Raw genomic sequence first — 56,136 nt, forward strand, 5'->3', positions numbered from 1 at the left:
GGCCTCTCGCGGCAGATGCGCCCCCCAGGCGTGCTCTGATCTGTAAGGAGGTTCGTTATGCATTATGAAATCTACGGCCGCCAGGAGGCGGACGCCCCGACGCTGGTCTGCAGCTCAGGCCTTGGCGGCGCGGGCGCGTTCTGGACGCCGCAATTGCCGGCGCTGACCCAAGACTACCGCGTGGTCGTCTACGACCAGCTCGGCACTAACAAGAGCCAGGCCTCGTTACCTGAGGGCTACTCGATCAACACCATGGCGCTCGAACTGCTGGACCTGCTCGACAGCCTGAATATTCACCGGTGTCATTTCATCGGTCACGCGCTGGGCGGGCTTGTAGGTCTGCAAATGGCCCTGCTGAGCCCGCAACGGTTACAGAGCCAGGTGCTGGTCAATGCCTGGAGCAGCCCCAACCCTCACAGCGCACGGTGCTTTGCCGTACGCCAGAACCTTTTGCGCGACAGCGGTCCGGCCGCGTACGTGCAGGCGCAATCGCTGTTTCTCTACCCGGCGGACTGGATCGTCGCCAACAGCGAGAAACTGGCGAAGGACGATGAACACGCACTGGCAAACTTCCCGACCACGGCCAGCCTGCTGCGGCGGATCGGCGCGTTGCTGAGCTTCGATATCGAGGCCGAGCTGCCAACGATCCAGACGCCCACGCTGCTGATCGCCAACCGCGACGACATGTTGGTGCCCTGGAATCGCTCGCAGCACATGGCAGAGGTCCTGCCCAACGCCCGACTGGCATTGCTGGAATATGGCGGACATGCCTCCAGCGTCAGCGACAGCGAACCCTTCAACCGAGTCCTGCTGGACTTCCTGGCCGAGCAATGCGGCCAGGCCGCGGCAGCCTGAGGACACTGAACATGCACACCCCATTCGATTCACAAGCCCTTGCGACCCTGTTCAGCGAAGGCCGCACCCACAGCGCCTGGCTGGACAAACCGGTGCCGGACGCGCTGCTCGAACAGCTCTACGACCAGGTTCGCCTGGGCCCGACCGCCGTCAACAGCTGCCCAGGGCGCTTCGTTTTCGTGCGCACAGCCGAGGCCAAGGAAAAGCTCGCGCCGTGCCTGTCCAAAGGCAATCTGGACAAGACCATGAGCGCTCCGGTGACGGTGATCGTCGCCTATGACGAGGATTTTCCCGAGACGCTGCACGAGTTGTTTCCCTTCGCCGACGCCCGTAGCTGGTATGCCGGCCAGCCGGCACTGATCGCTGAAAATGCCCTGCGCAACAGCTCCATGCAGGCTGGCTACCTGATCCTCGCCGCGCGTGCTCTGGGCCTCGATTGCGGCCCGATGTCCGGCTTTGACGCCAAGGCTCTGGACGAAGCCTTCTTCCACGACACGACCTGGAAATCCAACCTGCTGATCAACCTCGGCTATGGCGATACCAGCAAGCTGCGCGACCGGCTGCCGCGCCTGCCTTTCGACCGCGCCTGCGCGTTCGCCTGATGGAGACCCGATATGAACCTGGCTGAACTCGACCCCACCAACGTCACCACCCCGCCCGTGATCAAGCAGGACTACCGCGACGCCATGGCGCGCCTCGCCGCTGCGGTCAACGTGATCACTACCGATGGCCCCGCTGGGCGCGCCGGCTTTACCGCGACAGCCGTGTGTAGCGTGACAGATGATCCGCCAACTTTGCTGGTCTGCCTGAATCGAGCGGCATCAGCGCACGCGGCTGTAACGGCCAACGCGCAGCTCTGCGTCAATACGTTGGCCAGCGGTCAGCGCGACCTGTCCAACCTGTTTGGCGGCAAAACGCCGATGGCCGAACGTTTCGCTGCCGCAAGCTGGACCACCTGGCTGACGGGCTCGCCCGTACTGGAAGGTGCCGCTGTCTCCTTCGATTGCCGCGTCAGCCACAGCACCACTGTCGGCACTCACGACATCCTTTTTTGCGAAGTACTGGCACTCAAGCACCAGAACGACGCGGACGGCCTGGTGTATTTCGACCGCGCCTACCACGGCCTGCAAGGCAGTCACTAACCCGCAAACCTGACCTGCGCCAGACCCAGCGCAGGTTGTCTTTCCGATACCCGCCACGGCTGGCCGTCCGGCCAACGTTCCCGTTTGCGCAGCTTTCTTTATGTTATGTTATAGCTATTGCATCCAACTGGCTGTGCATACCTCCATGACCGAAACCGAACTCCTCGAGCTACCCGCCGACGCCTATATGAATGAAGCCCAACAAGGGTTTTTCCGAGACTTGCTATTGCACCAGCGCGCCGATTTGCAGGCTCGCATTGAGGACGAATTTCAGCAGTTGCGCGAACAAGAGCCCAGCAGCGATCCATCCGATATCGGCACAGCTGAAGAGCAACGTCAGTGGCAGCTCCGGCTGCTGGAGCGGGAAAAGAAGCTGCTCGACAAGATTGACGACTCGCTGGACGCCCTCGCCCGCGGCGAATACGGCTGGTGCGCCGAAACCGGCGAGCCCATCGGGCTGAAGCGCCTGTTGCTGCGGCCCACCACGACGCTCTGCATTGAAGCCAAAGAGCGCCAGGAACTGCGCGAAAAACACCAACGAACCGCCTGAGAGACCGCCATGAATCGCCTTCCCGTCACCGTGCTGTCCGGCTTTCTGGGCGCCGGCAAAAGTACGCTGCTGAACCACATCCTGAAGAATCGCGAGGGTCGCCGCGTCGCGGTGATCGTCAACGACATGAGCGAAATCAACATCGACGGTGGCGAGGTCCAGCGCGACGTCAGTCTCAACCGTGCCGAAGAGAAACTGGTCGAGATGAGTAATGGCTGCATCTGCTGCACGCTGCGCGAGGACCTGCTCGAGGAAGTGGCCAAGCTGGCGCGTGAAGGCCGCTTCGATTACCTGCTGATCGAGTCAACCGGCATTTCCGAGCCCTTGCCGGTGGCCGAGACCTTCACCTTTCGCGACGAACAGGGCCAGAGCCTCGCCGACCTGGCACGGCTGGACACCATGGTCACGGTAGTCGACGGGGTCAACTTCCTGCGCGACTTCCACGAGGCCGAGAGTCTGGCCAGTCGTGGCGAAACCCTGGGCGAAGAGGATGAGCGCTCGATCACCGACCTGCTGATTGAGCAAGTGGAATTCGCTGACGTGATCCTCATCAGCAAGATCGATCTCATCTCAAGTGCCGATCGTGAAGAGCTGGGCGCCATCCTGGCCCGTTTGAACACCCACGCCGAAATCCTGCCCATCAGCATGGGCAACGTAGCGCTGTCGAAAATACTCGACACCGGACGCTTTGATTTCGAGCGCGCAGCGCAGGCGCCGGGCTGGCTCAAGGAACTGCGCGGCGAGCACATTCCTGAGAGCGAAGCCTACGGTATCGCGTCAACCGCCTACCTGGCGCGTCGCCCGTTCCATCCAGAACGCTTCCATGCCTTCCTCAACCGGGAGTGGAGCAACGGCCGGCTGCTTCGCTCGAAGGGCTATTTCTGGCTGGCCAGCCGCCCGCAGGAAGCCGGTAGCTGGTCCCAAGCCGGCGGGCTGATGCGCTACGAATGCGCCGGCCGCTGGTGGCGTTTCACTCCGGACGCCCAGTGGCCCGTAGACGAGGAATCGCGTGCGGCAATCCGCTCGAAATGGCGCGATGACAGCGGGGATTGCCGTCAGGAACTGGTCTTTATCGGCCAGCACATCGACTTCCATCGCCTGCGCGCCGAACTCGACGCCTGCCTGCTCAGCGACTACGAATGGAACCTAGGTCCTGAGCAATGGCTGCGCCTACCGGACCCTTTCGTGCCCTGGCATCAGGAGGTTGCGTGATGCTGGCGCGGCAGCCGGTCAGCGCAATCCCTCAGCAAGTATTCGGACACGCCCCGGCAGTCCTGGGCGATGCGCTGCTTGAGAACGTCAACCTCTCTGTATGGCAGCGCGAACTGCCGCCTCATATCGCCGGCTTCGCACAGAGTTTGATGGCACTGGGCGAGCCCCTGGCCGAATCGCTGACCATCGAGCCTGATGCAAACGGCGAGGTCGAGTCGTTTGCTCTGGCGACGGCCTACCGCGACATTGCCGGGCACGCTGGTTTCGTGGCTGACGTTGCTTGGTTGGTCCGCGCATTCAGCTCTCTTGTTGAAGCACGCCGCGTCGGACTGCGACTGAGGATTCTGGACAAGGCGATGTGCCCACGCTTCCACGTCGACCATGTGCCCTTGCGCCTGATTACCACCTATGCCGGCGCGGGCAGCGAATGGCTGCCTGAACACGCCATACCGCGCCAGCGCCTCGGCGATCCCACGGTCGCACCGCAGGGCATTGAGCGACTGCTGGCGGGTGAAGTCGCGCTGTTCAAGGGAGAGAGATGCGAGGGTAACGAAGGCGCCGGCATCATCCACCGCTCACCGCAGGTGGCACCCGGCGAGCGCAGGCTGATCCTGACCCTGGACTGGCTGGCCTGAAAAAGGGCCGGCAGCTGTGGCTGCTCGACCCTCGGGATCCAACGGCATATCGATCACGCCGCCATCTTTTCGCACTCTTCAGCGCATTGGCGACAGGCTTCGGCGCAGGCCTGGCAGTGGTCCATCTGGTGCTGGCCACATTCTTCAGCACAGTCGCGGCAGGCTTGCGCGCAGATGCGGCAAATCTCTTGGGCGAGCTTGCTGTCACGGGCCATCAGCGTGGCGGCAAGTGCACACAGGTCGGCGCAGTCTCGGTCAAGCTCGATGCAGCGGGCCATCATTTTCACGTCGTCTTCGCGCAGACAGGATGCAGCGCAGGTTTCACAAGCGATGGCGCAGTTGGAACAAGCCTGGATGCATGCGTCGAATTTGGCATTGAGCATTGGATACCTCCATGGTCGATGTTGAGGGCAGCGATGGTTCGCCCTTTCAGATATTTCGTGCTGATCGCGCCGTTCTAAGTTCAGTCTGATCGACCCAGTGGTCCTTCCATCCCCCTGCGGCCGGAGCATCGGGTCCCCGCTCGGCTACGGTCGCCGCTACAATCCTCGATCCCTTTTCACAGCCCGCGATGCACATGACCTCCACCCTTGCCTCGCCTTGCGAATATCAGGAAACCATCCGCAAGAGCCGCTTCCTCGCCAAGGCTACGCCGGTGTCCAGCCCCGAAGACGCCCAAGCGTTCATCCAGGCAGTCAGCGATGCCAGCGCCACGCATAACTCTTGGGCGTGGAAGGTCGGCAATCAGTACCGATTCAGTGATGACGGCGAGCCCGGCGGAACGGCAGGCCGACCCATGCTGACCGCCATCGAGGGGCAGGACTGCGACCAGGTGGTCGTGGTGGTGATTCGCTGGTTCGGCGGTATCCAACTCGGGACTGGCGGCCTGGCCCGAGCCTATGGCGGCGCTGCGGCGAAATGTCTGCAGGCTGGCGAGCGCGTCGAGCTGGTTGCCAGGGTTCGCTGCAGCTGTCACTGCCGCTTCGCCGAGCTGGCGCTGCTCAAGTCTCGCCTGAGTGACTATGACGCACTGATTGACAGCGAAACCTTCGACGCAGAAGGCGCCGAATTGCAACTGGCCTTCCCAGCGGCGCTGCAGCCGCAGGTGCAGAAACTACTCTCCGACATCAGCCGTGGCCGCTCCGAACTGCACTTGCTGGAGCCTTGAGCATCGCGTCCCGTTGAACTGCTCGATATCAGAGAAGTCCCTATAACAGCGGCACTTGCCGTTGGGTCGGCGCAGTCATGCGCATGTCCCCCAACATAAACGAGTGGAAGTGCCGAGACACGCATTCCGCTGCGAAACAGGAGTCTGACGAATGAAAAGCAAATATAAGTGGCTGATCCCCGGCGCCGTGCTGCTGACCACCTTGGGCATGGCCGGTTGCGATGTCGAGAAAACCGAAGAAGGCTCGCTCCCAGACGTAGAAGTCGAAGGCGGCAACATGCCTGAGTACGACGTCGATGCGCCAGAAGTGGATGTTGGCACCAAGGAAAAGGTCATCACTGTTCCTGATGTCGATGTGACCATGCCTGACGATGACGAGCCCGACGTTGTGCGTGAACCTGTCGAGCCCATCAAGCAAAACTGACAAGTAGCGACGCGTGTCATAACGGCGCGCCAGGCTCGAAAGCCGTGCTTGCACCAGCAAGTGCGGCTTTTTTATGTCGTCAGGTTTTCCACCATTTATGTGCATCAAGTTGTGGATAACAATGTGAGCAACCCTGCAACCCCAGTCTTGACGCGGCCCCGGCAATATCGATCATTTTTTGATCTGCGCCACCGGAAGCTTGCACATATCACCAAAACACGTTGATTTTCATCGTTTTTTTATTGCCTGAAGCATGTCCAGCGTGCGGTTGCAGATCGCTATCATCGTTTCGTCTGGTTATTCGCAATTGCAGTGGACAAGATTGTGGATAACCTTTGGGCTGTCAGCGGCCGGCCCCGTCCGGCCTCGCTTGGAACAACTTGCTCGTTTTTTGCACAGTCAGATAGCTGACTGGCGAACAATTTCGGGCAATGCTCGGCAACGTGCAGCCGGATCGTTAGTTGACCTTTGGGTCAACTCCTCCAACATGCTTAAATGCAATTTTTCAGGACGGGGGTTTCTCATGTACGACTGGCTCAACGCCTTGCCCAAAGCCGAGCTTCATCTACACCTCGAGGGCTCGCTCGAACCCGAGCTGCTGTTTCGCCTGGCCGAACGTAACAAGATTGCCCTGCCCTGGGACAATGTCGATGCGCTGCGCAGCGCCTACAACTTCGGCAATTTGCAGGAGTTTCTTGATCTGTACTACGCCGGGGCCGACGTACTTCGCACCGAGCAGGACTTCTATGACCTGACCTGGGCCTACCTGCAAAAATGCGAAGAGCAGAACGTCGTGCACACCGAGCCCTTCTACGACCCGCAAACCCACACGGACCGAGGCATCCCGTTTGAAGTCGCGATGCGCGGTATCAGCGGCGCGCTGGCGGACGGCCGCGAGTTGCTCGGCATCAGCAGCGGCCTGATCCTGAGCTTCCTGCGTCATCTGCCGGAAGAAGCAGCCTTCAAAACGCTGGAACAGGCGATGCCGTTCCGTGACGCTTTCTTCGCGGTCGGCCTGGACAGTTCAGAGATGGGTCATCCGCCGAGCAAGTTCGAGCGCGTCTTTGCCAAGGCCCGCGCTGAAGGTTTCCTCGCCGTGGCCCATGCCGGCGAAGAAGGCCCACCCGATTACATCTGGGAAGCGCTGGACCTGCTCAAGGTCAGCCGCATCGACCACGGCGTGCGCGCATCCGAAGATCCGAAGTTGATCCAACGGCTGATCGCCGAGCAGATTCCGCTCACGGTTTGCCCGCTGTCGAATACCAAGCTCTGCGTGTTCGACGACATGGGCCAACACAACATCCTGCAGATGCTGGAACAGGGCGTGAAGGTGACGGTGAACTCGGACGACCCGGCCTACTTCGGCGGCTACGTCACCGAGAATTTCATGGCGCTGCATGAGAGCCTCGGCATGACCGAGGATCAGGCTCGCCGGCTGGCTCAGAACAGCCTCGACGCCCGCCTGGCCAAGTGATCGGCAAGGGCCGCCGCCGCGCGGCCCGTTAACTCGAGAACGGAGCCAGCTGTATCAGCACCTGGCATCGCTCGACCAAGTGTTCGCGCAACAGCCGCACCCGTTCGCCCAGATGTGCACGGTGGGCACAGATCAGGTTCAGCGGCGCTGGCTCGCCCTGCAGCTCCGGCAACAACACCACCAGTCGCCCCGACTGCACATCCTGAGCGATGTCCAGCCAGGATTTATACACCACGCCCCGCCCTGCCAGTGCCCAGCGGCGCACCACATCGGCATCGTCGCTGACGCGATCCCCGCCCACCAGCTGCTCCAGCTCGCGGCGGCGGTCGTCGAGAAAGCACCAGCGCTCATGCACCCGCCCGGCCAGCATGAATCGCAGACAGTTATGGTCGACGAGATCGGCCAGCGTGCGCGGCGATCCATTTGCCGCCAGGTAGCCCGGCGAAGCACAGAGCACGCGCCGATTGGCCGCCGCCACCGGTAGCGCCACGAGGCTGGAATCTTCCGGCTGGCCATAACGCAGCGCGACATCGACCGGCTGCCGAAACAGGTCGGCATTGCGATCCGCCAATAACAGTCGAAGGCTCAAGAGCGGGTGCTGCAGCTGGAACTCGTCCAACCAGGGCAGAAGCACATTGCGGCCGAAATCTGACGGCGCTGACAGCTGCAGCGAGCCACTGATAGTCGCTTTGCCGCCCGCAAGCAGTTGTTGACCCTCGACCAGGCTCTGCAAGGCCGAACGCGCATGGGGCAAATAGAGCTCGCCTTCGCCCGTCAGCCTCAGGCTCCGGGTCGAACGCACCAGCAAGCGGCAACCCAATTGCGCTTCCAGTCGCTTGAGCGCCGCACTGGCAACGGCCGGCGACAGTTCCAGCTGCCGAGCAGCGGCCGACAGGCTCCCCAGTTCGGCGGTCAGTACGAATACCTGTAGGTCATCGCTGCGCAGCATTTTCAATATTCCATTGAAAGAGTCTCTGCGAAATATGCGGTTTTTCATCGCAGCGCGAAAGCCGAACATGGCGGTATTCAATGTTCAGCTCTAGAAGGAGACTCACGATGAAAGCCATCGGCTACCAACAATCCCTGCCAGTCGACGACGTGAATTCACTGATCGACATCGAACTGCCTGATCCCACACCCGGCCCGCGCGACCTGCTGGTCGAGGTCCGCGCCATCTCGGTGAACCCTGTGGATACCAAGATCCGCATGCGCGTGCAGCCGGAAGCCGGTCAATATCAGGTACTTGGTTGGGATGTGGCCGGCGTGGTGCGCGCGGTGGGCAGCGAAGTCACCCTCTTCCAACCCGGCGATGAGGTGTTCTACGCCGGCGCGCTGGATCGGCCGGGCGCCAACAGCGAACTGCATCGGGTCGATGAGCGCATCGTCGGACGCAAGCCCGCAACACTGGACTTCGCGGCTGCAGCGGCGCTGCCGTTGACTTCGATCACCGCCTGGGAGCTGCTGTTCGAGCGCTTGCAGATTAGCGAAGGCAAGGAAGATCGCGATCAGCGTTTGCTTATCGTCGGTGCAGCGGGGGGTGTGGGCTCCATCCTCACTCAGCTGGCGCGCCAGTTGACCGGGCTGAAGGTAATCGGCACAGCCTCGCGGAGCGAAACCCAGGACTGGGTGCGTGAGCTGGGCGCTCATGAGGTGATCAATCACAGCCAGCCGTTGGCCGCCGAGCTGCAACGAGTGAGCATCGCCGACGTCACCCACGTTGCCAGCCTGACCCACACCGACGTTCACTTGCCGCAGATCGTCGAGGCGCTGCAGCCTCAAGGTCGGCTGGCCTTGATCGATGACCCGGCCAGCCTCGACATCAGCCTGCTCAAGCGCAAGAGCCTGTCGCTGCACTGGGAGTTCATGTACACCCGTTCGCTGTACCAGACGCCGGACATGATTGCGCAGCACCAGCTGCTCAACCGGGTCGCGGAGCTGATCGACACCGGCGTGCTGAAGACCACCCTGGGTGAGCACTACGGCGCCATCAACGCCGAAAATCTGCGCCGCGCCCATGCCTTCATCGAGAGCGGCAAGGCCAAAGGCAAGATCGTCCTTGAAGGGTTCTGACGGATGCGGGACCGCCTCAGGACGAGGCGGTCTCGCTGCGTTGGGATAGGCTGCTCTGGCCGGTATACCAGGCCAGGCACGCCGCCAGGCCGGCACACACCGTGATAGCCAAGGCCATCGGCACGGCTGTGCCGTTGTGCATCCAACCCACGGCCGCCGAGGCGAAGGCGGCAACACAGAACTGCATGCTGCCCATCAACGCCGACGCCAAGCCCGCCTGCTTGCCCTGCTTCGCCATGGCGCAGGCGGTTGCGTTGGGCAGGATGCTGCCAAGGCTCGCCAGGCCGGCGAACAACGGAATAAGCAACGGCCAGAGTGCCTCCGGCTTGCTCAGCGCAATCATCAGTAACGCCGCGCCGCAACCGAAGTAGAGCCAGACCAGGCGCCGCAGCCAGAAACCCGGGCCGCGCAGACGCAACAGCCGTGCATTGATCTGCGAGACGAGAATGAACCCCGCCGCATTGCTGCCGAACAGCCAGCCGTAGTGCTCGGCCGGAACGCCATACAGTTCGATGAAGACGAAGGGCGAGCCGGCGATATAGGCAAACATACCGGCCATCGCCACGCCGCCCGAGAGTGCAAAGGCGATGAATTCGCGGTCACGGAACAGCGCGACGTAGCGCCCAAGGGTTCCTCGCAAGGCGTGTTTGGGTGCATCGGCCGGTAAGGTTTCCGGCAGCCGTAGCGCAACCGCAACGCCACACAGTGCGCTGAAGATCGTCAGCGAGACGAAGATCGCCTGCCAGCCGAAGGCGTTCATCAGCAGCCCACCCGCCAGCGGCGCGAGGATCGGCGCCAACCCCATCACCAGCATCAACTGGGAAAAGACTTTGGCGCCCTGCACTGGATCGCACCAGTCGCGTACCACCGCGCGGGTCACCACGATGCCTGCGCAGCCACCCAGCGCCTGAACGAAACGCGCAGCGATCAGCCAGTCCAGCGACGGCGCAAAGGCACACGCCAGCGACGCCAGGGTAAACAGCGTCACGCCCACCAGCAGCGGCCAGCGCCGTCCATACCGATCCGCCAGCGGCCCATAGATCAGCTGCCCAAGGGCCAGGCCGATGAAGTAAGCCGCCAGCGACAGCTGCACGTGTTCCACATCCGTGGCAAAAGCGCGCGCCATCGAGGGAAACGCCGGCAGGTAGAAATCGATGGCCAACGGACCAAAGGCGCTGAGCGCGCCCAGAATGAGCAGAATAGGAAGGGGCATGGATAAACTCGCGGAGCGGAAAAAGCCGAAGCATCGACCCGCAGCGAAGCCGCGACCGAGATCGAACGTTTACAGAGAAGCTGAGATGCTGTTACATACACAGACGATTGTAAACATCCAAAGTTGCAGAGGTTAAAGGACGAACTCCGCATTATCCGCCGCGAAGGCATTATTCAATGCAGTATCAGGCTGCCGTAGCTCACCCATGCGAAGAACCAAAGAAGACGCCGAAAAGACCCGTGTTGCCCTGCTCGCCTCTGCCGAGCGGCTGTTTCTCGACAAGGGTGTGGCGCACACCAGTCTCGACCAGATTGCCCGCGACGCCGGCGTGACCCGCGGCGCCGTGTACTGGCATTTCCAGAACAAAGCGCATCTGTTTCACGAAATGCTCAATCAGGTTCGCCTGCCCCCGGAACAGATGGCCGAGCGGCTTTGCAGCTGCACCCAGCAGCAGCCGTTGAGGGCGCTGTATGAGCTCTGTATCGAAGGCATCAGTGCCTTGGGCCGGGATGAGCAGAAGCGCAGGGTCATGACCATCCTTCTGCACCGTTGCGAATTCACCGACGAATTACGCGAAGCGGAAGAGCGCCACCAGGCGTTCATCAATCAGTTCATTGAGTTGTGCGAAAAACTTCTGGAGAGCGCCGCTGACAGCCTGTATCCAGGCACTACTCCGCGTCTGGCCGCGCGCACCTTGCACGCGCTGATCGTCGGCGTGTTCAGCGACTGGACCCGCGACCCGACCCTGTTCGATCCGGAAAAAGATTGCGCCGCGCTGATCGACCCGGTGTTCCGTGGTCTGGTCAAGGATTGGGACAGTTCCGCCGTGCGCTGACGCATCCCTAACAAACGCGGCAGCAGCTGCTGCCGCGTGCTGCATCACTGGACCTGATAGCCCTCTTCTTCGATTGCCTCGCGGATGGTCGCATCGTCCAGCCCACCCTCCACGTGCACCACGCCCGCCTCAAGGTCGACATCGACCTTGGCATCGCCATCGCGCGACTGGATTGCCTGAGTCACGGCGCGCCGGCAATGCTCGCAGGTCATGCCTTTCACGTTGAACGTCTGCATCGGTTGCTCCTTTCGTTCGTTGAATACACCAGCATGCTCAACGTTGCCACACTGACAAGGTCAATAGGCTTGGCTGCGACATCCTGTTACTGGACTTGACCTTCCCACAAGGTGAAGGTTGATCCTCAGCGGCAACTGGCCTATTCGGAGCAAACCATGACGAGCGCAACCTACACGCTGCCTATCTCCGGCATGACCTGCGCGAGCTGCGCCGGGCGGGTCGAGCGCGCCCTGCTGAAGGTGCCCGGCGTCGACAGCGCGGCGGTGAATCTTGCTGCCGAGCAAGTCCGCGTGCAGACCCATGAAGGCGAGCTCTCCGAACTGGTACAGGCCGTGGAAAAAGCCGGCTACGGCGTGCCGGTACAAACCCTTGAACTGGCCATCGAAGGCATGACCTGCGCCAGCTGTGCGGGCCGCATCGAGCGAGCACTGCTCAAGGTGCCCGGCGTGCGCAGCGCCTCGGTGAACCTGGCCAACGAACGTGCCCGTATCGAAGTGCTCGGCGCGGTCGACTCGTCAGTATTGATCGCGGCGGTCGAGGCCGCTGGCTACAAGGCTCAAGCCAGCAGCGATAGCGAGCCTGCCACTGACCGGAGCGAAAGCCGCCTACGCCGTGAACGCTGGGCCGTTATTGCCGCGCTGCTGCTTGCCGCACCGCTGGTCATTCCAATGTTTGGCGACCTGCTGGGCCTGCATTGGATGTTGCCGCCCTGGATGCAGTTCGTGCTCGCCACGCCGGTGCAATTCATCCTTGGTGCGCGTTTCTACGTGGCGGGTTGGAAGGCCGTGCGGGCCGGGGCCGGCAACATGGACCTGCTGGTCGCGATCGGCACCAGCGCCGGCTATGGCCTGAGCCTCTACCAGTGGTGGGTCGCAGAGGCTGGGCAGATGCCGCATCTGTATTTCGAAGCGTCCGCCGTGGTGATCGCCCTCGTCCTGCTGGGCAAATACTTGGAAAGCCGTGCCAAGCGCCAGACCAGCGCAGCCATTCGTGCACTGGAGGCGCTCCGGCCCGATCGCGCGGTACGCGTGGTTGATGGCCGCGAAGAAGAGGTGGCGATTGCGGTCCTGCGTCTGAACGACCTGGTGTTGGTCAAGCCCGGCGAGCGCTTCCCGGTGGACGGCGAAGTGGTCGAAGGCGAAAGCCAGGCCGACGAGGCCCTGATCAGCGGTGAAAGCCTGCCGGTGGCGAAGGCGCCGGGCGACAGCATCACCGGCGGCGCGATCAACGGTGAAGGCCGGTTGCTGGTTCGCACCACCGCGCTGGGCGGCGAAACGGTGCTGGCGCGCATCATTCGGCTGGTCGAGGACGCCCAGGCCGCCAAGGCCCCCATCCAGAAACTGGTGGATAAGGTCAGCCAGGTATTCGTCCCGGCGGTGCTGGTGATTGCTTTGTTGACCCTGGCGGGCTGGCTGTTCGTTGGCGCGCCCGCCGAAGTGGCGTTGATCAACGCGGTTGCCGTGCTGGTCATCGCGTGTCCCTGTGCGCTTGGCCTTGCGACGCCAGCTGCGATCATGGCCGGCACCGGTGTCGCCGCACGACACGGCATTCTGATCAAGGACGCTGAAGCGCTGGAGGTCGCCCATGCCGTGACGGCGGTCGCCTTTGACAAGACCGGTACCCTAACCTCCGGCAAGCCGCGCATTGTTCATCTGCATGCCGTTGATGGCGATGAGTCCGCGCTTTTGCAACAGGCCGGTGCGCTGCAACGCGGCAGCGAACATCCGCTGGCGCAGGCTGTGCTGGACCGCTGCGCCGAGCAAGGGCTGACAGTGGCCGACGTCGATCGCAGCCAGTCGCTCACAGGGCGCGGCATCGCCGGCGATCTCGATGGCCGCTCGCTGGCGCTGGGCAACCGCCGGCTGCTGGACGACAGCGGCCTGCAGCCGGGCGAGCTGGCGGGCAAAGCCGAAGCTTGGGAAAGCGAAGGCCGCACGCTGTCCTGGCTGATCGAGACTGCGCCGACATCTCGCGTGCTCGGCCTGTTCGCCTTTGGCGACAGCCTCAAAGAAGGCGCCGCTGAAGCGATCGCAGCTCTCAACGCCCGACATATTCGCAGCCATTTGATCACCGGTGACAACCGCGGCAGTGCCCGTGTGGTGGCCGAGGCGCTGCAGATCGACAGCGTGCACGCCGAAGTGCTACCGGCCGACAAGGCGGCCACGATCGCCGAGTTGAAAAAAGGCGGCGCGGTGCTGGCGATGGTCGGCGACGGCATCAACGATGCGCCAGCACTGGCCGCCGCCGATGTCGGCATCGCCATGGGCGGCGGGACCGATGTGGCCATGCATGCGGCGGGGATCACCCTGATGCGCGGCGATCCACGCCTGGTGCCCGCTGCACTGGAGATCAGCCGCCGCACCTACCGCAAGATCCAGCAGAACCTGTTCTGGGCGTTCATCTACAACCTGGTCGGGATTCCCCTGGCAGCCTTCGGTTTTTTGAGTCCGGTAGTGGCAGGCGCGGCGATGGCGTTGTCGAGCGTCAGCGTGGTCAGCAACGCGCTGCTGCTCAAGCGTTGGGAGCCGAAGGACTAGCGTGCAGCCGCGCACGGGCTGTGATCGGCGGCACGCATGGACACCGCGCCGACGCAGCACACAACAGCCTCACACCGATTCGTCTGGATGCGCACATGAACATTGGCCAAGCAGCAAAGAAAAGCGGGTTGTCGGCAAAGATGATTCGCTACTACGAGTCCATCGACCTGATCTCCCCCGCCGGGCGCAGCGCCAACGGTTACCGCCACTATGGCGAGGAAGACCTGCACCGCCTCGCGTTTATCAAGCGCTCGCGCGATATGGGCTTCTCATTGGAGGAAGTGAGCAGGCTGCTCACGCTCTGGCAGGACCGCCATCGCGCCAGCGCTGACGTGAAGTCCCTGGCCGGCGCGCATATCGAGGCGCTCAATCAGAAGATCGCTGAACTGGTGGGGTTACGCGACACCCTGCAAGAGCTGGTCGACACCTGTCAGGGCGATGACCGGCCGGATTGCCCCATCCTCAAGGACCTGGAATCCGGCGGGTGCTGCTCGTCCAGCGCACCCCGTGAGCGCAGCTAGACAGAGCAACACCGCTTTTCCATCAGGGATACAACAAGGCCAGGCATTGCGCCTGGCCTCGCGATAGATCAGCTAGCCTGCGATTGCAGGTAGTTCTGCAGCCCGATGCGGTCGATCATGCCGAGCTGCTGCTCCAGCCAGTAGGCGTGATCTTCTTCAGTGTCCATCAGCTGCAGCTCGAGAATTTCACGGGTCTGGTAATCACCGTGCTGCTCGGCCAGGGTGATGCCCTTGGCCAGGGCTTCGCGCACCTTGTATTCGAGTGCCAGATCGGCGCGCAACATCTCAGGAACGGTGTGGCCGGGATGCATTGCCTCCGGCGTCATGTCCGGTGTGCCTTCGAGGAACAGGATGCGCTTGAGCAGCGCATCGGCGTGCTCGGTTTCCTCCTGCATTTCGTGATTGATCCGCTCGTAGAGCTTGGTGAACCCCCAGTCGGCATACATCCGCGAGTGCAGGAAATACTGATCACGCGCCGCCAGCTCCCCACGCAGCAGTTCTTTGAGATATTCGATGACTTGTGGCTGACCTTGCATTGCGACTCTCTCCTGCACTGACTTTTGAACGCCGGACAATGATACGCCCAATCGGCGGCGGATTGACCGTGGCCCCGTTGCCGCAGGCAAAACCAGCTGACCAGTGGGTCAGTTCAGCATAGGCCGAACTCCCGAGCCAGAGCGGGGTTCTACTGAATCTGTCGCGGCGTTTCGCATTGTCGCGACGTCTTGCTCGTCGCCATTGTCCAGGAGAACGGATGCCGCTCTTAACGTCCCGAGGCCGCTCACGACATCGCTTTACTATCGCCTCAATCTGCATTGGGCTGACCCTGTCCGGCTGCGCCGAGGACAAGGAACCTGTTCAGGTGCCGCCACGCGTTGCCTTTGTCGAGCCGCTGCAACGTATTGATAACGGCCCCGAGTCGTTGCGCTTTCCCGGTGTGGTCGAAAGCGTGACCAGCACGCAGCTGGCGTTCCAGGTGCCGGGGCGCGTCGAGCGCATCCTTGTCGACGAAGGCGAGCACGTCGAAAAAGGCCAGCCGGTCGCCGAACTCGACGACACCGATTACCAGCTGCAACTGCGCGAGGCCCAAGCACGGCTTCGTCAGCTGGAGGCGGATCTGAGCCGCAAGCGTGCGTTGCTGGACGAAGGGATTCTCGCCCCCGCCGCGGTAGAGCCGCTGCAGGCCAGTGTGGTGGCGGCACGCGTCGCTCGCGACAGCGCACAGCGCAATATCAAGCACAGCACACTGGAGGCACCGTTCGACGGCGTCGTCGCGCGGCGGCTGGTCGAGCCGGACATGGTGGTCGCCACGGGTACACCGGTGCTCGAGTTGCAGAACAACCAGCACATTGAAGTCACCGTTGACCTGCCCGAAACAGCCGCGCTGAGCATCCCCCTGAATGAAACGCTGCAGGCCGTCGGCGAGCTGGTGATTGCCGACCTGACGCTGCCGCTTGAATACAAGGAACACAGCACCCAGCCGCGCGAAGGCTCGCGCACTTACAGCCTGACGCTACAGGGCCAACCGCCGGAGGACTTCAACCTGCTGCCAGGTATGGCCATGCGGGTTCGCCTCGAGCGGCCTGCCGAGCCACAGAGCGAGAAAACACCGCGTTTTCGCGTGCCGCTCAATGCGGTGCAGACAGCACCCAATGGCAGCCATTACCTGTGGCTGGCGGTGGACGGACACGCCCAGCGCCATGACCTGCAGCTCGAACGGATCGAAGACGACCATGCGGTGGTCAGCGGCGAGCTGAACAACGACATGCTGGTGATCGTAGCGGGTGGCAGCAAGCTCTCGGAAGACCAACCGATCAAAGCCGAGCGGCGGAAGTAAGCGGATGGACTTAGCCCGTTACGCCATCTGCAAGCCGGTCAATATCTGGGTTCTGGTGCTGATCTGCCTGATCGGTGGCATCGTCGCGTTCTTCGAGATGGGCCGCCTGGAAGATCCCGAATTCACCATCAAGGAAGCCATCGTCACGGTGCAGTACCCGGGCGCAACCGCGCTGGAGGTCGAGCAGGAAGTGACCGAGCCGTTGGAAAGCGCCATTCAGGAGCTTTCCGAGGTCAAGGAAATCCGTTCGCGCTCGATGATCGGCCTGGCCGAAATCCGAGTCGAGATCCAGGACCGCTATTCGGGCGATCAGCTCGATCAGATCTGGGACCAACTACGCAGCAAGGTCGAGGACGCCCGACAGCAATTGCCGCCGGGCCTGGACCCGCCGCTGGTCAATGATGACTTTGGCGATGTCTATGGCATCTTCTTCGCCCTCACCGGCGATGGCCTGACGCTGGAAGAGCTGCATGAAGTGGGCAAGGATCTGCGTCGCGGGCTGATCACGGCAGACGGCGTCGGTCAGGTCGAACTCGCTGGCGTGCGTGAGGAGCGGATTCTGGTGGAGGTCGACCAGGCGCGCCTGGCTGCGCTGCGCCTGTCCCCTCAGGAGCTGCTCGCGGCATTAGCCGATGCCGATGCCGCCGTTGAAGCGGGAGGCGTGCGTGCTGGTGAATTCTTTGTACACATCCGCCCTACGGGCGCTTTCGACTCGCTGGATGCCTTGCGTGCCCTGCCGGTCGGCCAGGGCCAGCAGAGTGTGGATCTGGGCTCGATTGCCACGCTGAAACGCGACTATGCCGAGCGGCCACGGCAGATCATCCGCCACAACGGCGAGCCAGCACTGACAATAGGCATCAGCGGTATTTCCGGCAGCAACATCGTCGAGGTGGGCCGCAGTGTCGAGGCGAAGCTGCAATCCATGCAGCGGTTGATGCCGCTTGGCGCCGAACTGCATCCGCTGTACCAGCAGCACAGCATCGTCAACGAGTCGGTCAACAGCTTCGCGCTCAACGTGTTCCTCTCGGTGGCCATTGTCGTCGGCGTGCTTTGTCTGGCCATGGGCGTGCGTGCGGGCGCGATCATCGGCGCGGTGCTGTTTCTCACGGTACTCGGCACCTTGCTGGTCATGTGGATGGCCGGGATCGAGCTGGAACGCATCTCCCTCGGCGCGCTGATCATCGCCATGGGCATGCTGGTGGACAACGCGGTGGTGGTTTGCGACGGGATGCTGATTCAGAAGCAGCGCGGCATGAGCATTCTGGAAGCCTCACGCAAGACCCTGCAGCAGACGCAGTGGTCGCTGTTGGGCGCGACCATCATCGGCATCCTCGCGTTCGCCGGGATCGGCCTGTCCCAGGACACCACCGGCGAGTTTCTCTTTTCGCTGTTCTTCGTCATCGCCACATCGCTGTTGCTGAGCTGGTTGCTGGCGCTGCTGGTGGTGCCGCTGTTCGGGCACTACCTGCTTGAGCGCAAGGGTGACAAAACGGACAAGGATGCCAATCCGGACGATGCCTACAGCGGGCCGATCTACAACCGCTACCGACGCATGGCAGGCGCCGTGCTCGCGCGTCCCTGGCTGACGCTGGGCGTTCTGGTTGTGCTCACCGTCCTCAGCGTAGTGGGCTTCAGTCGGGTGCCGCAGAGCTTTTTCCCACCTTCGAGTACGCCGATCTTCTACCTGAACCTGTTCCTGCCGCAGGGTACGCATATTCGCGAGACCAGCCGCACCGCCGAGGATGTCGAGGGCTATCTGAAGCAGCTCGACGGCGTCACCGATGTGTCGACCTTTGTCGGTGCGGGCGCGTCGCGCTTCATGCTCACCTACGCGCCGGAACAGCCCAACCCGGCGCTGATGCACTTTCTGGTTCGCACCAAGGAGGCAGGGGTGATCGCCGATCTGGTTCGTGAGATCAACCAGACGCTACCAGGCCGTTACCCCTCCGCCGATGTCGCCGCAGCGCAGTTCATGTTCGGCCCCAATGCCGAGGCCAAGCTCGAAGCGCGAATCAGTGGCCCTGAACTCGACGAGTTGCGACGATTGTCGGCCGAAGGTCAGCGCATCCTTCAGGAACAAGGGAATGTCTTCAACATCCGTGACGACTGGCGATCCCCCGTACCCGTACTGCGCCCACAGCTGGCGCTGGACCGTCTGGCCGATGCCGGCCTTACTCGCCAGCAGGTCGCGCAGGCCTTGTCTGTCGCCAGTGAAGGCCAGCAGGTCAGCGTGTTCCGCGATCAGGATGAGCTGATTCCGATCCTCCTGCGCGCCACTCGAGAGGATCGCGTCGAACCGGGCGAACTCCTGCAACGGCTGATCTGGAGCCCGGCAACGCGCAGTTACGTGCCGCTGGCACAGGTCGCGGACGGCATCGAGGCGACCACCGAGGAGTCGATGATCCGCCGCTACGGCCGCGAACGAACCATCGCCGTGCGTGCTGAGCCGCGCGACGGGGAGAATACCAATGTCGCATTCGAGCGGATTCGACCGCTGCTCGAGGACATCGAACTGCCGACCGGCTACTCACTGGAATGGGGCGGTGACCATGAGCAATCTTCCGACGCGCAGCAGGCTCTGGCCAGCACGCTTGCAGTGCCGTACCTGGCGATGGTGCTGGTCACGGTGCTGCTGTTTGCCAAGGTCCGCCAGCCACTGATGATCTGGCTAGTGGTGCCGATGGCGCTGTGCGGCGTCACCCTGGGGCTGCTGATCACCGGCCAGCCATTCGGCTTCATGGCGCTGCTCGGGCTGCTGAGTCTGACCGGTATGTTGATCAAGAACGCCGTGGTGCTGGTGGACGAGATCGACCGGCAGATAGCCGATGAGGTACCGCGGCTAACGGCCATCGTCGAGGCCTCGGCGTCGCGTCTTCGCCCGGTGATGATGGCTGCAGGCACCACGGTGCTGGGTATGGTGCCGCTGCTGTTCGACCCCTTCTTCGCCAACATGGCTGTCACCATCATGGGCGGGCTGGGCTTCGCCACGCTGCTTACCCTGCTGGCCGTGCCCTGTCTGTACCTGTTGTTCATGCGCGTCAAACCGGAGGAAACCTGATGCCCTGCCGATTGGCTCGTACCCCCCTGATCTGGGCGCTGGCGTTGGCGCTCGGCGCTTGCTCCAGCGTGCCGGAACGGCCTGCCCCGGACGTTCCGGACAGCTGGTTCCACGCGGTGCGCCAGCAGCCAGCCGATGCCGAGACGCTCGCCGACTGGTGGCAGCAGTTCGATGACCCGGTGCTGACTCAACTTGTCCGCAAGGCTCTGAATAACAACCGTGACATTCGCTTGGCCATGCTGCGGGTCGATACCGCGCGCGCGCAATTGCGCCAGGCTCGCGCCGGCCTGTTCCCCACATTCGCGCTGCCAGGCTCGACCAGCCGTCAGTGGATCGAGAACAACAATGAACCGAACCCCAATAGCCCCATAGGCCAGTTCATCCCCGACGAAGACGTGATCACCTTCGATACCTGGGAACTCGCCCTGCAAACCAGTTGGGAGCTGGACATCTTCGGCGCTACCCGGGCGCGAACCGACAGTGCGCGCCAGCAGATTCGCTCGGCGCAAGCCCAAGCCATCGCCGCGCGGCTGGCGGTGGCCTCCAATGCTGCACAGGGTTACATGCAGGTGCGCGCGTTCGAGGGGCAGCGGGCGCTGCTGCTGGAGGGGATCGAACTTGCAGCAGAGCTCGAGCACATCGCCAGTCGAATGTTCGAAGCTGGCGAGGTGACCCGGCTGGATGTCGAGGCCAGTGCCGCTGAGCGCGCCTCCCTGCAGGCGGATCTGGATGAACTGGAAATCAACCTGGCCGAAGCCAGGCTGGCGCTCGATACGCTGCTCGCCGAACCGCCGGGTAGCGTGGCGCGCGAGTTCGAAGCGTCGGCCAAGGTGCCGCTCGCTGACAGACCCATCCCGCCCGGACAACCGCTGGATCTCTTGCGCCGTCGTCCGGATTTGATTGCCGAAGCGGCGCAGCTGCAGGCCGCACAGCTGCAATCTCTGGCCGCCCGCCGCGACCTGTTCCCGACCCTGGCGCTACAGGCGGCAGTCGGGCGTTCTGGCCTGGCACTGGGCAATGCCTTCTCCACCGCTTCGAACTTCGCGCGTCTCGGTGCGACCTTTGGCTTGCCCTTCCTCGATTATCGCCGACGGGGCGCGGCAATCGACCTGGCTGATGTGGAAGGTGAAAGCGCCTACCTCGGCTTCCAGCAGGCGCTGGCCGAAGCGCTGGAAGAGGTCGAGCGATCACTGGTCCGCATCGACGGACAGAAACGCCGCCTGGACTCGCTACGGACCACCCTTCGTCATCGTGAATACGCCTATGAGCTGGCGCAGACCAGCTATCGACTGGGTGAGGCGAATCTCAACGAAGTATTGGACGCCCAGCGCGGCTCCCTGCGTGCTCGGCAACAAGCGCTGCAGGGCCGTACCGCACTTGCGACGGCACAAGTCGCACTGTTTGTAGCACTTGGCGGCGGCTGGGAAATGAACCCAAGTGCGGTGCAGACTAACGAGCCCGCGTCAGCAACGTCGGGCTCGAATGCTGTGGAATAACGGCGTTAGGCTGGAGTCTCCTTGGCAAGCCACCCGAAGAGACGGCCCGCACACCATCGCTCACCGTTCAGTTACGCATCCATGGCGGTGTCGGCGGCTCATCGCTGGGCTCATCCGTTGCGTTACGCAAGGCTTCCTTACGCGCCTGGTCGGCCAGGGTCGCCTTGATCTCCCGCATCACAGCGTCTAGGTCCGCGGCATCTTCCGGCTCGGCAAACTCACCGGTCAGCTCGGACTCCGGCGTCAGCTTGCCGTCCTCGTACAGCGCCCACATTTCCTTGGCGTAGCGGGTGAATTTGAGCTCGGGCGCAAACTGGCCGAAATAGGCCGACATGTTGCCAACGTCCCGTTCGAGCATTTCAAAGGCGTGGTTGTTGCCCGCCGCATCTACCGCCTGTGGCAGGTCAATGATGACCGGGCCATGTTCGTCGAGCAGCACGTTGAATTCGGACAAGTCGCCATGCACCAGGCCGGCGCAGAGCATCTTCACCACTTCGCCAATCATGAAGGCATGAAATTCCCGTGCATCGTCGGGGTGAAGATCAACGTCGTTCAGACGCGGCGCGGCATCGCCGTCTTCGCCTGAGATCATCTCCATCAGAAGCACGCCATCGAGGAAGTCGTACGGTTTAGGCACGCGCACGCCAGCGTCTGCCAACCTGAACAAGGCGGCCACTTCAGCGTTCTGCCAGTTTTCCTCTTTTTCCTTGCGCCCGTGCTTGGAACCCTTGGCCATGGCCCTCGCATCGCGGCTGCTACGGACCTTGCGACCCTCCTGATACTTGACGGCTTGGCGAAAGCTGCGGTTGTTGGCCTCCTTGTAGACCTTGGCGCAACGCAGCTCGTCACCACAGCGCACTACATAAACCGCTGCTTCCTTGCCGCTCATCAGCGGGCGCAACACTTCGTCGATCAGCCCATCCTCGACCAACGGCTCGAGTCGTTTTGGCGTTTTCATCAGCGGCTTACAGACCCTTTTTGGCTATGCAGATCTGCAGGTTACGGCAATCGCGAACGGGCTTCCATGTTCGCCCGCAAGTTTGAAAGCGCACTGTGGATTGGCATAGGGATCGGCCAGGGCGGACAATCGTAATCCTTCACCCACGGAGCCTCCCAATGCTCGATTTCGACCACTGCTGGCAAGCGCTCTGCAATCGCGATCCAAGCTTCGATGGGCGCTTCGTGTTTGCCGTGCACTCGACCCATATTTTCTGCCGCCCCAGCTGCCCGGCGCGTCGCCCCAAGCGGGAAGGTGTCAGTTTCTTCAGACACAACCACGAGGCCGAGGCCGCGGGTTTCCGGGCTTGCCGACGCTGCTCCCCCAAGGGCAAGAGTCTTGCTGAGCAGCTCGACGAGCTGGTGGTGGCGGCCTGCCGGCTGCTGGATGAAAGTCCTGAGCCGATGACTCTGGATCAGCTGGCCGGCCGCATCGGTCTGTCCTCCTCGCACCTGGCTCGTGCCTTCAAAGCACGAACTGGCCTGACGCCGCGCGCCTGGGCCACAGCGCGCCGACGCGAGCGGCTTGAGATGCAGCTGCCGGACGCCGAATCAGTGCTCGGTGCCGCACTGGACGCTGGCTACGGCAGCACGCGTGGTGTCTATCAGCACACGGCAGCACTCAGCCCGGCTAAGCGCCGACGTAAAGGCGCCGGAGAGACCCTGCGCTACGCCACGAGCGCCTGTCCGTTGGGCCTGCTGCTGGTGGCTGCCAGCGACAAGGGCATCTGTGCCCTGCTGTTCGGCGATGAACAAGAAGCGCTACTCGACGATCTGCAGTCACGTTTCGCGGCGGCGGAGCTGGTGCCTGATCAGGCCGGGCTCGGCGAATGGCTGAAGGCAATTGTCGCTCAGCTGAAGGAGCCGAGCCGAGCTGCCCAACTACCGCTGGACCTGCGTGGCAGCGCCTTCCAGCAACGGGTCTGGCAGGCATTGCAAGGCATTCCGCCTGGTGAGACTCGCCTTTACGGTGAGTTGGCCGCGAACCTTGGCAGCCATGCGCGCGCCGTGGCCCGTGCTTGCGCCAGCAATCCGGTCGGGCTCTTGGTGCCCTGTCATCGCGTGGTCGGTGCCAACCAGGCACTGACCGGCTACCGCTGGGGTGTCGAGCGCAAGGCCGCCCTGCTTGAATCAGAGCGTGATGAATCGGGAGCCTGACGAGGTTTCAGCGGTCGCATGCAGTACATGCCACCGCAAGAGAGACCAGCCATGACCGAACTGAAGCGCTACCGCATCCATTACCTGATCAATGGCGAGCCGGCGTCCCTGACGTTGAGCGCCTTCGAAGCGCCTGCACTAGAGCAGGCTGAACTGGAAATCTTGTTGCACCACGTCAAAGAGCCGCGCGCCAGCGTCGACGCGCCTTGGGAAATCCCGGAACGCGCCAGCGAGCACAGCCGGATGGCCGAGCTGGGCGTCAGCGACATCCAGATCGAAGAAGAAGCGCACCGCTGAATCACGCCGCTGCAAACTGCTAAAACAAGGAGATGACTGCCGTGCCCCTGATCGACACCCACACCCACCTCGACTTCGACCCCTTCGATGCCGACCGCGGAGAGGTACTGGCCCGCTGCGCCAGCGCAGGTGTCGAGCGGGTCCTGGTGCTCGGTGTGCATCAAGCGAACTGGGACAGGGTCTGGCAGATGGCGCTGGATGAGCCGGCCGTATATGCCGCGCTGGGGCTGCATCCCGTGTTCTTACGGGACCACCGGCCAGAACACATCGGCGCGCTGCGCGGTTGGCTTCAACGCCTGCGCGGCGAGGACAAGCTCTGCGCAATCGGGGAAATCGGCCTCGACTATTACATCGAAGACCCGGACAAGGACCGGCAGCAACAGCTACTTGAAGCGCAGCTCGAGCTAGCCAACGCGTTCGAGCTGCCGGTGCTGCTGCATGTCCGCCGCGCTCATGCGCAGATGATCGCCACCCTTAAGCGTTACAAGCTCAAGCGCACCGGCATCGCGCACGCATTCAGCGGCAGCTGGGAAGAAGCCCGCGAATACATCAAGCTGGGTTACAAACTTGGACTGGGCGGCGCGGGAACCTGGCCCCAGGCGCATCGAATGCATCGGGTGCTGCAACAGTTGCCGCTCGAAAGCATCGTGCTGGAAACCGACGCCCCGGACATCACCCCCCACAGCCACGCCGGCCAGCGCAACAGTCCCGAATTCCTTCCGGACATCTGTCGCGAGCTGGCGGAGCTGCGCGGCATCAGCCCTGAGGAATTGGCAGACGCCAGTTACCGCAACAGCTGCGACTTGTTTGGCTGGAACCGCTAATCGGCTGACCGAAGCCGAGGGCAGAAAGCTGGCAAGCGCTGGGCTCCGATCCAGACAGCTAATCAGTCTTCTAGCGGGTCGTGTCCCCAGTTCATCAGCGAATGACGCCAGCGGCTGTCGCGAATGTCCGCCTTGGGACGCTGAGCAAGGTGCCGGTGGACATAACCGATAACCTTGCGCATGGCCTGGTAATCGTCCTCGCCCAGTTCAGCCTGCCGCTTTGCCTTGAGCGCGAGGATACGCTCACCCATGGCGTGCCCTACCGCCTCGCCATCATCCGGGGCGGCGACTTTTTCTCCACCAGAAGTCATGCCAACGCTGCGGCTGGTCTCGCTCTCAAGCCAATCGCGGAGCTGGGCTGGCGACATATTGACCATCCGATGGAATTCATCGCGAACGTCTCGCTTGGCCGCGTCACTCAGCTCGTTCATTGCTCGCCCTCGCGCTTGAGCGCCGCAACCAACTCGTCTTTCTTCATCGTTGATCGTCCACGAATGCCGCGCTGAGCAGCGCGGCGCACCAGCTCGGTCTTGTTCAGCCCGCTAAGTGCGGGCTCCTGCCCGCGGCTGGTCTTGCGCGCCACATCGGCTGGCTGGCTGGAGTGTTGCTGCCCGCGACGGCTATCGGCTCGTTTCTTTTGCGTCGTTCGGGCGTATTCGTCGTCGCTGATTGACTCGCGAGCCTTCTTGGGCAAATAGCGCTCGCCGGTTTCCCCGGACGGCTTTCCGGATTTGGTATCCCAGTCTTCGCGGGTCCACTCGCGCAAGTGGTTGTCGGCGGTTTTCTTGCCCTCATAGCCGCCGCCGCGCTTCTTGTATTCCTGCACGGCGTACTGGGCCTTGCGCGCCGACCACTGGCCAGGCTCGCCGCCCTTGTCGCCGTCGGTGACTTCCCGCTTCACCTGCTCCCATAGCTTCGGATCGGTTTTCTTTGCGGTGCTGGACATGACGCACTCCCGGGTTTGCCTGTTCGGCAGACCCGGGCGCAGGAGGCGCTGTTCAACAACGCCGATGAGCGGCTAAGCGCCGAACGGAGAGAGGATCAGACGCGGAACGCGCCGATCAATTGCTGCAGGCGGCCAACCAATTCGGTGAGTTCGCGACTCGCCTGCTCGGTATGGCCTGCGCCTTCGGCGGTGCGCTGCCCAGCCTCATTGATCGCGACAATGTTGCGGTCGATGTCATGGGCGACAGCGGTCTGTTGCTCCGCGGCCGCGGCGATCTGCTGGTTCTGGTCGACGATGACACCGACGGCGCCAAGGATATTCTCGAGCGCCTGCTGAACCTGTGCCGACTGGCTTACGGTCTCTTCTGCCATCGAATGGCTGGAGTGCATGGTTTTGACCGCCGCGCCGACCCCGCCCTGCAGGCGGCCAATCATCTGCTCGATTTCTTCGGTGGACTGCTGAGTGCGCTTGGCCAGGCTGCGCACTTCATCGGCCACAACAGCGAAGCCGCGGCCCTGCTCACCTGCGCGCGCAGCCTCGATTGCGGCATTGAGCGCCAGCAGGTTGGTCTGTTCTGCCACGCCCTTGATGACATCCAGTACCTGACTGATGGCTTTGCTATCGCTTGCCAGCTGGTTGATCACAGTGACCGATTGTTCGATCTCGGCGGCCAGTAGACCAATGCCGCTCACCTGCGCCTCGACAAGGGTGCGACCGCTGACGGTTTCGTCGTTGACGCTTTGCGCGCTGCCCACTGCGGCTTCGGCGCTGGTGGCTACTTCCTGCGCAGTCGCTGACATCTCGTTCATTGCCGTGGCAACCTGCTCGATCTGCCCGCGCTGCTCGGACACCGTCTGGTTGCTCTCGCCGGAAACAGTCTCGACGCGCGAAGCCTGACGCTCCACCTCGCCCACCGTGTGCCCGACGCGCTCGATGAGTTCACGGATCTTCGAAACGGTCTCGTTGAAAACCTGGCCCAGCTCACCGAGTTCGTCGCGGCTCTGCACCTTGAAGCGTGCCGTCATGTCGCCGGCAGCCACTTTATCCATGGTCGCGCCGAGGCTGCGCAACGACGCACGAGTTGATATGTAGAACGCGCTGTAGAGGTAAACGACGAGCACAAAGACCAACGCCAGTGCGGTCAGCAGCAGCACCATCAGCAGTTGCTTCTGCTCGAGGCGCTGCTCGAGCTCATCATCGAGAAAGCTGAGGATGGCGTCATTGAGCGCATAGGTCTTCGCCATCTCGGCGCTGATCAGGTCGTAGAATTTATCCCAGGGCTGATCCAGGGCTTCAGCCATGATTACCTGGTCCTGGAAGATGTCGCTGCTCGACTGCAGCGAGTTTCGGCTGGCCGTCGCCTGAGCATCCAGTTGGCGCTGCGCGGCAGGGCTGCTGCCCAGCACATCCTGTAGCTGGGCAGCGTATTGAGCCTGCTGCTTCTCCAGCTCGAGCAAGAGGTCGTCCAGTTTGTTGCTGGCATCGGAGTTCAGGTAACCCTGGCCAAAGGTATAGGAGCCCACCGCCCGACCTTCACCGAGGGCAGCGGTGATGGATGGCGTCGCCGAGGTCAGCAGCTCGGAGAGCAGCCGTACATCGCGCTGACTGTCCTGGCTCAAGCCCGACTGGCTGGCGATCAGCTTGATCATTACCTGGGCCTTGCCCAGCAACGCACGGGCCATCGCCGCCTTGGCCTGCAGCGACTGCTGCGACTGCGCTTCACGCAGCGCGGCGTCCAGTTCATCTCGACGCTGGGTGAATTCGGCGACCTGCTCGGGGTTGTCGCTGACCGGCGTCAGGTTCTGCATCCGGGCGGAAAGTTCTCGTTCGGCATTGGCCAGGCGCGTTACCAACGCCTGCACTTCACCGGTCTGGCCGATGATGCCTTCGATCTCGACCAGATCTTTCCAGTCTTCCATTTCCCGGCGCAGCTGCAACGCCGTGCCCAGTAGCTCCAGGCTGCGCAGTTCAGTGCGAGTGCCTACAAACTCTTGGTACGAGTCGCGCACCAGATAGAAGTTGGTCAACAGCATGGGGACGAAAAAGAGAACGCTGATCAGGCTGAACTTCATGCCGAAGCTCAGACGGTTCATCAGGGCGATAGCCGGATACAACAGACTTTTCAAAAGACGTCTCCCAATTTTTGTTGTATTGCCGTCAGCGTCGAGGCTGCGGCAGGGCTCGTCAGAGAATGGTGCGAGAAAACTTATACGGGATATCGGACGGGGCTTGTGTAACTTAAGGTAATGGCAGAGTGACACCCCGGCAACTGGCAGAAGACACGCCGATTCCGGCATATCCACCACACTTATGCAGGGCGTCCGCAGCTCACGCTGGGCGTTATCGACGCGTCAGAGAAAGAGAATCCACAGCGCGATTGCCGCATACCAGAGGATGCGAGCACGCACCAGCAAGGCGGCAAGGCTGTCGAGCCTCAGGATGCCCGCCTGCCCCGCGTAAGACTCTTCAAGGTCGGCCGCCACGGGACCGACCTTGGCCAGTAACTGTGGCGCTGGCACGCCCCAGTGCAACAAGTCCTCAAGCATGGCGCGATTGGCAGCGACGAAATTGCCGACCAAGCCGAAGCTGGCAAGCAGAACCCGCACCGGCAGCCAGTCGAAGGCATGCCTGAACTGGCTGGCCCGCTCGCGTACGGCCTCGGCCTTCGCGTGATCCATGGTCAACGCCAACAGCCGATAGGCGAGCGCCGCGACGGGACCGAGCAGCACGTACCAGAAGATCACCGCAAAAAAGCCTTGATGGCTGCGCCAAAGCAGTTGTGCTTCCACAGCACGCAGCAGGCCCGGAGCATCCGTCGCGCTGAGCCCCAAATCACGTTCGGCGACCAGCGCAGCGGCTTCGTCATCGCCACGACGCCAGGCATCGCGGAACGGCCCGAGCTCACGTTTGCCCTGACCGCGACCCAGGCTGTAGAGCAACACCAGCAAGTGCAGAGGCAGGCTTAGCCAGCCATAGGCGAGCGGTTCAAGCGCCAGCAACAGCATGCCGAGCAACAGAGCAGGCAGCAGCACCAGAAAGAACAGGCTCAGCCATGGCCCATAAGCCGTCCCCGCACCGCCCTCGACCCGCCCCAGCAAGCGCAGCCAAGGCCCGTCTTCCTGTACTACACGCCGCCAATCGGTGAGCTTATCGATGACCAGCGCCAAGAACACTACGAGAAAAATCATCTGTCGAATCCTGTCAGGGCAGTTTCACGCCACGATCGAAGCGGTGCGCAAACGCTGCCAGTCAAATGCGGGGCCGGGGTCGGTCTTGCGACCCGGCGCGATATCGCTATGGCCACAAACCCGCTCCGGCGTGATTGCCGGATAGGCTTGCTGAAGCAGACGACACAGAGAAGTCAGGCTGTCGTACTGGGCTTCGCTGAACGGCATTTCGTCGGTGCCCTCCAGCTCGATACCAAGGGAGAAATCGTTGCAGCTTTGCCGATCACCGAAGCACGACACACCGGCGTGCCATGCGCGATCAAGGCAGGAGACGAATTGGGTAATCGCGCCGTCACGTTCGATCAGGAAGTGCGCTGATACCTGCAGGTTCGCTATTTCTTCAAAGAAGGGGTGCTCGTCACAGGGCAGGCAGTTCTGGAAGAATTGCTGGACTTTTCCGGTTCCGAACTGGCCCGGTGGCAGACTGATGTTGTGAATGACCAGCAGCGAAATCTCGCCGTCCGGACGCAGGTTGAAGTTGGGCGAAGGGCAATGGCGAATGCCTCGGCACCATCCTGTCGCATGATCCAACTGCATCGCGGCGAAACCTGGCTGAACGAAGGCCTGCAGGCTAGCGCCTGCAGCTGCCCCGCTGCAAGCGGCCAGGCTATTCCGGATCCATCACTTACTGACGGCCACGCGCTTCTCATCACGGCGCGAGGCCAGACGATCGGCCAGGCGCGTCGGCTCAGGCAGTCGATAGCGGGTGACGTAACGCATGACCAATTGCGGGGCGCTTTCCAGGCTGACCCTGTTGCCCGGCGAAATGATCAGAGGGCGAACCTTATCCTTGCTGCGTAAAACCGTGCCGATCACCTTTCCTGCTTTGTCCAGCAGGTCGACCTTATCGCCGCGCTGCTCGCCGAGCGGCTGATGAAGCCCGGTGAGGATTTTTTTCGCCACGCCGATGGTCGGCAGGCCGGTAACCACCCCTAGATGAGCAGCAATGCCAAGACCCCGCGGATGCGCGATGCCATGCCCATCGGAAAAGATCAGATCGGGCGTCTGATCAAGGGAGTCGAGCGCCTGCAGCACGGCAGGCAGCTCGCGAAACGACAGCAGCCCCGGTATGTAGGGCATGCACGTCGGAACTCTTGCCAGTGCGTGGCCCAATGGCTCGAGGGTTTCGGCATCGAGGAGAACGACCGCGGCACGGGTGATCTTGCCGCCATCCTCGAAGCCGACATCGACGCCGGCGATCAGCTTTAGAGGACCGAAGTCATCGGTCAAAACAACCTTCTTCGCCAGCTGATTCTGGATCTCGCGCGCTGCACTGGTGCTTCCATCCCAGCCGCAGAATTCGGCACGTGTTTGCGGTGTGTGTGCAGTCATGGTGGCCCTCTTCTGCCTGTTCAGACGGTCAACCGAAGGTACGGTTCCACGATCCATCCATGATTGGGACTGGACAGTCAGGCAAAAAAATAAGACGCTCCCGCCGGACTGCGGCAGTTTTACCCTGCTTTGTCCCAAACAATAACAATGGAACAGCCTGATCTCGCATGCTCACCGACCACCCCCTTAAACGCATCAGCATTCTGGCTACAGACGGAGTGTTCGCATCCACCCTGCTGCATGCCAAAGACTTCTTTCACATGGCCAGCCTGCGTTATGGCAAGCAGCTGGGGCTCGACCTCAACCCCGCCTTCGAGACCTCACTGGTCAGCCCGGACGGTCTTGCGGTCAATACATTCAGCGGCCCACGCATTGAAGTGGACGGCGCCCTGGATGACGCAGACGCCGTGATTCTGCCAGCGTTCTGGGGCGACTTCGACGCCATCAGCCAACGCTATCCACAGGTGTCCCAATGGTTACAGGAGCGGCATGCGGCGGGCAGCGCGATCTGCGGTGAGGCCAGCGGGGCCTTCTGGATGGCTGCGGCGGGGCTACTCGACGGCCGCGAGAGCACCACTCACTGGCGCTTCGCTCAGGAATTTGTGGAGCGCTTTCCGCGCGTGCTGTTTACCCAGGAAAAGCATCTGACCGACAGCGACAATCTCTACTGTGCGGGGGGCACCACCTCGGCCTGCGATCTGTACATCCATCTGGTCGAGCGCTATTGCGGCGCACATATCGCTCAAGGTATGGCGCGAGACATCCTGTTCGAGGTTCGGCGCAACTACAGCCCGGGCAGAATTGGTTTTGGCGGGCAGAAGCTGCATCTGGACACCCGCGTTCTGCAGATCCAGGAATGGCTTGAGGAGCATTTTGCGGAGAAATTTCGCTTCGAAGACGTGGCGCGGGATCACGGCATGAGCATTCGCAACTTCATGCGACGGTTCCAGACAGCGACCGGCGACAAGCCACTTCACTACCTTCAGCGCTTGCGCATCGAAACGGCAAAAACCCTGCTCTCCACCACCCGCAAGAGCATCAAGACGATCAGCTACGAAGTGGGTTACGACGATGCAAGCTTCTTTGCCCGACTGTTCCGCCAGCACACCGAACTGTCACCAAATCAGTACCGGCAGCAGTACCGCCACAAAATCGCTTGAGCCATAAACACAAACGGCAAGTCACGCCAGGGCGCAGACTTGCCGTTCGTGTCGCCTGACGAGATCAGGGCTTATGTGGGCGCGCCAGGTATTCGTGCGACTGCATTTCCAGCAGGCGGCTCAGCGTGCGCTGGAACTCGAACTCCAGGCGCCCACCGGCATACAAATCCTTGAGCTCGACCTCGGCGGAGAGGATCAACTTGACGTTGCGGTCGTAGAACTCATCGACCATGTTGATGAAGCGGCGGGCCATGTCGTCCTTGGAGACGTCCATCCGCTCGATGTTGGAAACCAGCACTGCATCGAAGATCTTGCCCAGCTCGATGTAGTCGTTCTGGCTTCGCGGACCGTCGCACAGTTCGCGGAACTCGAACCAGGCCACGCCGCTGGCAACCTTACGCGCGACAATCTCGCGGTTCTCTATCATCAGCGCTTCGTTTTCCTGAATGCGGCACTGCTCGGGCAACAGGCTGCGGAAGCTCTTCTCCAGGCTCTGCTCGGCTTCGGCGTCGAGCGGGAAGTGATAGAGCTCAGCCTGCTCCAGCGCGCGCAGACGATAGTCGATGCCGCTGTCGACGTTGACGATCTCGGTGTGCTTTTTCAGCAGCTCGATCGCTGGCAGGAAGCGCGCACGCTGCAGACCATCCTTGTAGAGACCGTCTGGCACAATGTTGGACGTCGCGACCAGGCTGACACCGTTCTTGAAGAGTTCTTCGAGCAGTGTCGCGAGAATCATCGCGTCAGTGATGTCCGAGACAAAGAATTCGTCAAAGCAGATCACCCGCGACTCGTCAGCGAAGCGCTTGCCGATGATGGTCAGCGGGTTCTTCTCACCTTTGAGTGTGCGCATCTCTTCGTGCACGCGCTTCATGAAGCGGTGAAAGTGCGTACGGGTCTTCTCTTCGAATGGCAGCGCATCGAAGAAGGTGTCGACCAGATAGGTCTTGCCGCGGCCAACGCCGCCCCAGAAATACAGGCCTTTCACAGGCTCCTGGTGCTTCTTGCCGAACAGCTTGCCCATCAGCCCGGTCTTCGTGCGGTCGTCTGCGACCAGATCGTCGTATAGACGCTGCAGATGACGGACCGCAGTTTCCTGGGCTGCATCATGGAAGAAGTCGGGACGTTTCAGGTCTGCCTGATAGCGCTCAAGAGGGGTCATGGCGGGGTCTGGGTAGTGAAACGGGGCCGACACTTTAGCCGCGCCCTCGGTGGTTGGCAATTTACGCAGATCGTTCAAGCGCTCAGCCTCGAGTGAAAACGGGGTACCGGCTGCATCCAGCCGACCGGCGACCGGTCGGCGTGACTGCCGGCAATTAGGCCATCAATGTTGCCAAAGCCTGGCGCAGGCGCAGCATGGCTGCTTCCAGCGACTGCTCATCGGCGTAGCTCGGGCTGTCGGCAAGGCATTCGCCGTCGAGCCACAAACTGAATTGATCGTCTTCATCGGCACGGAGTTCCAGCGCGTCAACACCTTGCGCGACCAGGCGCTGCGCGACGACGCCAATGGCCTTGGGATCGCTGAATCCGCGGGACAGCAACAGTTCCTCGCCATCCGCAGCGAAGAAGCGGAAACGGAAGCTGCCGTCAGTCTCACGGAAACTGGCGAAGCGGGCAGTCTTGCCACTTTTCTTCTTTGCCGGCGCGGCACTTGTCACATCGCTGCGGAAGTTGCGCAGCCCGACCGCCTCGCGCAACTCCCCGAGGAACGGCGTCGCTACCTTGCGTGCCTTGGCAGCGCCAGCCTGAAGGATGTCTTCCAGGTCGCCAGGACGCGCGATCAGCGTGTGGTAACGCTCACGGGCCTCGCTCAGCTCGTTATCCAGCAGTTCGAACAGCCGCTGCTTGGCTTCGCCCCAGGCAAGCCCGCCCAGCAACTCGGCACGGAACTCGGCCAGCTGAGCCGGCGTGGCAAACGCCTGGTACAGAGTAAACAGGTGGGAGTCGTCCGGATCCTTTGGCTCGCCAGGCAGCCGGGAGTCGGTAACGATCCGAGCGATGGTGCTTTTCAGCTGCTTGGCGCTGCCAAACAACGGGATGGTGTTGTCATAGCTCTTCGACATCTTGCGGCCATCGAGGCCTGGCAAAGTTGCGACGCTTTCTTCAATCAGCGCCTCGGGCGCGGTAAATAGCTCCTTGCCGTTGCCGAACAGGTGGTTGAATCGCTGGCCAATATCCCGGGCCATTTCCACATGCTGAATCTGATCGCGGCCGACCGGGACCTTGTGTGCGTTGAACATGAGGATGTCTGCGGCCATCAGCACCGGATAGCTGAACAAACCCATGGTGATCCCTGCGTCCGGGTCTTCACCCTTCTCGACATTCTTGTCCACCGATGCCTTATAGGCGTGCGCCCGGTTCAACAGGCCCTTGCCGGCGACGCAGGTCAGCAGCCAGGTCAGCTCGGGAATCTCGGGGATGTCCGACTGGCGATAGAAGGTTACGCGCTCCGCATCCAGCCCACTCGCCAGCCAGGTGGCTGCGATCTCAAGACGCGACTGCTGGATCCGTTGCGGATCGTCACACTTGATCAGCGCATGGTAGTCCGCCAGGAAATAGAACGAGTCGGCATCGGCTTCGCGGCTGGCCACGATGGCCGGCCGGATGGCGCCAGCATAGTTGCCCAGGTGTGGTGTGCCCGTGGTAGTGATACCGGTGAGGATTCGGGTTTTCATTCGGTCTTCTCGATCAGTCAGCGCGGCCTGGCCGGAATCAGCCCAGCCGCGGCGCAACCAGGTCCTTGAGTTCCACCAGCTTGCCGTGGAAAAAGTGCCCGCATTCTGCCACTTTCAACAACTCGTGGGGGCGCTGAAGCTCGGCTGAGAACGCATGCACCGTGGCTGGATCGATCACTTCATCGTCGTCGGGCTGGATGATGGTCAGTGCACACCGCTCGGCCAGTGGCAGGTTTGACAGCCGCGATACAGCGGGCGCCACCATGAACAGTCGCTCGAGCGACTCGCCGCGCGCCTCGATGCGGCCGCCCAACGCAGCCGCAACGAAGCCTCCAAAAGAGAAGCCCAGCAGGGTAAGCGGCAGCTCGGGATACTGAGACCGCAGCCAGACCAAGGCGGCTTCGGCGTCTTCAACCTCGCCCATGTTCATGTCGTGGCTGCCGGCGCTGCCACCGACACCGCGAAAGTTGAAACGCAGCGTTGCATAGCCGGCATCGCGGGCGGTGCGCTGCAAGGTCGAGACCACTTTGTTCAGCATGGTCCCTCCCTTGACCGGATTGGGGTGACAGATCAACGCCAGTCCGCATGCTTCGGGCTGATCGAAATACAATCCTTCCAGCGCGCCGGCCGGTCCCTCTATGGAAATGGGGTTTTCGCGTTTCAACAGGGTAACTCCGTGACCTTGGGGCTAGTTGGCTCGTCTTGCTTGCACCTGCGTAGTGATCGCATATCGCGTTGCGGTATACAGGGCAGGAACGAGACGTTAACGTATCAAGCCGTGGAAAAACCACCGCATCAGGCGGTGCAGCCCGCGCAAAAGCAGTTGCGTCCCGGCCCGACAGTCGCCCTGCCCGACCGCCAGCGCAAGGTTTCGCCGCTGAACAGCACAGCCGTTTATATAGAGGAAGTATTCGTGGAACAGACCTTCGCGACCTGGTTGCTCCCGATCGTCGGCGTGATCGTCGGCATCGTCATTGGTTACCTGATTGCGCGAAACAGCGCACCGAATAGCACGCAACGTCAGGTGGACGAACTGCAGGAGCGGTTGGATACCTATCAAAGCGAAGTGGTCACCCATTTCAATACCACGGCCAGCTTGTTGCGCAAGCTGACCAACAGCTATCAGGACATGCAGGATCACTTATCCGAAGGTGCGGACAAGTTGGCTCTCGACGAGCAGACTCGCCAGCGCTTGCTCGCGGCGCTGCACAGCGAGGAAAACCACAGCCATCGCGAGCGCCTCAGTTCACCGACATTCACCGAGCCGCCGAAGGACTACGCGCCCAAAGACGCGGATGTACCGGGCACGCTGCATGAAAACTTCGGTTTGAAAAGCAAACACTAAGGCTGACCGGCGGCACTCGGTGCCGCCTCGTTATTGCGCTACTGCGTCAGACGCATGGACAGGTCAATCGCCCGCACATGCTTGGTCAACGCGCCGATGGAAATATAGTCAACACCGGTCTCGGCAATTGCACGCAGTGTGCCGTCATCTATCCCTCCTGATGCCTCCAGCTTTGCCCGCCCCGCTGTTATGCCTACTGCGGTGCGCATATCAGCCAGACTCAGCTCATCAAGCATCACGACGTCGGCTCCTGCACGGAGCGCCTGCTCCAGCTCGTCCAGGCTCTCTACTTCGACTTCTACGGGTTTTCCCGGAGCAATGCGATGCGCAGCCGCAACGGCTTCTGCTATCCCGCCGCAGGCAGCGATGTGGTTTTCCTTGATCAGAAAAGCATCGTACAGACCGACCCGATGGTTGTGGCAACCGCCACAAGTAACGGCGTACTTCTGCGCCATACGCAGCCCGGGAATAGTCTTGCGTGTGTCGAGCAGCCGTACGCCGGTGCCTTCGACCAGGTCGGCATACTGTCGGCAACGGGTCGCAACCCCCGACAGCGTCTGCAAAAAATTCAGCGCTGCACGCTCGCCGCTGAGAAGTGCGCGCGCAGGCCCCTCCAGATGGAACAGCACGCGATCTGCGTCTACTCGCTCACCATCGACCACGCGCCAATGCACCGCCACCCGCGGATCCAGCTGTCGGAACACGGCATCGACCCATGCAATGCCACTGATAACAGCCGCCTCTCGCGTGATGATCTTTGCCTGGGCGAGGCGCTCGGCAGGAATCAATTGCGCGGTGATGTCACCGGTGCCTACGTCTTCGGCCAGTGCGCGGCGGACGTTGGATTCGATTTCGGCGGAAAGATCCGCAAGAGTGAGATTGGTCACGAAGAGCTCCCATGAAATTGGGCGAAAGTATACGGCGAGCTTTGACCTGTCGCAGCGGAAGGGGAACGTCTCAGCAAAATATGGATTTATCCCTATAATCTGCAAGGCTTCTTGCAGTTCAGAGGTTTTCCGTGAGCATCTGTGAGCTGCATCATGTCCAAGACAAAACTCGGAATTCATTGCCGAACGAGAAGCCTATAATCAGACGATAGATTGGCGCCATGGAAATGGCTATATGCCACTACTTTACTAGCCGTTGCCCGCTATTCACTATCAGCGGCCTGACAAGTGTTGTTGAGCGCCTTGAAAGCAGGCGACCGGAGCGTTCCAATGCGAACTGATGCGAAAGTGGTGCACCTCAAGGCTGCCCCTGAGCAAAAGCAGACTTCAGCGGCAGGCAGATTGCCTGTCGCACTCATCAGTGTGCGCGACAAAGCCGCTCAGCAACTGCGCCTGGCGCTGCAGACGCTATTCGACAATGCCGACGACTCGCTTTTCGAGATAGCGGACCGCGCTACGAGCAACGCCGAACAGAACGCCTTTTTTGAAGCGATGCGGGACCTGCGCATGAAGCGCCGCGGCATCGAGCGCAGCTTCCTGCAGCAGGTTTTCGAGTCTTTTTCCAAACTTAACCAATACGAGATCGGCAAGCCGGCGGAGCCTGAAGCCTCCTTTGAAAACCTGGCACTGGTGCAGAACGACGAACTGGAAGAGTCCGTTGCGATCGACACCATGGTTGCCAAGGTGATGAGTCGCACCAGCCAGTCACTCAGCCACCTCACCACCCGCATCAATGTGCTGGTGAGCAAGAAGCTCGACGACAAGAACAACCCAATGGGTCCTCAGCAACTCTGCGAGTACTTTCTCGAAGCCTGCCGAAGCCTGGGCGTCGAGATCAAGGTCAAGCTGATCATTCTCAAGCTGTTCGAGCGCTACGTGCTGACGGATCTTGAGCAGCTTTATGCCGAATCCAATCAGGTGCTGGTCGCCGCTAACGTCCTGCCGGAGCTGCAATCAGCTCAGCCGCGCCGTTCGCCAAATCGCCCAAACACATCAGGAAGCAGCGCCTCGAGGCCCGGAACAGGCCTTGGCGATGCACCCACTTACGCCGACAGCGGCGTGCAGGAAGCATTCGGAAACCTGCAAGCCTTGCTGTCAGAACTGCGCGGAAGTGCGCTACCTGCCCGCAACCTGCCCAGCGACGCCATCCCGATCTCCAGCAACGACCTGATGCGGCTACTCTCTCATCTGCAGTCGCGCGCCCCGCAGCAGGTCGATGAATTCGACCTCCAAGGTCAGCTTGAGCAACTGCTACACCGCGTCAGCGCCAAGAGCGGCAAGTCACGTGTAGTTGGTGAAGTCGATGAGGATGTGATCAACCTCGTATCGATGCTGTTCGAATTCATCCTCGACGACCGCACCCTCCCCGACTCGCTCAAGGCACTGATCGCAAGGCTGCAGATCCCCGTCCTGAAAGTAGCGGTTCTGGACAAGACCTTCTTCAGCCGCGGCAGCCACCCAGCCCGACGCCTGCTCAACGAGATCGCCTCAGCCGCCATGGGCTGGGCCGATCAGGACGAAGTCCAGCGTGAGGGCCTATATCAGAAGATCGAGCAGATTGTGGCTCGGCTACTGAACGATTTCGTCGATGACCCTGCCATCTTCTCCGAACTACTCGCCGATTTCCTCGCTTTCACAGGCGACGAGCGACGCCGGAGCGAACTGCTGGAGCAGCGCACGAGGGACGCCGAGGAAGGTCGCGCCAGGGCTGAAATGGCCCGCCAGGAGGTTGAGCACGCACTCAATCAGCGCCTGCTTGGCAAAACGCTACCCGAGGTGGTTGTTCGCCTGCTGCAAGAGGCCTGGAGCAAGGTTCTGCTACTGACCTGCCTGAAGCATGGCACCCAGTCGGAACAGTGGCAGGCCGCGCTGGCGACCATGGATGACCTGATCTGGAGCGTCGCCCCTCACGAAGACGTCGAGTCGCGCGCACAGCTGCTGGAGCTGGTTCCGAGCCTGCTCAAGAACCTTCGAGAAGGCCTGGTAAGCGCGGCGTTCGACCCTTTCTCCACCAGCGACTTTTTCACTCGTCTCGAAGCGCTGCATGTGCAGACATTGCAGCAACTGAACCAGTCGACCAATCCCGCACCAGCCACCGAATCGCTCGATCAGGGCGATGCCGCAAGCGAACAGAAGCTTGTGCTGCCACCGCGCGAAGAATCCGCCAATCAGGCGGCAAACCAGGCGATGATCGAGGTCAACGAGGAGATTGTTCTCCTCGCCCCAGGCGAAACCCGCGAACATGAGCCGGAAATAGATCTGGACGATAACGACGAAGCACTGACGCAGGTCGACAACCTGAGAGTCGGCAGCTGGGTCGAGTTCCAGGAAGACGAAGAGCACAAGCTCCGCTGCAAGCTTGCTGCGGTGATCAAACCCACGGGCAAGTACATCTTCGTCAACCGCACCGGTATGAAAGTCTTGGAAAAGACCCGCACGGGCCTGGCGATAGAGTTCCGCCGCGGCGCCATACGCCTGCTAAACGACGCGTTGCTGTTTGATCGCGCCCTTGAGTCGGTGATTGGCAATCTTCGGAGCCTGAAGAACAACAACGGCCGCTAGGGTCCAGGGGCTGCTCCCCACCCTAGTGTTGTAGTCAGTAGCTCTCCCCTCCCCGTCAATTTGCCAACCGAGAGCCAATGCCCAGGCATCGTCCTGCTTGGCTTTTGCCCCTGCGCCGCTAGAATGCCTGCATCCCCCATTCGAGGTGCGTATGCCCAGCCGCCTAAAACCCGAAGACCAGGAGCGCGTTGACCACTATCTCAGCGCACCTCAGCACCAAGTCGAGCGCCGGCCCTTCCGCCCCTGGCTGCTCCTTGTGCTGGTCCTGGTAACGGTGCTCGGCTTGGGCCTGCTGAGCCGCCTCCTGAGTCGCCTGGTCCTGTGACTAACATGGTCACCACCAAGGCGCCAAACCGAATCCCGCAAAGCCTTATGAGTTCATTCCATGACACATCGCATCGTAATCGTCGGCGGCGGCGCCGGCGGCCTGGAGCTTGCCACCCGCCTGGGTAGAACCTTGGGCAAGCGTGGCAAGGCCCGCATTACATTGATTGACGCCAACCTGACCCACATCTGGAAACCTTTGCTGCATGAAGTGGCCGCAGGCTCGCTGAATTCGTCGGCTGACGAGCTCAACTATGTGGCGCAGGCAAAGTGGAACCATTTCGAATTCCAGATGGGCCGCATGAGCGGCCTGGAGCGTGAGCGCAAATGCGTTCACCTTGCCGCCTCATTCGACGACCACGGCGTTGAACTGGTGCCGGCTCGCACACTGAGCTACGACACGCTTGTAATCGCAGTTGGCAGCACGACCAACGACTTCGGCACCAAGGGCGCCGCCGAGCATTGCATCTTTCTCGACACTCGAGAACAAGCGGAGCGCTTTCACCGCCTACTGCTGAGCCACTACATGCGCGCCCACGCCAGCGAAGGCCACCAGGGCACCATCAACATGGCTATCGTCGGCGCTGGCGCAACTGGCGTCGAGCTTGCCGCCGAGCTTCACCACGCCGCGCGTGAGCTCGCCGCCTACGGACTGAATGGCATCAAACCTGAAAACGTCCACATCACGCTTATTGAGGCAGGGCCGCGGGTGCTGCCCGCGTTGCCGGAACGGATCAGCCAGCCAGTGCACCAGACGCTGAGAGACCTGGGCGTCATCGTACTGACTGACGCCGCAGTGAGTGAAGTGACCGATGAAGGGCTGCACACCAAAGATGGCCACTTCGTCCCAGCCATATTAAAAGTCTGGGCAGCAGGCATCAGGGCGCCAAGCTTTCTGAAAGAGATAGACGGGCTGGAAAGTAACAGGATCAACCAGCTGCAAGTACTTCCTACCCTGCAGACCACTCGCGACGAGAACATCTTCGCCTTCGGCGATTGCGCTGCATGTCCGCAACCGGACAGTGACCGCAACGTACCCCCACGAGCGCAGGCGGCGCACCAGCAAGCGTCACTGCTCGCCAAATCGATCGCCCGGCGGCTTGAGGGCAAGGACCTGCCCACCTACCGCTATCGCGATTACGGCTCGCTGATCTCGCTCTCGAGCTTCTCTGCCGTAGGCAACCTGATGGGCAATCTCACCGGCAACGTGATGCTGGAAGGCTGGCTGGCACGGATGTTCTATGTGTCCCTGTATCGGATGCACCAGATCGCACTGTACGGCGTCGCTCGTACCGGCCTGATGATGATCGGAGACAAACTCAGCACCAGCACAGTGCCGCGCCTCAAGTTGCATTAACTTCCACAGACAGTGCCAGCGCCAACTGATCATGAGAGGCACTGGCACTGAGAACAGATTTTTAGCGAGACGAGCGGAACAAACGCACATAAACTTCAATGCAAAAAAAACCGGGAGACCCTTTCGGATCTCCCGGTTTCTTACGCCCCTCGCGAGGCGGTTTTGGTGGGTCGTGTGGGATTCGAACCTACGACCAATTGGTTAAAAGCCAACTGCTCTACCAACTGAGCTAACGACCCAAAAATGGTCGGGGTAGGGGGATTCGAACTCCCGACATCCTGCTCCCAAAGCAGGCGCGCTACCGGACTGCGCTATACCCCGATTGGATTTTGGCTCCGCGACCAGGACTCGAACCTGGGACCCAATGATTAACAGTCATTTGCTCTACCGACTGAGCTATCGCGGAACTTCATTTCCAGCTCTTCAGGTGGTCCGCGTTACCGCTTGCTTTCCCCCCTCAGAGGCGCGCCATTTTACGGTTCTCGGCGCGGCTGTCAACAGAAAAAATGCGATTTACTACAATGATTTGCACGATGCGGTGGCACTACCCCGCTCCGCTGGTATTGGAACTGCCGGCACCGCTCGAAAGAACGGCGCCAGCGCCCCTCAAATCAGCCGAAGACGATCTCGTCACCCTCCACCTTCGCTGAGATGCTTGTACCGGGCTCGAAGGCGCCAGACAGTATCTGCTGCGCCAGCGGATTCTCGATCCAGCGCTGAATGGCTCGCTTCAATGGCCGCGCGCCGTAGACCGGGTCGTAACCCACTGCGACCAGCTTATCCATCGCCTCGTCACTCAGCTCCAGACTCAGCTCCCGCTCGGCCAGTCGTTGCCGCAGGCGGCTCAGCTGGATGCGAGCGATGCCAGCAATCTGATCGCGAGCCAGCGGATCGAAAACCACCACCTCGTCGATCCGGTTGATGAACTCCGGCCGGAAGTGATGACTTACAGCGTCCATGACAGCAGCACGCTGCGCATCAGGATCGCCGACCAACTCCTGGATCTGAGTGGATCCAAGATTTGAGGTCATGACGATCACAGTATTGCGGAAATCCACGGTTCGCCCATGGCTGTCGGTCAGACGACCATCTTCCAGAACCTGCAGCAGAATATTGAAGACATCAGGATGCGCCTTCTCGACCTCATCAAGCAGAACCACCGAATAGGGTTTACGGCGCACGGCCTCGGTCAGATAGCCACCTTCTTCATAACCTACATAGCCCGGTGGGGCTCCGATCAGGCGCGCAACCGAGTGCTTCTCCATGAACTCCGACATATCGATGCGGATCATCGCCTCTTCGGTGTCGAAGAGGAACTCGGCCAAGGCCTTGCACAGCTCAGTCTTGCCTACCCCGGTAGGGCCAAGGAACAGGAAGGAACCGCTGGGGCGATTCGGGTCGGCCAACCCGGCCCGCGAGCGGCGAACCGCATTGGCCACCGATACAACCGCCTCGTGCTGCCCAATCACGCGCTGATGCAGCAGGTCTTCCATCTTCAGCAGCTTCTCGCGCTCGCCTTCGAGCATTTTCGACACAGGGATGCCCGTCCACTTCGAGACGACTTCGGCGATCTCCTCATCAGTTACCTTGTTACGCAGCAGCTGGTTCTCGGTCTTGCCATGCTGGTCGACCATCTGCAGGCTGCGCTCGAGGTCGGGGATGATGCCGTATTGCAGCTCGGCCATACGCGCCAGGTCGCCCTTACGCCGCGCAGCCTCCAGATCGGCCTTGGCCTGCTCGATCTTCTGCTGCATCTGGGCGGAGCCTTGCACTTCAGCCTTTTCCGCCTTCCAGATCTCTTCGAGGTCGGCATATTCACGTTCCAGCTTGACGATTTCCTCGTCGAGCTTGGCCAGACGCTTCTTGGTGGCCTCGTCGTCCTCGTTCTTCAATGCTTCGCGCTCGATCTTCAGCTGGATCAGGCGCCGGTCAAGACGATCGAGCTCCTCCGGCTTGGAATCGATTTCCATGCGGATGCGACTGCCCGCCTCATCGATCAGGTCGATGGCCTTGTCTGGCAGCTGCCGATCCGTGATGTAGCGGTGCGATAGTTTTGCCGCCGCAATGATCGCGCCATCGGTGATAGACACGCCATGGTGCACCTCGTAGCGCTCTTTCAAGCCACGCAGGATAGCGATGGTGTCCTCCTCGCTCGGCTCATCGACCTGCACACGCTGAAAGCGACGCTCCAACGCAGCATCCTTCTCAATGTACTGGCGGTACTCATCAAGAGTGGTTGCCCCAACGCAATGCAACTCTCCGCGCGCGAGCGCAGGCTTGAGCATGTTGCCGGCATCCATCGCGCCTTCCGCCTTGCCGGCACCAACCATGGTGTGCAGCTCGTCGATAAATAGAATGACGCGGCCTTCCTGTTTGCCGAGTTCATTCAGGACTGCCTTCAGCCGCTCTTCGAACTCGCCGCGGAATTTGGCCCCTGCAATAAGTGAGCCCATGTCCAGCGCGAGCAAACGCTTGTCCTTGAGGCCATCCGGCACCTCGCCATTGACGATGCGCTGCGCCAAGCCCTCAACGATGGCGGTCTTACCCACGCCTGGCTCGCCGATCAGCACCGGGTTGTTCTTGGTGCGCCGCTGCAGCACCTGAATTGTCCGGCGAATTTCATCATCGCGGCCGATCACCGGGTCGAGCTTGCCGTCCTCGGCGCGCTTGGTCATGTCCACGGTGTACTTGTCCAATGCTTGCCGTGACTCTTCAGCATTCGGGTCGTTGACAGCGTCGCCGCCCCGCAGGTTGCTGATCGCGTTTTCCAGAGCCTTTTTGCTGACGCCCTGCTCGAGCAATAGCTTGCCCAGCCGGGTGCTGCCTTCCAGAGCAGCAAGCAACACCAGCTCGCTGGAGATGTATTGGTCACCCTTCTGCTGCGCAAGGCGGTCGGCCTGGTTTAACAGGCGCGCCAAGTCCTGAGACATATTCATGTCACCGGTCGGATTTTGCAGTTTCGGCAGCTGATCGAGCTCTTTGGTCAATGCCTGGCGCAAACCATTGATGTCAAAACCCACCTGCATCAGCAGTGGCTTGATCGAACCGCCCTGCTGCTCGAGCAGCGCCTGCATCAGATGCAAGGGCTCAATGGACGAGTGGTCGAAGCCAACAGCAATGGATTGGGCATCAGAAAGCGCAAGTTGAAGCTTGCTGGTCAAACGATCGATACGCATGGAATCACCTTTCTAGGTAAAGCAGGCCGTGCAATGAAACGCACTCCGAACGAAAGCCTGCGAGATGAACCTTAGATAAGGCTGATTGTTGGAGATTCAAGCCGCACGACCTTGACGCAGGTCAGCCCCATGGCGTAAAGCGAGTCAAGGGTGAAATGCCAGGAACAGGTGAACGGCCGCTCAGTCCAGCCAGATCAGGCTGGCGAAGCGCCCTGTACGGGCGGCTCGGCGATAGGAGTAGAAACGAGCATCGCTGACAGTACAGAAACCACCGCCATATACCGCTGTAACGCCGCAAGCCGCCAGGCGGATTCGGGCGAGCTGGTAGATATCCGCCATGAAGCGATCCGCGCGATGGCTGGGCACAAAGGCTTCGGAACATTCAGGATAGCCAGCGATGAACGCATCGCGTACCTCGCCGCCAACCTCGAACGCCGTGGGCCCTATCGCCGGACCGAGCCAGGCAATCAAATGTGACCCTGGAACCGCCATAGCCGCCACGGTGGCTTCCAGCACGCCTGAAGCCAGACCGCGCCACCCCGCGTGCGCAGCCGCAACACGTGCGCCGTCGACGTCGCAGAGCAATACCGGTAGGCAATCCGCGGTCAGCACCGCACAGGCGACCCCCGCCTCGCCCGTCCAGCTGGCATCGGCAGTCGGACAACTGCGCGGGTCCGCCTCAACGGCGATACTTGAATGGATCTGGCTCATCCAGGCCGGCTCGCAGCCGAGCAGCTGCTGCAAGTGCTGTCGATTCGCCGACACCCGGTCGGGCGCATCGCCAACATGATCCCCCAGGTTGAAGCCATCAAACGGAGCCTGGCTCAAGCCGCCGCGGCGCGTGGTGACGCAAGCCCTTACACGCGGAGGCACCGGCCAGTCGGGACGGATCCAGCCCTCTGGCCAATCCGTCATCCGCTAAACGCCTCGCGATCCTGCTGCAAGAGTGTCAGTAGCCAGACAAAGTCGTCCGGCAATGGCGATTCCCATTTCAGCCGCTCGCCGCTGACTGGATGGTTCAATTCGAGAAAGCGCGCATGCAATGCCTGCCGCGGAAAATCTTTCAGCGTTTGCACCATGGTCGGGTTAGCGGCTGGTGGGATACGAAAACGCCCGCTATAAAGCGGATCACCCACCAGTGGATAGCCAATGTGTGTCATATGCACACGGATCTGGTGGGTTCGCCCGGTTTCGAGCTTGACCCGGACATGCGTGTGCGACCGGAAGCGCTCGAGCACCCGATAGTGACTCACGGCAGGCTTGCCGCCCTCCACCACCGCCATGCGCTGACGCTGCTGGCCATGACGCCCAATGGCGGCATTGACGGTGCCGCCAGTAATGATCACGCCGATAACGATGGCCTCGTAGATGCGGCTGACGCTGCGCGCCTGCAGCTGCTCGACAAGTCGCGTCTGGGCCTGCAGGGTCTTCGCCACCACCATCAATCCGGTGGTGTCCTTGTCCAAGCGATGCACGATGCCGGCACGCGGCACGTTGATCAAATCCGGGACATGATGCAGCAAGGCGTTGAGCAAGGTGCCATCGGCATGCCCTGCGGCAGGATGCACCACTAACCCGGACGGCTTGTTCAGTACCAGAATGTGCTCGTCTTCGAAAACGATATCCAGCGGAATGTCCTGAGCCACCCACTCGCCCTGGGCCTGCTGCTCGGCAGAAAGCTCCAGGATGGCACCCGCATGCACAGTGTCGCGGGGGCGCAAGACAGCGCCGTCGACCGTGAGCTGTCCCTCCTTGATCCAGGCCGCAAGACGCGAACGGGAATGCTCGGAGAACAGCTGTGCCGCGACTTGATCAAGGCGCTGCCCGCCGAGGTCGAATGGCACCTCGGCGCGAAGATGAATGGCCTGGGTGGTGATCGTGGACATAATTAAGGGCGCTTCAATAGTTGGAGAGGCAACCGTGCGGTTTGGCCGGTTGCGACAGGCGATGAGCCGGGACATGAGAAAGGGGGATGTGACCTTGTCGGCAGGCAGGACGCCTACGGGCAGATCCTAAGCCTGAGCAGCCCCTCGACAGCGACACGGGTGCAGCCTTTGGTTTCAACAACACGCTTGTGTTTAAATACCGCGTCTTTGTCCCGGCCAGCCGGGGCGCCCATCATAACAGGACGGCTCAGCGCAAGACAGCCAGCCGTCACAGGGACGCAAGCCGCCATGCAAGTGAAACACCTGCTGCTGATCGCCATTTTCGCCCTTACCGCTGCCTGTTCGTCCAACGAAACCATCAGTGAGAACCTCGGCGAAGCGGAACTGTACCGGCAGGCACAAGCCGACCTGGACAATAAGAGCTTCACCAGCGCGATCAACAAGCTGAAGGCACTGGAATCCCGCTATCCGTTCGGCCGCTTCGCCGAACAGGCGCAGCTTGAGCTGATCTACGCTTATTACCGCAACACCGAGCCGGAAGCCGCTCGCTCCTCGGCCGAACGGTTCATCCGCCTGCATCCGCAGCATCCGAGCGTGGACTATGCCTACTACCTGAAGGGTCTGGCTTCCTTCGACCAGGACCGCGGACTGCTGGCGCGTTTCCTGCCGCTGGACATGACCAAACGTGACCCCGGCGCTGCACGTGATTCCTTCAACGAATTCGCCCAGCTGACCACACGCTTTCCAAACAGCCGTTACTCCCCGGATGCCAAGGCACGGATGGTTTACCTGCGTAACCTGCTGGCCGCGAACGAAATCCATGTTGCTGACTATTACCTGCGTCGCCAGGCCTACGTAGCGGCCGCCAACCGTGGTCGCTATGTTGTAGAAAACTTCCAGGGTACGCCCGCGGTCGGCGATGGTTTGGCCGTCATGACTGAAGCCTATCAGCGCCTTGGTCTCGAGGAGCTCGCTGGCACTAGCCTCGAAACGCTCAAACTCAACTACCCGCAACACCTCAGCCTGGGAGACGGTGAATTCGTGCCAAGCCAGGATGAGGCCGACAACCGCAGCTGGTTGTCCCGCGCCACACTCGGCTTGATCGACACTGAAAACAAAGCCCCTGACCGCTCGCAATCCAACCGCGACGTGGTGCGTCAGTATGAGAATGCCGCCCAGGATCTGCCGGATGAACTGCGCCCGGTGTTGAGGGAAGCGGAAACCGAAGCCGCAAAAGAAGAGCAAGGCGAAGACCGCTCCTGGTGGAGCTATATGACCTTCGGCCTGTTCGACTGAGTTCCCAACCGCAGCCTGCCAGAACGGCAGGCCCGCACGGCTTAGCCAGGAAGTAGAGATATGGGCCTGTTTCGACTGTTGTTCTGGATCATCCTGATCGCGGCGGCGTTATGGCTCTGGCGCCGTCTGACCAGCAAGCCCACAGCCTCCGATAAACCGCAAGAGACCACGGTCATGACCGTCCGCTGTGTTCAGTGCGGCGTACACCTGCCACGTGAGCAAGCACTGCAGAGTCATGACCGGTGGTATTGCAGCCAGGCGCATCTGGAACAGGACAACAAGTCGGGTGGGAACTGAACGCCTGACGTTTTTCGGTTACACGGGCCGACGAATCCTTCGGCTCTACCATCTCTATCGCGTCGTAATCGGCTTGGTGCTGGTTCTGCTCATCAGCAGCGACCTGCACAACGACCTGATGCGCATGACCAACCTGACGGCGTTCTACTACGGCGCCTGGCTCTATCTGATTCTCAACATTTTTGCCGCCGTGCTGCTGCAGAACCCGAAGCGGGAACTGCCGGTACTGGCGCTCGCGCTGGTGGACGTCACCCTGCTGGCCGCGCTGTTCTACTTCGCCGGCGGTACGCCAAGTGGTATCGGTAACCTGCTGATCGTAGCGGTAGCTATTGCCAATATCTTGCTGCACGGCCGCGTCGGCTTTTTCATCGCGGCAGTCGCCGCCACCGGACTCATCTACCTGACGTTCTACCTCAGCCTAAGCGACAGCGCGGCGAGCAGTCAGTATGTACAGGCCGCCGCACTTGGCACGCTGTGCTTCGCTGCCGCGTTGCTGGTGCAGGGCCTGACTAGACGACTTCAGGATAGCGAAACCCTTGCCCGCCAGCGCGCCGAAGAGGTCGCCAACCTTGAAGCCTTGAATGCCCAGATTCTGCAGCGCATGCGCACTGGCATCCTCGTCCTCGATGCACAGGAGCGCGTGCTGCTTGCCAATCAGGGAGCCCTCGAGCTGCTCGGACAAGAGGCCCTGACGGGCGAACGGCTAGGGCCTCGTTGCCCGGAGGTCATTCGAGGCCTGCAACGCTGGCGAGACAACCCCACTCTGCGGCCGAGTAACTTCAAGGCCACGCCCGACGGCGCGACCCTGCAGCCGAGCTTCGCCACGCTCCAGCATGGCGTGAAGCAGGACACGCTGGTTTTTCTCGAAGACATTTCTCAGATCGCACAAAAGGCCCAGCAGCTCAAACTCGCGTCGCTTGGCAGACTGACCGCCAGCATTGCTCACGAAATTCGCAACCCGCTTGGTGCTATCAGTCATGCGGCGCAGTTGCTGCAGGAGTCGGAGGTGCTAGACGCTGCAGATCTGCGCCTTACGCAGATCATTCAGGATCATTCGCGGCGCATGAATCTGGTCATTGAAAATGTGCTGCAGCTGTCGCGCCGGCGCCAGGCCGAACCCCAGCTGCTGGATCTGAAATACTGGGTGCATAGATTTGCCAGCGAGTTTCGCCAGACGCTGCCGCCTCAGCAAATTGTCCACGTGGAGACTCAGGGCAGCTCGCTGCAGACCCGAATGGACCCGAACCAGTTGATTCAAGTACTGACCAACCTGGTGCAGAACGGCCTGCGCTACAGTGGACAGAAGCACGACCAAGCACAGGTGTGGCTGAAAGTCTTCCGGGACGAGGCCAGTGATCTGCCCGTGCTGGAAGTGCTCGACGATGGTGCAGGTGTGCCGACCGAGCAGGTACAGAACATCTTCGAGCCGTTCTTCACCACAGAAAACAAGGGCACGGGCCTTGGGCTGTATATCTCCCGAGAGCTCTGCGAAAGCAATCAGGCACGGTTGGATTACCGTGAGCGAGACGAGGGCGGCAGCTGCTTTCGCATTGTCTTTGCGCACCCACGCAAGCTGAGCTGAGGCCTGCTTAAGACGCAACGGATCACACATCGGCCATGCGGCGGTACAAGGCAGGCCCTGTGGCGTTAACATTGGGCATCCCGCTTCTTCTTTTCAAAGACCGAGACCATGACCGCCCGCCAGAAAGCGCTGATCATCGATGACGAACCCGATATCCGTGAACTCCTGGAGATCACCCTCGGACGTATGAAGCTGGACACCCGCAGCGCCCGCAACCTCAAGGAGGCCCGCGAGTGCCTGGCACGCGAGCACTACGACCTCTGCCTTACCGATATGCGCCTGCCGGACGGATGCGGTTTGGAGCTGGTGCAATTCATTCAGCAGCAGTATCCACAACTGCCGGTGGCCATGATTACCGCCTATGGCAGTCTTGACACTGCCATTGGCGCGCTCAAGGCCGGCGCTTTTGATTTCCTGACCAAACCGGTGGACCTCGGCCGTCTCCGCGAACTGGTCAATACGGCACTTCGGCTGCGCACACCGAACCCCAATGAGCTGACAGTCGACAGTCGCCTGCTTGGCGCTTCGCCGCCAATGAACCGGTTGCGCAAGCAGATCGGCAAACTGGCGCGCAGCCAGGCACCTGTCTATATCAGCGGCGAGTCGGGCAGCGGCAAGGAGCTGGTTGCGCGGCTGATTCACGAACAAGGGCCGCGACATGAACAACCCTTCGTTCCAGTCAACTGCGGGGCGATCCCGTCAGAGCTGATGGAGAGCGAGTTCTTCGGGCACAAGAAGGGCAGTTTCACCGGCGCGATGGAAGACAAACCGGGCCTGTTCCAGGCAGCCAATGGCGGCACATTGTTTCTCGACGAAGTCGCCGATCTGCCGCTTCCGATGCAGGTGAAACTGCTGCGCGCCATCCAGGAAAAGGCCGTGCGCGCGGTTGGCGGAGCTAAGGAAGTCGTGGTCGATGTGCGGATTCTGTGCGCCACCCACAAGGACCTAGCCAGCGAAGTCGCCGCGGGCCGCTTTCGTCAGGACCTTTATTATCGGCTGAATGTCATCGAGTTGCGCGTGCCGCCCCTGCGCGAACGCCGCGAGGATATCGCCCAGCTGGCTGAAGTGATGCTTCGCCGGCTCGCTCAGGAATACGGAGAGACGCCGGCCAGACTGCAACCCGACGCACTGGCAAAGCTGCAGAGTTATCGATTTCCCGGCAACGTACGTGAGCTGGAAAACATGCTCGAACGCGCTTACACGCTCTGTGAAGGCGAGGAGATCAAACCCAGCGACCTGCGCCTGTCCGACGCTCCGGGCATGCCCGAAAATGGCGAAGCAAGTCTGGCCCAGATCGACAATCTCGAAGACCATCTCGAAGAGGTCGAACGCAAGCTGATCATGCAGGCGCTGGAAGAAACCCGTTGGAACCGCACAGCGGCAGCCCAACGGCTGGGGCTGTCCTTCCGCTCCATGCGCTATCGGCTGAAGAAATTGGGACTGGATTGAGCACCCAGACCGCGACCCCGCAGGGTCGCGGAGCGCCCGTTATCCTTGTGACAGCAGGTTACGCAGGTCGATGACCGCCGCGTTCGCGCGCGAAATATAATTCGCCATCACCAGAGAGTGGTTGGCCAAGACCCCGTAGCCGCTACCGTTGAGCACCATTGGGCTCCACAGCGGTTCCTGCGCAGCTTCCAGCTCGCGGATGATCTGCCTTACGCTAATCGCCGCGTTCTTTTTCGCCAATACGTCGGCAAAGTCCACTTCAATAGCGCGCAGCAGGTGCGACAAGGCCCATGCCTGCCCTCGCGCCTCATAAAACACGTTATCGATCTGCATCCAGGACGTCTCGACGCGCTCTTCTTCAACCACCTGACTTACGCCTTCGCGCTCAAGCTCCGTCGCCAGCTGTCCGTCCAGGCGCACGCGACCGACGCTGGCCGACAGGCGCTGGGACAAAGACCCCAGTCGAGTACCGACATCTCCAAGCCAGTTATTCAGGTTGTCAGCGCGCGAATAGAACTGAGCTTTGGATGCCGGATCGCTCAAGCGTGCCAGGTAGCGATTCAGGTAACGGATCCCGTTACGGTATTCCGATTCACTCGCCGGCAGTGCCCAGCTGCGATTGTCGAAATTGAACAGCGGTTCGGCTTTGGACAGATCAGGGTCTTCCGTCGACTGGGATTGCGAGCGCGCAAAGTCCTTGCGCAGAGCGCGACTGAGGTCGCGGACCTGAACCAGCACGCCATATTCCCAGCTTGGCATGTTGTCCAGCCACAGGCCGGGCGGGGCAATGTCATTAGTCAGATAGCCGCCGGGCTTGTCGAGCAAGGTGCCAGCTACCTGCTTAAGGGTTTCGACCGTGGTGTAGCCGTTAACGATCTGCTGCTGCGAGGCCTCAGCGGCTTGCCGCACATTCTGCTGTACCGGGAATCGGTCAGGTTCGGAGCTCCAGTACCAGCCGACCAAAAGCGCCACGAGCAAGTACAGCCCGATCAGAACGGCAAGCCCCAGCAGTAGCGGATTGCGAGTCGCCCCATCCGCTCTGGCTGAACTTCCCGAAAAGCCGAGGCGGCCGAAGCGATTCTTCCAATCCAACATGGGCGTCTGTCCTTCTCTTCATAAATTCAAAGATTCGATCGCCGGTCACGCGGAGCGTGCGGCATGTGAACCACTATAACGCAGCCGGTCGAAAGCAAGCCTCATAATGAGAACCAGACCGCCTATGCGGCATCTTTGCAAACGACGGATAGGTGGTAGCATTGAGCCACCACAGTGGCCTCTGAGAGCACTGCCGCAGCGGGCCAGGGAACCGGACATGTCGGACCAGGAAGAACTTAAACAGCACTTCGCACAACGGGTCATTCATCAGGCTCGGGAGGTGCTCGAAGTCTGGCAACAACTGCAACGCAGCGAATGGAATGACGGTTGCCGGTCGGCGCTGGCAGATGCCAACAAGCGGTTGAGGAAATTCGCCGAGCGCTTCGAACAAACCGAACATCGGCTGCTCGCGCTTGGCATCGAAGATTGCCTGAGCGACATCAGCGACAATCGCGGGCGGTTGTCGAGCGACACCATCGCCACACTCAGCCAACTGGTCTACCGTCTCGCACGTACCGGTTTGCGCCACGGCGATCCGCGCGGGCAGTCCGCCTACGTACCGCCATTGAGCAAACCGGTCTACATTGCGCTGGAAGACCATCAACGCGCCCAGCACGTGGTTCGCCAGCTCGAATTCTTCAGCATGAATGCGCAGGCCTTCGGCAGTGATAGCGAATTCCGCGCAGCGATGCATGAACGGCACCCGGCTGCGATCGTCATGGATGTCGATTTCAATGGTCCCGGCGAGGGTCTTCGGCTTGCCGAGCGCATCCAGCAAGGGCTGGAAGAAAAGCTGCCACTGATTTTCTTCAGCCACCGGGAAACCGACACACCTATGCGACTGGCGGCCGTGCGCGCCGGTGGGCTGGAATTCTTTACCGGCACCATTGATGCCTCATGCCTGCTGGAAAAGATCGAGATTTTCACCCGCACCGCCCACTCCGAACCTTTCCGCGTTCTGATCATTGACGATTCGCGGGCCCAGGCGACCCACACCGAAAGAGTCTTGAACAATGCCGGGATCATCACCCAGACGCTCAACGAGCCGATCCAGGCGATCAACTACCTGGCTGAATTCCAACCGGATCTGATCATCCTCGACATGTACATGCCCGAATGCATGGGTACTGAGTTGGCCAAAGTGATCCGGCAGCATGAACGCTACGTCAGCGTGCCGATCATTTACCTCTCGGCCGAGGACGACCTCGACAAGCAGCTCGACGCCATGAACGAAGGCGGCGATGACTTTCTGACCAAACCGATCAAACCTAGCCACCTGATCGCGACCGTGCGAACCCGCGCCGAGCGAGCCCGCAGCTTGAAAGCCAGAATCGTCCGGGACAGCTTGACCGGTTTGTATAACCATACGCACAGCCTGCAATTACTCGAAGACGCCAGCTCACGTGCCCGCCGCGACGGGCAACCGCTGTGCTTCGCGATGATCGATATCGACCATTTCAAGAAGGTCAACGACACCTTTGGCCACCCAATGGGGGACCGGGTGATCAAAAGCCTCGCGCTGTTTCTCAAGCAACGCCTGCGCAAGACCGACCATATCGGTCGCTACGGCGGTGAAGAATTCGCGGTGGTGATGCCCGACACCACTGTGCACAACGCAGCCAAGGTCCTGGACGAGATCCGCGAACGCTTTTCCGAGATTCGCTACCCAGCACAGCCCGCAGACTTGTCGTGCACCTTCAGCTGCGGCATTGCCGAGCTCACACCAGACGCAGATACCAAATTGCTCACACAGCAAGCCGACGAAGCGCTTTACACTGCCAAGCACGCTGGCCGAAACCGGGTGGAGTGGTTCCAGCCGTCATAGAACCGACATCAAATAGCCATATCTTCTAGCCTCCAGAACCTCCGGAGGCCAGGATGCGCCTGAAGTCGCTTACCACGCTGAACACCCTGCTGCTCATCGCCATTTGCTTTGCGTTAGGCGCAACGCTCTGGTGGTCAGAGCATGCGCTGGAACGTCCGTACCAGCTGATGGGGCAGTACCTGAGCCTTTCCCAGCGCTTTCAGCACCAGGTCGCCAACAACATTCAGGATTACCTGAGCAGCGGCGACGCATTGCGACACAACACCGCGCTGACTGAGCTGAAGGGGCTAGCAGAAGACGTCAGCGCCCTACCCGGCCCGTTCGCCAATCGGCTGCAGCCAAGCCTCGAACAGCTGCGCCAGTTCACTGCTACCGAGCTCCTCGCTGCAGGCAAGCTGGCCGGCGATCCCCAAGGCCTGCTACTGCAGGCCGAGCGTGAGATAGCGGGCACGCTGGAGCAACTGCATCGCTATGCCGCGCAAGATCAGCATGAAGCCGCAGCCCAGTATCAACCCCCGTTGTTCGAAGCCAGCCGGCAGCTGCTTCGCCTCAGCCACGCGCGCGCCAGGCTGACCGCCAGCGGCAACGACGAATTGGTCGTCGAGGTGGAGCAAGCACTACAAGCGCTAGCGCAGGAAGCTCAAGCGCTCGATGCACTGCCACTACTCGGGGTGGCGAGCGAACAAAAATCCGGTGCGAGCGCATTCGCAGCGCTACTTGATCTTGACGAGCAAGCCCAGGCGCAACTCGCAGAAGACATGGGCATCGCTCTCAAGCGCGACCTGTCCAGTCTCCTCGCCCGATATCCGGGTGAGCTGAAACGCACCCGCGAGCTGATCGTGCAACGCCTGAAACTTCGGGACAGCACCGAGCAGAAAATAGCCTCCCTACAGACGGCATTGGACGATCTTGAGCCGGAGATCCGCAGTGAACATGGACGAATCCAGACAGAAGTTCGGCTCATTCAGGGCACCATCATCGGCATAATCCTGCTGGTCGCGCTCGCCATCGACCGTCTACAGCGGCAGCTGACTCGCTCGCTGGGCCAGCTCGCGCCAGCGCTCTCGGCCTGGGCAGCTGGGGATTTTGAAAAACCAGTCGCCCTGCACTCCAAGACCCCGGAACTGGTGGAAATTGGCGCATCGCTGAATCAGTTACGCACCTATCTGCTCACGCTTGTCGGCACGCTGCGCCAGCAGGCGCAGGCGGTGACCGGCAACAGTCGTAGCCTGGCAGAAATGAGCAACGACCTGCACCGCGGCGCCAGCCGCCAGAGCAGCGACACCGCGCAGATCCGGGACGCGCTGGGAGAGCTGGAAGCCACCATCCAGGATGTTGCTAGCAGCGCAGACCAGACGGCCGAAGCCGGGCGCGCCGCCGGCCAGGCCGTCACCCAGGGCCAGAAGGTGATCGGCAGAAGCCTGAGCGGACTGCACGGGCTGGTCAGTGAGGTCCAGAACAATGCCTTGGCGATTGAACGCCTGGCGGACGAAACCGGGACCATCGGCAAGGTACTGACCGTCATCCGCTCAATCGCGGAGCAGACTAACCTGCTTGCGCTCAATGCAGCGATCGAGGCCGCGAGAGCTGGGGAACAGGGCCGAGGGTTTGCCGTCGTGGCAGACGAAGTGCGTACCCTGGCGCAGCGCACCAGCGGCGCTACCGAGGAAATTCAACTGCTGATCGGTAGCTTGCAGACGGCTGCGCATCAATCGCTCCAGGCCATGCGCATGCAGGTCAGTCACGCCGAAGAAACGGCTGAACTGGCCGAGACAGCGGATTCGGCGCTAAACCAGATCGTGACCACCATCGGCTCAATTGAACAGATGGCCGCACAGATCGCGCTGGCCACCGCACAGCAGAGCGAAGCGGTCAGTGAAATCCGCGGCCACAGCGAGCGCATCCACCAGCTGGGCGACAGCAACCTGACACATATCAGCCGGGGCCGAGAGCAGAGCGAACAAATGCTGCAGCTGGCCAGCGAGCTAGACCAGGCGACACTAGCGTTCAAAGGCTGAAAGCAGGTGCCTCAGGCAGGCGCCTGCTTCGATCAGCGAGGGACAGCCGGACGCTGGGATGGCTTCCGGCTCTTTCCGCCAGGCTTACCGCCACCGGCCGCTGCCTTACGCCGCGCTTCAGCTGCCGCCTTGGCCTCCTCACGCTTGTCCCACGCGTTGCCGTCGTGGCTACGCGGAGGCAAGCCGTTGTGCTGGGTGAGAATTTTTCCACCCTGCCCGGCCTTCTTACTGCCCACCGGCGTTGAATTCTTGCGACGGGCGCTCTGATAGCCTTCGGTCGCGGGCTGGTGCGTCGGAATCAGCTGATTTTTGCCATTGCCTATCAGGTCGGCTCGACCCATTCGCTGCAGGGCTTCGCGCAGCATCGGCCAGCCCTTCGGGTCGTGATAACGCAGAAAGGCCTTGTGAAGACGACGCTGCTCCTCGCTTTTGACAATGGGCACGCCTTCACTCTTGTAGGTAACCTTGCGCAGCGGGTTTTTGCCGCTGTGGTACATCGCCGTGGCGCTCGCCATGGGTGACGGGTAGAACGCCTGAACCTGATCAGCGCGAAAACCATTGGTTTTCAGCCACAGCGCGAGGTTCATCATGTCCTCGTCGGTGGTGCCAGGGTGCGCCGCGATGAAGTACGGAATCAGGTATTGCTCCTTGCCCGCCTCCTTCGAATACTTGTCGAACATCCGCTTGAATTTGTCGTAGCTGCCGATACCCGGCTTCATCATCTTGTCCAGCGGACCGCGCTCGGTGTGCTCAGGCGCAATTTTCAGATAACCGCCAACGTGATGAGTAACCAGCTCCTTCACATACTCCGGCGACTCGACAGCCAGGTCGTAACGCAGCCCGGAGGCGATCAGAATCTTCTTAACGCCTGGCAAAGCCCGGGCCTTTCGATAGAGCTCGATCAGCGAACTGTGGTCGGTGTTGAGGTTCTCGCAGATGCCCGGATAGACGCAGGACGGTTTGCGGCAATGCTGCTCGATTTCCGGACTTTTGCAGGCGATGCGGTACATGTTGGCCGTCGGCCCACCAAGGTCCGATACCACGCCGGTAAAGCCCGGCAGCTTTTTCATCTCTTCGATCTCGTGCAGGATCGACTCGTGC

General features: G+C 61.3%; 51 protein-coding genes and 3 tRNA genes (1 of these 54 running past the window's edge). 30 read left to right on the forward strand and 24 right to left on the reverse strand.

The features are described 5' to 3' along the window. Window positions 1-57: 57 nt before the first annotated feature. From rutD to CXK96_RS13405, 6 genes are all read left to right on the forward strand, one after another. The gene (gene rutD / locus CXK96_RS13380; RefSeq protein ID WP_102836944.1) at window positions 58-855 is read left to right on the forward strand and encodes a pyrimidine utilization protein D; all 798 of its coding nucleotides are present in this window, start codon (window positions 58-60) and stop codon (window positions 853-855) included. An 11-nt stretch (window positions 856-866) separates the two neighbouring features. Continuing rightward, window positions 867-1,457 (forward strand): malonic semialdehyde reductase, encoded by a 591-nt coding sequence (locus tag CXK96_RS13385; protein ID WP_102837058.1) that lies wholly within the window; start codon window positions 867-869, stop codon window positions 1,455-1,457. A gap of 12 nt (window positions 1,458-1,469) precedes the next feature. Continuing rightward, window positions 1,470-1,997 (forward strand): NADH-dependent FMN reductase RutF, encoded by a 528-nt coding sequence (rutF, locus tag CXK96_RS13390; RefSeq protein ID WP_102836945.1) that lies wholly within the window; start codon window positions 1,470-1,472, stop codon window positions 1,995-1,997. A 145-nt stretch (window positions 1,998-2,142) separates the two neighbouring features. Further along, window positions 2,143-2,547 carry an RNA polymerase-binding protein DksA gene (dksA, locus tag CXK96_RS13395; protein WP_102836946.1) on the forward strand — a complete coding sequence of 135 codons (405 nt, stop codon included), beginning with the start codon at window positions 2,143-2,145 and terminating at the stop codon, window positions 2,545-2,547. 9 nt (window positions 2,548-2,556) lie between these two features. Then, a complete protein-coding gene (gene zigA, locus CXK96_RS13400; RefSeq protein WP_102836947.1) occupies window positions 2,557-3,759 on the forward strand; it encodes a zinc metallochaperone GTPase ZigA in 1,203 nt (400 codons plus the stop codon). Next, window positions 3,759-4,394, forward strand: coding sequence for a DUF1826 domain-containing protein (locus CXK96_RS13405; protein WP_102836948.1), 636 nt, complete (start codon window positions 3,759-3,761; stop codon window positions 4,392-4,394). The genes zigA and CXK96_RS13405 overlap by 1 nt, the downstream gene beginning before the upstream one ends. Window positions 4,395-4,447: 53 nt before the next feature. Here CXK96_RS13405 and CXK96_RS13410 read toward each other — a convergent pair whose 3' ends face one another. Then, window positions 4,448-4,777 carry a four-helix bundle copper-binding protein gene (locus tag CXK96_RS13410; RefSeq protein ID WP_102836949.1) on the reverse strand — a complete coding sequence of 110 codons (330 nt, stop codon included), beginning with the start codon at window positions 4,775-4,777 and terminating at the stop codon, window positions 4,448-4,450. A gap of 194 nt (window positions 4,778-4,971) precedes the next feature. On the opposite strand from CXK96_RS13410, the gene CXK96_RS13415 reads away from it, so the two are divergent. The 3 genes from CXK96_RS13415 to CXK96_RS13425 all read left to right on the forward strand — a co-directional run bounded on the left by CXK96_RS13415 (window position 4,972) and on the right by CXK96_RS13425 (window position 7,460). Then, a complete protein-coding gene (locus tag CXK96_RS13415; RefSeq protein ID WP_102836950.1) occupies window positions 4,972-5,562 on the forward strand; it encodes an IMPACT family protein in 591 nt (196 codons plus the stop codon). Window positions 5,563-5,713: 151 nt separating this feature from the next. After that, window positions 5,714-5,986: a hypothetical protein gene (locus CXK96_RS13420; protein ID WP_200636635.1), complete on the forward strand. Its 273-nt coding sequence runs from the start codon at window positions 5,714-5,716 to the stop codon at window positions 5,984-5,986. A 523-nt stretch (window positions 5,987-6,509) separates the two neighbouring features. After that, entirely contained in the window at window positions 6,510-7,460 is a 951-nt protein-coding gene (locus CXK96_RS13425) for an adenosine deaminase (protein WP_102836951.1), read from the forward strand. A 28-nt stretch (window positions 7,461-7,488) separates the two neighbouring features. Here CXK96_RS13425 and CXK96_RS13430 read toward each other — a convergent pair whose 3' ends face one another. Beyond that, on the reverse strand, window positions 7,489-8,409 hold the full coding sequence (locus CXK96_RS13430) for a LysR family transcriptional regulator (RefSeq protein ID WP_102836952.1): 921 nt from the start codon (window positions 8,407-8,409) through the stop codon (window positions 7,489-7,491). Window positions 8,410-8,516: 107 nt separating this feature from the next. On the opposite strand from CXK96_RS13430, the gene CXK96_RS13435 reads away from it, so the two are divergent. Continuing rightward, entirely contained in the window at window positions 8,517-9,530 is a 1,014-nt protein-coding gene (locus CXK96_RS13435; RefSeq protein ID WP_102836953.1) for a zinc-binding alcohol dehydrogenase family protein, read from the forward strand. A gap of 16 nt (window positions 9,531-9,546) precedes the next feature. Here the strand turns inward: CXK96_RS13435 and CXK96_RS13440 are convergent, their stop codons facing one another. Next, entirely contained in the window at window positions 9,547-10,743 is a 1,197-nt protein-coding gene (locus CXK96_RS13440; protein ID WP_102836954.1) for a Bcr/CflA family multidrug efflux MFS transporter, read from the reverse strand. Window positions 10,744-10,948: 205 nt separating this feature from the next. Between CXK96_RS13440 and CXK96_RS13445 the strand changes: the two genes are divergently transcribed. After that, window positions 10,949-11,578, forward strand: a complete 630-nt coding sequence (locus tag CXK96_RS13445; protein ID WP_102836955.1) for a TetR family transcriptional regulator — start codon at window positions 10,949-10,951, stop codon at window positions 11,576-11,578. 44 nt (window positions 11,579-11,622) lie between these two features. On the opposite strand, the gene CXK96_RS13450 is transcribed toward CXK96_RS13445, so the two are convergent. Further along, the gene (locus CXK96_RS13450; RefSeq protein WP_102836956.1) at window positions 11,623-11,814 is read right to left on the reverse strand and encodes a heavy-metal-associated domain-containing protein; all 192 of its coding nucleotides are present in this window, start codon (window positions 11,812-11,814) and stop codon (window positions 11,623-11,625) included. A 156-nt stretch (window positions 11,815-11,970) separates the two neighbouring features. Here CXK96_RS13450 and CXK96_RS13455 point away from each other — a divergent pair, with 156 nt between their 5' ends. Both CXK96_RS13455 and cueR read left to right on the forward strand, forming a co-directional pair. Further along, window positions 11,971-14,352 carry a heavy metal translocating P-type ATPase gene (locus tag CXK96_RS13455; RefSeq protein WP_102836957.1) on the forward strand — a complete coding sequence of 794 codons (2,382 nt, stop codon included), beginning with the start codon at window positions 11,971-11,973 and terminating at the stop codon, window positions 14,350-14,352. A gap of 95 nt (window positions 14,353-14,447) precedes the next feature. Next, window positions 14,448-14,873 (forward strand): Cu(I)-responsive transcriptional regulator, encoded by a 426-nt coding sequence (gene cueR / locus CXK96_RS13460; protein ID WP_102836958.1) that lies wholly within the window; start codon window positions 14,448-14,450, stop codon window positions 14,871-14,873. A 68-nt stretch (window positions 14,874-14,941) separates the two neighbouring features. Here cueR and bfr read toward each other — a convergent pair whose 3' ends face one another. Next, window positions 14,942-15,409 carry a bacterioferritin gene (gene bfr / locus CXK96_RS13465; RefSeq protein WP_102836959.1) on the reverse strand — a complete coding sequence of 156 codons (468 nt, stop codon included), beginning with the start codon at window positions 15,407-15,409 and terminating at the stop codon, window positions 14,942-14,944. 218 nt (window positions 15,410-15,627) lie between these two features. Between bfr and CXK96_RS13470 the strand changes: the two genes are divergently transcribed. Genes CXK96_RS13470 through CXK96_RS13480 form a run of 3 tightly spaced genes read left to right on the forward strand, consistent with a single transcriptional unit; the run spans window position 15,628 to window position 21,264 of the window. After that, window positions 15,628-16,710 carry an efflux RND transporter periplasmic adaptor subunit gene (locus CXK96_RS13470; protein WP_102836960.1) on the forward strand — a complete coding sequence of 361 codons (1,083 nt, stop codon included), beginning with the start codon at window positions 15,628-15,630 and terminating at the stop codon, window positions 16,708-16,710. Between the two features lie 4 nt (window positions 16,711-16,714). Further along, window positions 16,715-19,768, forward strand: a complete 3,054-nt coding sequence (locus tag CXK96_RS13475; RefSeq protein ID WP_102836961.1) for an efflux RND transporter permease subunit — start codon at window positions 16,715-16,717, stop codon at window positions 19,766-19,768. Beyond that, window positions 19,768-21,264: an efflux transporter outer membrane subunit gene (locus tag CXK96_RS13480; RefSeq protein WP_102836962.1), complete on the forward strand. Its 1,497-nt coding sequence runs from the start codon at window positions 19,768-19,770 to the stop codon at window positions 21,262-21,264. The genes CXK96_RS13475 and CXK96_RS13480 overlap by 1 nt, the downstream gene beginning before the upstream one ends. A gap of 67 nt (window positions 21,265-21,331) precedes the next feature. On the opposite strand, the gene CXK96_RS13485 is transcribed toward CXK96_RS13480, so the two are convergent. Next, entirely contained in the window at window positions 21,332-22,222 is an 891-nt protein-coding gene (locus CXK96_RS13485) for a PA4780 family RIO1-like protein kinase (protein WP_102836963.1), read from the reverse strand. A gap of 158 nt (window positions 22,223-22,380) precedes the next feature. Between CXK96_RS13485 and ada the strand changes: the two genes are divergently transcribed. From ada to CXK96_RS13500, 3 genes are read left to right on the forward strand one after another with little or no spacing between them, the layout of a single operon-like run. Further along, window positions 22,381-23,418 (forward strand): bifunctional DNA-binding transcriptional regulator/O6-methylguanine-DNA methyltransferase Ada, encoded by a 1,038-nt coding sequence (gene ada / locus CXK96_RS13490; protein WP_102836964.1) that lies wholly within the window; start codon window positions 22,381-22,383, stop codon window positions 23,416-23,418. 51 nt (window positions 23,419-23,469) lie between these two features. Next, on the forward strand, window positions 23,470-23,715 hold the full coding sequence (locus CXK96_RS13495; RefSeq protein WP_102836965.1) for a hypothetical protein: 246 nt from the start codon (window positions 23,470-23,472) through the stop codon (window positions 23,713-23,715). A 41-nt stretch (window positions 23,716-23,756) separates the two neighbouring features. Then, window positions 23,757-24,539 (forward strand): TatD family hydrolase, encoded by a 783-nt coding sequence (locus tag CXK96_RS13500; protein ID WP_180981525.1) that lies wholly within the window; start codon window positions 23,757-23,759, stop codon window positions 24,537-24,539. 62 nt (window positions 24,540-24,601) lie between these two features. On the opposite strand, the gene CXK96_RS13505 is transcribed toward CXK96_RS13500, so the two are convergent. The 6 genes from CXK96_RS13505 to nfi form a co-directional block, all read right to left on the reverse strand. Beyond that, window positions 24,602-24,970: a DUF3140 domain-containing protein gene (locus CXK96_RS13505; RefSeq protein WP_102836967.1), complete on the reverse strand. Its 369-nt coding sequence runs from the start codon at window positions 24,968-24,970 to the stop codon at window positions 24,602-24,604. After that, a complete protein-coding gene (locus tag CXK96_RS13510) occupies window positions 24,967-25,485 on the reverse strand; it encodes a DUF5872 domain-containing protein (protein WP_102836968.1) in 519 nt (172 codons plus the stop codon). Before CXK96_RS13510 ends, CXK96_RS13505 begins: the two co-directional genes overlap by 4 nt. Window positions 25,486-25,580: 95 nt before the next feature. Further along, on the reverse strand, window positions 25,581-27,611 hold the full coding sequence (locus tag CXK96_RS13515; RefSeq protein WP_102836969.1) for a methyl-accepting chemotaxis protein: 2,031 nt from the start codon (window positions 27,609-27,611) through the stop codon (window positions 25,581-25,583). A gap of 225 nt (window positions 27,612-27,836) precedes the next feature. Further along, on the reverse strand, window positions 27,837-28,673 hold the full coding sequence (gene ampE, locus CXK96_RS13520) for a regulatory signaling modulator protein AmpE (protein ID WP_102836970.1): 837 nt from the start codon (window positions 28,671-28,673) through the stop codon (window positions 27,837-27,839). A 24-nt stretch (window positions 28,674-28,697) separates the two neighbouring features. Further along, entirely contained in the window at window positions 28,698-29,249 is a 552-nt protein-coding gene (gene ampD, locus CXK96_RS13525) for a 1,6-anhydro-N-acetylmuramyl-L-alanine amidase AmpD (RefSeq protein WP_102836971.1), read from the reverse strand. 84 nt (window positions 29,250-29,333) lie between these two features. After that, window positions 29,334-30,044, reverse strand: coding sequence for a deoxyribonuclease V (gene nfi / locus CXK96_RS13530; protein ID WP_102836972.1), 711 nt, complete (start codon window positions 30,042-30,044; stop codon window positions 29,334-29,336). Window positions 30,045-30,211: 167 nt separating this feature from the next. Here nfi and CXK96_RS13535 point away from each other — a divergent pair, with 167 nt between their 5' ends. Continuing rightward, the gene (locus tag CXK96_RS13535; RefSeq protein WP_102836973.1) at window positions 30,212-31,204 is read left to right on the forward strand and encodes a GlxA family transcriptional regulator; all 993 of its coding nucleotides are present in this window, start codon (window positions 30,212-30,214) and stop codon (window positions 31,202-31,204) included. A gap of 64 nt (window positions 31,205-31,268) precedes the next feature. On the opposite strand, the gene zapE is transcribed toward CXK96_RS13535, so the two are convergent. The 3 genes from zapE to CXK96_RS13550 form a co-directional block, all read right to left on the reverse strand. After that, window positions 31,269-32,363: a cell division protein ZapE gene (zapE, locus tag CXK96_RS13540; protein WP_102837060.1), complete on the reverse strand. Its 1,095-nt coding sequence runs from the start codon at window positions 32,361-32,363 to the stop codon at window positions 31,269-31,271. A gap of 154 nt (window positions 32,364-32,517) precedes the next feature. Continuing rightward, window positions 32,518-33,876 (reverse strand): tryptophan--tRNA ligase, encoded by a 1,359-nt coding sequence (locus tag CXK96_RS13545; RefSeq protein ID WP_102837061.1) that lies wholly within the window; start codon window positions 33,874-33,876, stop codon window positions 32,518-32,520. Between the two features lie 37 nt (window positions 33,877-33,913). Beyond that, window positions 33,914-34,543 (reverse strand): alpha/beta hydrolase, encoded by a 630-nt coding sequence (locus tag CXK96_RS13550; RefSeq protein WP_102836974.1) that lies wholly within the window; start codon window positions 34,541-34,543, stop codon window positions 33,914-33,916. Window positions 34,544-34,789: 246 nt separating this feature from the next. Between CXK96_RS13550 and CXK96_RS13555 the strand changes: the two genes are divergently transcribed. Beyond that, window positions 34,790-35,221, forward strand: a complete 432-nt coding sequence (locus tag CXK96_RS13555) for a YhcB family protein (protein WP_102837062.1) — start codon at window positions 34,790-34,792, stop codon at window positions 35,219-35,221. Window positions 35,222-35,259: 38 nt separating this feature from the next. Here CXK96_RS13555 and nadC read toward each other — a convergent pair whose 3' ends face one another. Continuing rightward, on the reverse strand, window positions 35,260-36,108 hold the full coding sequence (gene nadC / locus CXK96_RS13560; RefSeq protein WP_102836975.1) for a carboxylating nicotinate-nucleotide diphosphorylase: 849 nt from the start codon (window positions 36,106-36,108) through the stop codon (window positions 35,260-35,262). A 330-nt stretch (window positions 36,109-36,438) separates the two neighbouring features. On the opposite strand from nadC, the gene CXK96_RS13565 reads away from it, so the two are divergent. The 3 genes from CXK96_RS13565 (at window position 36,439) to CXK96_RS13575 (ending at window position 40,411) form a co-directional block, all read left to right on the forward strand. Then, a complete protein-coding gene (locus tag CXK96_RS13565; RefSeq protein ID WP_102836976.1) occupies window positions 36,439-38,730 on the forward strand; it encodes a DUF1631 domain-containing protein in 2,292 nt (763 codons plus the stop codon). A 151-nt stretch (window positions 38,731-38,881) separates the two neighbouring features. Beyond that, on the forward strand, window positions 38,882-39,055 hold the full coding sequence (locus tag CXK96_RS13570; RefSeq protein ID WP_102836977.1) for a DUF3094 family protein: 174 nt from the start codon (window positions 38,882-38,884) through the stop codon (window positions 39,053-39,055). A gap of 60 nt (window positions 39,056-39,115) precedes the next feature. Next, window positions 39,116-40,411, forward strand: coding sequence for an NAD(P)/FAD-dependent oxidoreductase (locus CXK96_RS13575; RefSeq protein WP_102836978.1), 1,296 nt, complete (start codon window positions 39,116-39,118; stop codon window positions 40,409-40,411). Window positions 40,412-40,574: 163 nt separating this feature from the next. Here the strand turns inward: CXK96_RS13575 and CXK96_RS13580 are convergent. From CXK96_RS13580 to rluD, 6 genes are all read right to left on the reverse strand, one after another. Then, a tRNA-Lys gene (locus tag CXK96_RS13580) sits at window positions 40,575-40,650 on the reverse strand. 5 nt (window positions 40,651-40,655) lie between these two features. Then, window positions 40,656-40,732, reverse strand: a tRNA-Pro gene (locus CXK96_RS13585). 9 nt (window positions 40,733-40,741) lie between these two features. Continuing rightward, window positions 40,742-40,817 (reverse strand) — tRNA-Asn (locus CXK96_RS13590). 205 nt (window positions 40,818-41,022) lie between these two features. Continuing rightward, on the reverse strand, window positions 41,023-43,587 hold the full coding sequence (gene clpB / locus CXK96_RS13595; protein ID WP_102836979.1) for an ATP-dependent chaperone ClpB: 2,565 nt from the start codon (window positions 43,585-43,587) through the stop codon (window positions 41,023-41,025). Window positions 43,588-43,767: 180 nt separating this feature from the next. After that, window positions 43,768-44,502 (reverse strand): peptidoglycan editing factor PgeF, encoded by a 735-nt coding sequence (pgeF, locus tag CXK96_RS13600; protein ID WP_102836980.1) that lies wholly within the window; start codon window positions 44,500-44,502, stop codon window positions 43,768-43,770. Then, window positions 44,499-45,473, reverse strand: a complete 975-nt coding sequence (gene rluD, locus CXK96_RS13605) for a 23S rRNA pseudouridine(1911/1915/1917) synthase RluD (protein WP_102836981.1) — start codon at window positions 45,471-45,473, stop codon at window positions 44,499-44,501. Before rluD ends, pgeF begins: the two co-directional genes overlap by 4 nt. 288 nt (window positions 45,474-45,761) lie before the next feature. Here rluD and CXK96_RS13610 point away from each other — a divergent pair, with 288 nt between their 5' ends. From CXK96_RS13610 to CXK96_RS13625, 4 genes are all read left to right on the forward strand, one after another. Next, on the forward strand, window positions 45,762-46,769 hold the full coding sequence (locus CXK96_RS13610; RefSeq protein WP_102836982.1) for an outer membrane protein assembly factor BamD: 1,008 nt from the start codon (window positions 45,762-45,764) through the stop codon (window positions 46,767-46,769). A gap of 60 nt (window positions 46,770-46,829) precedes the next feature. Next, window positions 46,830-47,066, forward strand: a complete 237-nt coding sequence (locus CXK96_RS13615) for a PP0621 family protein (RefSeq protein WP_102836983.1) — start codon at window positions 46,830-46,832, stop codon at window positions 47,064-47,066. Continuing rightward, window positions 47,056-48,648, forward strand: a complete 1,593-nt coding sequence (locus CXK96_RS13620) for a sensor histidine kinase (RefSeq protein ID WP_102836984.1) — start codon at window positions 47,056-47,058, stop codon at window positions 48,646-48,648. The genes CXK96_RS13615 and CXK96_RS13620 overlap by 11 nt, the downstream gene beginning before the upstream one ends. A 108-nt stretch (window positions 48,649-48,756) precedes the next feature. Then, window positions 48,757-50,097, forward strand: a complete 1,341-nt coding sequence (locus CXK96_RS13625) for a sigma-54-dependent transcriptional regulator (RefSeq protein ID WP_102836985.1) — start codon at window positions 48,757-48,759, stop codon at window positions 50,095-50,097. A 39-nt stretch (window positions 50,098-50,136) separates the two neighbouring features. On the opposite strand, the gene CXK96_RS13630 is transcribed toward CXK96_RS13625, so the two are convergent. After that, window positions 50,137-51,192, reverse strand: a complete 1,056-nt coding sequence (locus tag CXK96_RS13630; RefSeq protein WP_102836986.1) for a DUF2333 family protein — start codon at window positions 51,190-51,192, stop codon at window positions 50,137-50,139. A 217-nt stretch (window positions 51,193-51,409) separates the two neighbouring features. Between CXK96_RS13630 and CXK96_RS13635 the strand changes: the two genes are divergently transcribed. Together CXK96_RS13635 and CXK96_RS13640 are read left to right on the forward strand one after the other, a co-directional pair. Further along, the gene (locus CXK96_RS13635) at window positions 51,410-53,017 is read left to right on the forward strand and encodes a response regulator (protein ID WP_102836987.1); all 1,608 of its coding nucleotides are present in this window, start codon (window positions 51,410-51,412) and stop codon (window positions 53,015-53,017) included. Window positions 53,018-53,070: 53 nt separating this feature from the next. Next, a complete protein-coding gene (locus tag CXK96_RS13640) occupies window positions 53,071-55,035 on the forward strand; it encodes a methyl-accepting chemotaxis protein (protein ID WP_102836988.1) in 1,965 nt (654 codons plus the stop codon). A gap of 32 nt (window positions 55,036-55,067) precedes the next feature. On the opposite strand, the gene CXK96_RS13645 is transcribed toward CXK96_RS13640, so the two are convergent. Further along, window positions 55,068-56,136, reverse strand: partial view of a YgiQ family radical SAM protein gene (locus CXK96_RS13645; RefSeq protein WP_102836989.1) — the final stretch only. It continues 1,217 nt past the right edge of the window; the window shows 1,069 of its 2,286 coding nt (coding positions 1,218-2,286); its start codon lies beyond the right edge, outside the window; its stop codon occupies window positions 55,068-55,070.

The sequence above is a fragment of the Stutzerimonas stutzeri genome (assembly GCF_002890895.1).
Classification (GTDB): Bacteria; Pseudomonadota; Gammaproteobacteria; order Pseudomonadales; family Pseudomonadaceae; genus Stutzerimonas; species Stutzerimonas stutzeri_AB.

What these genes read in the sequence shown, in the direction of transcription:
- rutD (WP_102836944.1), top strand. Translation starts at nt 58, where the DNA reads ATGCATTATGAAATCTACGGCCGCCAGGAGGCGGACGCCCCGACGCTG.
- CXK96_RS13385 (WP_102837058.1), top strand. Translation starts at nt 867, where the DNA reads ATGCACACCCCATTCGATTCACAAGCCCTTGCGACCCTGTTCAGCGAA.
- rutF (WP_102836945.1), top strand. Translation starts at nt 1,470, where the DNA reads ATGAACCTGGCTGAACTCGACCCCACCAACGTCACCACCCCGCCCGTG.
- dksA (WP_102836946.1), top strand. Translation starts at nt 2,143, where the DNA reads ATGACCGAAACCGAACTCCTCGAGCTACCCGCCGACGCCTATATGAAT.
- zigA (WP_102836947.1), top strand. Translation starts at nt 2,557, where the DNA reads ATGAATCGCCTTCCCGTCACCGTGCTGTCCGGCTTTCTGGGCGCCGGC.
- CXK96_RS13405 (WP_102836948.1), top strand. Translation starts at nt 3,759, where the DNA reads ATGCTGGCGCGGCAGCCGGTCAGCGCAATCCCTCAGCAAGTATTCGGA.
- CXK96_RS13410 (WP_102836949.1), bottom strand. Translation starts at nt 4,777, where the DNA reads ATGCTCAATGCCAAATTCGACGCATGCATCCAGGCTTGTTCCAACTGC.
- CXK96_RS13415 (WP_102836950.1), top strand. Translation starts at nt 4,972, where the DNA reads ATGACCTCCACCCTTGCCTCGCCTTGCGAATATCAGGAAACCATCCGC.
- CXK96_RS13420 (WP_200636635.1), top strand. Translation starts at nt 5,714, where the DNA reads ATGAAAAGCAAATATAAGTGGCTGATCCCCGGCGCCGTGCTGCTGACC.
- CXK96_RS13425 (WP_102836951.1), top strand. Translation starts at nt 6,510, where the DNA reads ATGTACGACTGGCTCAACGCCTTGCCCAAAGCCGAGCTTCATCTACAC.
- CXK96_RS13430 (WP_102836952.1), bottom strand. Translation starts at nt 8,409, where the DNA reads ATGCTGCGCAGCGATGACCTACAGGTATTCGTACTGACCGCCGAACTG.
- CXK96_RS13435 (WP_102836953.1), top strand. Translation starts at nt 8,517, where the DNA reads ATGAAAGCCATCGGCTACCAACAATCCCTGCCAGTCGACGACGTGAAT.
- CXK96_RS13440 (WP_102836954.1), bottom strand. Translation starts at nt 10,743, where the DNA reads ATGCCCCTTCCTATTCTGCTCATTCTGGGCGCGCTCAGCGCCTTTGGT.
- CXK96_RS13445 (WP_102836955.1), top strand. Translation starts at nt 10,949, where the DNA reads ATGCGAAGAACCAAAGAAGACGCCGAAAAGACCCGTGTTGCCCTGCTC.
- CXK96_RS13450 (WP_102836956.1), bottom strand. Translation starts at nt 11,814, where the DNA reads ATGCAGACGTTCAACGTGAAAGGCATGACCTGCGAGCATTGCCGGCGC.
- CXK96_RS13455 (WP_102836957.1), top strand. Translation starts at nt 11,971, where the DNA reads ATGACGAGCGCAACCTACACGCTGCCTATCTCCGGCATGACCTGCGCG.
- cueR (WP_102836958.1), top strand. Translation starts at nt 14,448, where the DNA reads ATGAACATTGGCCAAGCAGCAAAGAAAAGCGGGTTGTCGGCAAAGATG.
- bfr (WP_102836959.1), bottom strand. Translation starts at nt 15,409, where the DNA reads ATGCAAGGTCAGCCACAAGTCATCGAATATCTCAAAGAACTGCTGCGT.
- CXK96_RS13470 (WP_102836960.1), top strand. Translation starts at nt 15,628, where the DNA reads ATGCCGCTCTTAACGTCCCGAGGCCGCTCACGACATCGCTTTACTATC.
- CXK96_RS13475 (WP_102836961.1), top strand. Translation starts at nt 16,715, where the DNA reads ATGGACTTAGCCCGTTACGCCATCTGCAAGCCGGTCAATATCTGGGTT.
- CXK96_RS13480 (WP_102836962.1), top strand. Translation starts at nt 19,768, where the DNA reads ATGCCCTGCCGATTGGCTCGTACCCCCCTGATCTGGGCGCTGGCGTTG.
- CXK96_RS13485 (WP_102836963.1), bottom strand. Translation starts at nt 22,222, where the DNA reads ATGAAAACGCCAAAACGACTCGAGCCGTTGGTCGAGGATGGGCTGATC.
- ada (WP_102836964.1), top strand. Translation starts at nt 22,381, where the DNA reads ATGCTCGATTTCGACCACTGCTGGCAAGCGCTCTGCAATCGCGATCCA.
- CXK96_RS13495 (WP_102836965.1), top strand. Translation starts at nt 23,470, where the DNA reads ATGACCGAACTGAAGCGCTACCGCATCCATTACCTGATCAATGGCGAG.
- CXK96_RS13505 (WP_102836967.1), bottom strand. Translation starts at nt 24,970, where the DNA reads ATGAACGAGCTGAGTGACGCGGCCAAGCGAGACGTTCGCGATGAATTC.
- CXK96_RS13510 (WP_102836968.1), bottom strand. Translation starts at nt 25,485, where the DNA reads ATGTCCAGCACCGCAAAGAAAACCGATCCGAAGCTATGGGAGCAGGTG.
- ampE (WP_102836970.1), bottom strand. Translation starts at nt 28,673, where the DNA reads ATGATTTTTCTCGTAGTGTTCTTGGCGCTGGTCATCGATAAGCTCACC.
- ampD (WP_102836971.1), bottom strand. Translation starts at nt 29,249, where the DNA reads ATGCAGTTGGATCATGCGACAGGATGGTGCCGAGGCATTCGCCATTGC.
- nfi (WP_102836972.1), bottom strand. Translation starts at nt 30,044, where the DNA reads ATGACTGCACACACACCGCAAACACGTGCCGAATTCTGCGGCTGGGAT.
- CXK96_RS13535 (WP_102836973.1), top strand. Translation starts at nt 30,212, where the DNA reads ATGCTCACCGACCACCCCCTTAAACGCATCAGCATTCTGGCTACAGAC.
- zapE (WP_102837060.1), bottom strand. Translation starts at nt 32,363, where the DNA reads ATGACCCCTCTTGAGCGCTATCAGGCAGACCTGAAACGTCCCGACTTC.
- CXK96_RS13545 (WP_102837061.1), bottom strand. Translation starts at nt 33,876, where the DNA reads ATGAAAACCCGAATCCTCACCGGTATCACTACCACGGGCACACCACAC.
- CXK96_RS13565 (WP_102836976.1), top strand. Translation starts at nt 36,439, where the DNA reads ATGCGAACTGATGCGAAAGTGGTGCACCTCAAGGCTGCCCCTGAGCAA.
- CXK96_RS13570 (WP_102836977.1), top strand. Translation starts at nt 38,882, where the DNA reads ATGCCCAGCCGCCTAAAACCCGAAGACCAGGAGCGCGTTGACCACTAT.
- CXK96_RS13575 (WP_102836978.1), top strand. Translation starts at nt 39,116, where the DNA reads ATGACACATCGCATCGTAATCGTCGGCGGCGGCGCCGGCGGCCTGGAG.
- clpB (WP_102836979.1), bottom strand. Translation starts at nt 43,587, where the DNA reads ATGCGTATCGATCGTTTGACCAGCAAGCTTCAACTTGCGCTTTCTGAT.
- pgeF (WP_102836980.1), bottom strand. Translation starts at nt 44,502, where the DNA reads ATGACGGATTGGCCAGAGGGCTGGATCCGTCCCGACTGGCCGGTGCCT.
- rluD (WP_102836981.1), bottom strand. Translation starts at nt 45,473, where the DNA reads ATGTCCACGATCACCACCCAGGCCATTCATCTTCGCGCCGAGGTGCCA.
- CXK96_RS13610 (WP_102836982.1), top strand. Translation starts at nt 45,762, where the DNA reads ATGCAAGTGAAACACCTGCTGCTGATCGCCATTTTCGCCCTTACCGCT.
- CXK96_RS13615 (WP_102836983.1), top strand. Translation starts at nt 46,830, where the DNA reads ATGGGCCTGTTTCGACTGTTGTTCTGGATCATCCTGATCGCGGCGGCG.
- CXK96_RS13625 (WP_102836985.1), top strand. Translation starts at nt 48,757, where the DNA reads ATGACCGCCCGCCAGAAAGCGCTGATCATCGATGACGAACCCGATATC.
- CXK96_RS13630 (WP_102836986.1), bottom strand. Translation starts at nt 51,192, where the DNA reads ATGTTGGATTGGAAGAATCGCTTCGGCCGCCTCGGCTTTTCGGGAAGT.
- CXK96_RS13635 (WP_102836987.1), top strand. Translation starts at nt 51,410, where the DNA reads ATGTCGGACCAGGAAGAACTTAAACAGCACTTCGCACAACGGGTCATT.
- CXK96_RS13640 (WP_102836988.1), top strand. Translation starts at nt 53,071, where the DNA reads ATGCGCCTGAAGTCGCTTACCACGCTGAACACCCTGCTGCTCATCGCC.